Origin of the sequence: Nocardia vinacea NBRC 16497 (assembly GCF_000308835.1) — a bacterium.
Classification (GTDB): domain Bacteria; phylum Actinomycetota; class Actinomycetes; order Mycobacteriales; family Mycobacteriaceae; genus Nocardia; species Nocardia vinacea.
The window spans coordinates 1-57671 of record NZ_BAGN01000103.1 but is presented as its reverse complement, the minus strand read 5'-3'; the positions used below and the strand labels follow the sequence as shown (position 1 = coordinate 57671).

Sequence of the window (57671 nt, the reverse complement as noted above, 5' to 3'; positions counted from 1 at the left end):
TCGTCATCGATACCGCACACGGCCACCAGGCCAAGATGCTCGAAACCCTCAGCGCCATCCGCGATCTCGGCCTCGGCGTACCGCTGGTCGCGGGCAATGTGGTCTCCGCGCAGGGCACCCGCGATCTGGCCGCGGCGGGCGCGGACATCATCAAGGTCGGTGTCGGCCCCGGCGCCATGTGCACCACCCGCATGATGACCGGCGTCGGTCGTCCGCAGTTCTCCGCGGTGGCCGAATGCGCCACCGCCGCAAAGGAACTCGGCGTGCACATCTGGGCCGACGGCGGGGTCCGGCACCCGCGCGACGTCGCTCTCGCACTGGCCGCGGGCGCGGCCAATGTGATGATCGGCTCCTGGTTCGCCGGCACCTACGAATCCCCCGGCGACCTGCGCGTCGACCGCGACGGCAATGCCTACAAGGAAAGCTTCGGCATGGCCTCCAAGCGCGCCGTCGCCGCCCGCACCGCCACCGACAGCGGCTTCGACCGCGCCCGCAAGGCACTGTTCGAAGAGGGCATCTCCAGCTCGCGCATGCGCCTGGATCCGGAACGCCCCGGCGTCGAGGACCTCATCGACCACATCTGCTCCGGCGTCCGCAGCGCCTGCACCTATGCGGGTGCCCGCAGCCTCGCCGAGTTCCACGACAAGGCAGTCCTCGGCGTCCAATCGGCGGCAGGTTTCGCGGAAGGTCGTCCACTGCCGAGCGGCTGGTAGCCCTGCCGCCAACGGGTACGACCCGGTCGTCCCGCCTCAGCGGATACCCAGGCGCCCGTCCCGCGACCACGCGGCCATCGACTCAGCCGAGTCGTCGAAGCACATGCACCGCGCCGCTGGGAAGGCATACGTCCAGTACCGAACTTCCCGCCCGAGCGACCACGACGGAGCGAGTCTTACGAGCGACCCGTTCGCGGCCCGTCTCGCGTCCGAGTCGAAGAAGCACATGCGCCGTGCCACCGGAAGGAAGGCATACGTCCAATGCCGAACTTCCCGCCCGAGCGACCACGACGGAGCGAGTCTTACGAGCGACCCGTTCGCGGCCCGTCTCGCGTCCGAGCCGTCGAAGCGCATGCGACGCAGTCGCGAGTCTCGACGGCTCGGACGCGAGACACAGGGGGCCGCGAACACGCCGCGCCGCAGGCGCGGCAAATCCAACACAGCAATACCGGCCCACACGGGCACGCGCGTGGGCCGGTAGCATAGTGGTTGCCGGTTTCCGGTTACACAAACCCATTTGCCGAGAGGAACAAGTTGTCACCCGCGTCCGAGGGCGCCGCACAGGAGGGCTCCTCTACCGAGCCGGGTGACAAACCCGGCGCCCTCCTTCCCCTAGCCGCCCGATCCGATTCAGCTCATCGCATGTCTCGCAGGTGGTGCTGACGATGTCCGTCGTGCTCACCGTGCTCAGCCTGATCGGATTCATCGCGCTCACCGTTGGCACCGCATTGTTCGTTGCCGCCGAATTCTCGCTCACCGCCCTGGAACGCAGCACCGTCGAATCGCATGTGCGCGCGGTCGGGGACGCCCGCTCGCGCATGGTCCGGCAGGCACACACCACATTGTCGTTCCAGCTCTCCGGAGCCCAGCTCGGTATCACCATCACCACGCTGATCACGGGCTATATCGCCGAACCCGTCCTGGCCCGACTGCTGTCGCCGCTGTTCACCGCGCTCGGTCTGAGCGATGGTGCGGCGCATGGTATCTCGCTCACGCTGGCGTTGCTGCTCGCCACCTCGCTGTCGATGATCTACGGCGAGCTCGTGCCGAAGAACATCGCGATTTCGAAGCCGCTCGGCACCGCCCGGGTGACCGCGGGCCCGATGATCGCCTTCTCGGTGGTGTTCAAGTGGATGATCCACTTCCTCAACGGCAGCGCGAACTGGGTGGTCCGGCGCCTCGGCGTGGAACCAGCCGAGGAACTGCGTTCGGCGCGCTCCCCGCAGGAACTCGGCTCGCTGGTGCGCACCTCCGCACTGCGCGGCGCGCTGGACCACCGCACCGCGCAGCTGGTCGATCGCTCGCTGCAATTCGGTGAGCGCAGCGCCGAGGAGTTGATGACACCGCGGGTGAAGATCGAATCCCTGGACAAGTCCGACACCATCGCCGATCTGATCGCGGCCGCCAGCCGCACCGGTTACTCCCGCTTCCCGATCATCGACGGCGATCTGGACAACACCCTCGGCGTGGTGCACGTCAAACAGGCGTTCACCCATCCGGCGAATGTCCGCAAAACCATCCCGCTGCATCTGCTCGCCCGGCCGGTGCCGATCGTGCCCGCCAGCCTCGACGGCGACGAGGTGCTCGAGCGGGTGCGCGCCGACGGCATGCAGGTCGCGCTGGTGGTCGACGAATACGGCGGCACCGCGGGCATCGTGACCATGGAGGATCTCATCGAGGAAATCCTCGGCGATGTCCGCGACGAGCACGACGAGGAAGAGCGCGATGTCCGCCGGGTCGCCGACGGCTGGGACTGCTCGGGACTGCTACGCATCGACGAGGTCTCCCGGGCCACCGGCTACGACGCACCCGAGGGCGAATACGAAACCCTCGGTGGTCTGGTGCTCACCCGGCTCGGCCGCATCCCGGTTACCGGTGATGAGGTGATCCTGCCGAATCCACGGTCCTCGCATCGCTATCCGAACGACGAGGACGGCGGCTGGATCGCCAAGGTCGAACGGATGGACGGGCGGCGCATCGATCGGATCCGGCTGGTCCCGGTCGCAGCCGCCGTACTGAAGGAGAACAGCCATGGGTGATCTCCTCGGTGTCCTGCTCACGGTGGTGTTGCTGGCCTGCAATGCCTTCTTCGTCGCCGCCGAATTCGCGCTCATCTCCGCCCGCCGTGACCGTCTCGAAGCGCTCGCCGCACAGGGAAAGCGCAAGGCGCACACGGTGATCCGGGCCGGTGAGAACCTGTCCATGATGTTGGCCGCCGCCCAGCTCGGCATCACCATCTGCTCGATCCTGCTCGGCCGGGTCGGCGAACCCGCGGTGGCGCATTTGCTGGAGGGGCCGTTCGAACTGGTCGGCATGCCCGAACAGCTGCTGCATCCGATGGCCTTCGCCATCGCGCTGGCGATCGTGGTGATCCTGCACATTCTGTTCGGCGAGATGATTCCGAAGAATATCGCGCTGGCCGGACCGGAACGCAGTGCGCTGCTGCTGGTTCCGGTGCACCTGATGTGGTTGCGCCTGGCGCGTCCACTCATCGCCCTCTACAACCTGGCGGCGAATCTGTCGCTGCGCATGTTGCGGATCGAGCCGAAGGATGAGCTCGAGGCAACGGTCTCGAGTGTTGAGCTCGCCGAGATGATCGGTGAATCCCGTTCGGAGGGCCTGCTCGACGAGGAGGAACACCGCCGCCTCACCCAGGCGCTCGGCACCTCCGATCGTGTGGTGGGCGATGTGATGGTGCAGCTGGCCACGACCCGCTCGGTTCCGTTGCGCGGCAATGGCACCACGCTCGGCGATATCGAAACCGCGGTCGCCGAAACCGGTTTCTCCCGGTATCCGGTACGAGCGAGCGACGGCTCGCTGGTCGGGTATCTGCATGTGAAGGATGTGCTCGACAAGGTCGCCGACGAAAGCGCCGGACCGAATACACCCATCCCGCGCACGGATATTCGTCCACTGCCGACCGTGAGCGCCGGTACGCCCCTGTACGAGGCGCTGGCCCGCTTGCGCCGCACCAACTCCCACCTCGGCCGTGTAGTGGATACCCGTGGAAATACGGTGGGCATTGTGGCGCTGGAGGATCTGGTGGAAGAGTTCGTCGGTACCGTGCGCGACGGGACGCACCGGGTGATCGAATGATCGTGCTGGCCGAGTCCGAGTGGCGGGCCAGGGCCGCCGCGCACCGGGCTCGGCTGGACGAGCTCGTCGGACCGTATCTCGAACGGCGCGCGGCGGGGTCCGCACATCCGGTGATCGACTTCCTGTTCACGTACTACGGACATAAGCCCGCCCAATTGCGACGCTGGCACCCGGGATTCGGTATCGCATTGGCGGGCGCGCGGGAGTACGACGGAGCTCGCGGATATCACCGGCATGACATGGGTTCCGGCGCGGTTGTCTACACCGCCGACCCCGCGTTCATCGGGCGGCGTCGCGACACCGTCGAATTCATCGCAAAACTGCTGCGCGCCACGGCATCCCGCCCGGCGCAGCTGTCCTGCTTCGGCCTGCACGAGTGGGCAATGGTGTACAAAACCGACGAGGTCCGCCACCAACAGGTGCCGCTGCGCCTGGGCAGCACCGGCACCGATGCGGTCGTCGAATCGATGTCCTTGCGCTGCACCCACTTCGACGCATTCCGCTTCTTCACCCCGGACGCGGTCGGTCGCAACGCGGAACCGTTGACCCGTGCCGACCAGGTCGCCCGCGAACAGCCCGGTTGCCTGCACGCCAATATGGACCTTTACAAATGGGGTTTCAAACTGACCCCGCTCATCTCCTCCGACCTGTTGCTCGACTATTTCGAATTCGCCTGCGCCGCACGCGAACTCGATATGCGCGCCAGTCCGTACGACCTCACCGACTACGGCTACGAGCCGATCCGCATCGAGACACCGGTGGGGCGTGCCGAATACGTCCGGGCGCAGTCGGCATTGGCCGAGCGGTCGACGGGACTCAGACAGTCCCTGCTCGACGTTTGCACATCGCTCCTGACGTACGAACCCGCCGCCCTCGCCGCTGACTGAACGGCGCAGCGCAGCATGCCGACTACCTGGCATTTCGGCCAAAACCTTCCGCCAAGTTACTGCCTGTTACTACCATGCAGTCAGTCCATTCTCCGTCTGAGTCGGCGCGGTTTGCGCCCATGATGAGGAAGTTGGGATGCACCGATGCACCCGAAGCCGAGACTGCGCCGGGCCCGGCCGTTGGCCCTGCTCGCCACCGCAGTTGTCGCCGCGGCAATACTGCCGAGCAGCGCGTCCGCCGATCTACAGTCCGATATCGAAACGGCGGTCCAGGAATTCCTCGATATCGGCCGGACTTCGGTGCCACGCGCGGACTGCGGACCAGGGTCGATGCCGGAAACCGGACTGCAGGGCGATGTTCCGGCCGCGGACCGGGACAGTCGCCGGAGCACCCAGGGCTATTCCTGCAATATGTCGATGGTCGGCAATTACGCCGGGCGCGGTGCGGGCATCACCTCCACCAGCTTCGACCACTGCGCGTATATGGGTTCGTTCTTCCCTGGTGACCTGATCAGCGAGGGCCCCGGCGTCCAGGTGCTCGACGTCTCTGATCCTGCGCACCCGCGCCCGACGGTCACCCTGACCGAACCCGCGATGCTCGCGGGCACCTGGGAGAGCCTCAAGGTCAATACCGAGCGCAAACTGCTGGTCGGTACCGGCGTTCCGGTCGCCGAGGGCTTCGGATACCTGTCGGTGTACGACATCTCCGACTGCGCGTATCCGAAGTTGCTCAATCCGGGACCGGGCACGAATCTGCTGATGCCGCTGCCGATCACCACGCACGAGGGCGGTTGGTCCCCCGACGGCCGCACCTACTGGGCCTCGGGCATCGCGCCCGGCTTCGTCAGCGCGGTCGATCTCACCGATCCGACCGATCCGCACGTCATCTGGCAGGGGTTGACCGGTATCGAGGCGCACGGCTTCGGCATCAGTCCGGACGGCAACCGCATGTATCTGTCCGCGCTCGGCGGATTCACCGTGCTCGATATCAGCGCGGTTCAGCGCCGCGATCCCAACCCCCAGGTCACCCACATCGGCCGCACCTTCTGGACCGACGGCTGGGCCACCCAGCACAGCGTCCCGGTGACCTATGACGGCAAGCCCTACCTCTACACCGTCGACGAAGGCGGTTCCGGCGGTGTGAAGCTCATCGATATCTCCAACGACACCGCGCCGAAGGTCGCCGGGAAGGTCAAGCTGGAGATCAACCTGTTGCAGAACATCGACAGCAATATCGGTAGCTCCATGGGCGGTTCGGTCTTCGCCTACGAATCGCACTACTGCGCGGCCGACCGCCCGGACAACCCCACCGCACTCGCGTGCGGCTGGATCTCCTCCGGCATCAGGGTTTTCGACGTCCGCGATCCGCGGAATATCCGCGAGCTCGCCTACTTCAATCCGCCCGCACGAACCGGCCAGAATCTGAGCCTGTGGAACTCACCGCACGCCCTGGTCTCGATTATCGGTGTGCCGTTGATGAGCACGCCACCGGTCGTACGCGCGGTGTTGGAGGGTCAATTCAATCCGTTGGACGCGCTCACCCCGCGCACCGGCAACCTCGCCTTCGGCGATGTCTCCACCGACTGGTGTTTCTCGCCGCCGGAGTGGCGCGGCAACCAGCTGTATGTCGCCTGCTCCGATAACGGATTCATGGTGCTGCAACTGGAGAACGGCGTGTATACGGTGCCCGAGAATCAGCGATCGACCGTCGGGTCGTAGCTGTGTCCCGTTGGTTCCGAGTCGCGGCGCTCGCCTCCGTTGCGTTCGTCCTGGTTGTGCTCGGCGCGGCGCTGCGGCCGCTCGTGTTGCCCGAACAGCACACGACCGCACCGGTTCTCAACGCGGTCGAGATCGGATTCGCGCAGGATATGACCGCGCATCATCAGCAGGCGCTGATCATGGTGCAGCGCTTGGATCGTGACGTGGACCCGACCGTGCGGCGGCTGGCGCAACAGCTTTCGGACGCGCAGCGCATCGAGATCGGGACCATGCTCGGGTGGCTGCGGCTGGCCGATGCGTCGCCGCTGTCGCCGCATCCGATGGCGTGGCTACACGCCGATGCAGCTGTGTCGCACCATCATCCGAGCGCGAACCAGTCGACCGGCGATGCGATGCCGGGTATGGCGACGATCGCCGAACTCGACGCCCTGTCCGCAGCCCACGGTCACAACGCCGAAATACTGTTCCTGCAATTGATGTTCCGTCATCATCAAGGCGGACTGGTAATGGCTCGTGCCGCAGACGAGCTGCTGACCTCGGGCCCGATAAAGGAAACCGCGCGCTCGATGTTCCAGAGCCAGAGTCAGGAGGCCGGGGTGATCAGCGTGCTGCTCACCCAACTCGGTGGTCAGGCCGCGCAATAACCGACCCGCCGCCGCACCGGATGCGGGTCGGCCACGCGGTGGACGGTGAACAGCCCGGATTTTCACTACGAAGATTCCGATGCGTCCGAATCCGGAGGTACGGTCGATCCAGATCGACGGCACAGAAGGGCTCGAACGACACGTGATCCAGACCGAGACAATCACCGTCCCCGAACACGTGCACGGATATCCCGGCGTCGCGTTCGGCGGCTACATCGCGGGCCTGCTGGCCGGGCCGTGCGAGGCCACCGAGATACGCGTCGACTTCCGTGCCAGGGTACCGCTGGAGACCCTGATGTCATTGCGCCCCACCAGATCCGGTGGCTATGCGCTGACCGATGCCGACGGCGCGCTCCTCGCCGAATCCACTCCGGCGGCACTCACCATCGATCCGCCGCCCGCCCCGAGCTGGGCCGAGGCGAAGGCCGTCACCGACGCTGCCATGGTGTCGCGCCGAGTCACCGACTGCTATGGCTGCGGCGCCGCCTGCGCACCCGGCCGCGGCCTGCGCCTACTCACCTGGGACACACCGGATCACGACCTCGTCATCGCCGCCTGGACTCCGGATCCCGGACTGGCCGACGAATCCGGCCGACTCCCGCCGGAAGTCGTCTGGGCCGCTCTCGACTGCCCCGGCGGATGGACCGCGATGCGCAAACAAGGCATGGGCTTCGGCGGCGTAACCGCGGCCCTCACCGCCACCCAACTCCACCCCGTCTACGCCGACTCCCCCTACATCTCCTACGCCTGGCCCATCAGCCACCAAGGCCGCAAACACACCGTCGGCATCGCACTCGCCACCCCCTCCGGCGATCTCTGCGCCGTGGCCGAAGCCCTCTGGATTCAACCCAAACGCTGAACCAGTGGTCACTTCATGGTGGCCAGGTTGTGCCAGAGGTTGCGGAGGCTGTCGGTGCCACCGAAGAGCGTGGTGAAGTTGGTGGAGTCGATGAGTACGATATCGCCGGCTCGTCTGTCGACAGGTGGCATCCAGATCAACGCATTGAATTCGGTATTGCCGGCGGCGGTGAAGGGATGGGGTCGCTGGGGGTCGACACGCTGGCGGCCGAGGACGCGAAGCGACTCGGATTCCGGCGCGGTCAGCTCGTAGTGCGGTAGATGGGGGTGGAAGTTGAACGTCGTCACGTTGTCCAGCAGCCGGGGCATGTCGAGATCGCGGAACCCGGTCAGGGGTGCGATCTCGCCGGTGCCGTCGACGACGGCGGGTCGCAGGCCCCATTTGTTGTGCACCGGAACATCGAGGCCCCGCATGAGCGAGCGTGTGTACTGGCCGAATCGTTGCTGCCGCGGCACCAGCGGGTCGCCGTGATGCGCGTATTCCAATTGTCGCTGCGCGTAGTCGTCGGTGCACCCGACGTCGTGGTGCGGCGCCAGCAGCAGGCAGGTGCCTTCGCGTTGCAGCCAGTCGCGGATCGCGTCGATCTCGTCTGGTGCAGCTTGCTGCTCGGAGAGGACGTGATCGAGCCCGAATACCATCAGGGTGTCGGTGTCGGCCAGGATCCGCTCGTCGATCGGCAAGGTGTACCCGGCCTGGTCGATGCGCTGGAACACCGCGACGGGGTGACCGGTGGCCTCTTCGGCCAGTTGCTGGAACGCCAGCGTCGAGCGATGGAACAGCTCCAGTGTGCCGGCGATGCCCTGCAGGAAGTGCGCGGCGTCGTATTCGGGAGTCTCGTAGCCCGGCCACAGTACGTTGCGGACCTCGGTCATTGTCGAGAAGCGGTTGTACATCTCGGCGGGATCGCGTTGGGCCTCCCATGGATAGCTCCACGTCCAATAGATGCTCATCCGCCGTCGCCCGTCGTGATTGCGCGGAATGTGGCTCTGGTTGTAGGTGCGTGCAGGCGGCAGGGTGCTGCTCATGTTGTCACCTCTCGGCTGTCGAGCGTGGCCAGGTATCGCAGAGCACTGAGGCTCGGAAGGAAGAAGTACGCGCCGCCTCTGAGCGTGGTGAAGGCCGGCAGTCCCGCGAGCGTCTTGCGGATGGGCCGCTTGGGGATCGTGAAGTCGAGGGTGCCGTCCTGGGTGCCGCAGATGGGGTCGTGTTCGTTGCCGAGTTCGTGGAATGTCTTGTCGTTTATCCAGACGTTCTGGGCGAACTCGAACTGGCGTACCAGGCTGGCGCAGATGATGAATGCGGCGATCCCGCGGTCCACTCCGTCTTCGGGGGCATCGTCGGGTAGCGCGGGCCCGTAGGTGGCGCCGCGACGAATCATTCTGCGGCGGTTCATGTTCACCGCGGTGTCACGGGGATTCAGGCGCCGCGCATGCGCACCGAGCGGTACCGCGTAGCCGTGCGGGTCCATCTCCTTGTAGTTGAAGTCGTTGTTGCGCATGGGATCCGCGCCCAGCGCCGGATCATCCCGGTCCGGTGCCAGCACCAGGGGTGCGCCGCTGCGCCAGCGCCCCATGAGCTTCGCGGCGATCAAGTTCTGCCCGTCCGGGGTGTCCGCGTGCTCGCGCAGATAGTTCCGAAACGCGCCGACGTGTTCTTGTAGCCGCCGGTAGGCCATATAGCTTCCGTTGCGGAACAACACCTCCGGCTGAGGCAGCGCTCGCGCCTGCCCCTCCTCGTCGGGATAGCCCAGGATGAATTCTCCGGGTTGCAGCGCCGCCCCCGAGCCCGGGGTCGGTGCTTCGCCCGATCCGGCGATCACCGGCTGGGACAACCGATCTCGGAATCCGAAATGATCGTGGGCGTAGTCGAAGGGCGGCGTCGCGTTCAGGTCGAGGAACGACAACACGCGCACACCGGAGCAACGGGCGACCAGTTTGTGGTGTTCGGTGGTGCAGCGCTGGTGCTCGGCATCGGTGCGGGCGAACAGGATCGCGATGGCGTGCAGATCGTCACCGGCCAGCCCGCCTACCCAGTTCTCGGGAGAACAAGCGCCGGTGTCACCCAGGATGTCAGCGCGAGCGGCCATCCCTTCGCGGAACTCGTCCGGGAAGGTGGCGAGCGTTTCCTCCGGCACGCCGAGCGCCCGCAGCCCGCGCCAGGTGAAGGCCAGCGTGACCCAGCGGTCGGAACTGTCCATCGTGGCGCGCACGTCCGCCGCCGATTGCACGCGATCGACCAGCGGCGTCAACCAAGCCCGTGCCCCCGCGGGATCATCGAAGGACAGAAACTCGTAGCGGCCGGTCATCGCCGGGGTCCGGGTCAGCAGGATGTGCTGAATATCGTCGAGTTCCAGCATGGGCCAAGGGATTACTGCATCTGGTCGAGCATGTCGGAGAACGCCGCCTTCAGCCGCAGCGCTTTCTTGATCTCATCGGCGGTGACGTAGGGATACTCGCCGTATTCGAGGAAGCTCGGAAATTGATGTTCGCGAACAAATTTCACGAACGCCTCCGGATTTTCCTTCCAGTCCTCGGGAAATCCCTCGAGATTGGTGAAAACCGTGGTGATACCGGTCTGGGAGAACAGGGCCACGGCGTCTTCGGTGTATTTGTCGAAATCGGTATCGAAGATGCCTTGATACTGGAAATGCAGTCCCGATCCGACATCGAACAAAACCCACCGCAGATAGTGCAGCCGCAGCGGCGCCAGCACATCAGGACCAGCTGCAATCGCATCCTCGATCTGCTTGCCGTGCGCGCGAATGGCCTCGTCCCGACCCGGTTTCACCTTGGCGATGATCGAGAACCCGTAGCAGGCCGGCGTCCGGGGGTAGATCGGGCCGTATCGGCCCCGCTCGAGCTCGAAATAGCCCTCCGCCGGGATCGCCATCGCCGCCGGTTTACTCCAGTCGGGCTCGGTCTTCGGCATATCTGCACCCACCTTCCGCACGGCAGTAAGCTGGACTTTCAATATGCTATGCCTCGGCGCATCTCGCCGAAACCCCACACAGCACCGGCAATCAGGACGGAATTCGATCAACGACGTCGGTGCGATGAAATGTGCGCCGGGAGCACAACGGGGAATAGATCTGACCGGAAATCCAGCCCACTGGCGCTCGGATTTGACAGGATGGCGGCATGTCGACATCGCCGCAAAACACCGAGCCGGCGCCGACCCCACGCCGGTTGTCGACACCGCGAGCGGCCGCACTGGCCGGAGTGGTCTTCGCGGTGTTGTTCGGCACAACGCTGATCTTGATCCGTATCGACATGCCCGACGGCATCGAAGGCTCGACTCAGTGGCTGAACAGCCAGCGCAGCGCGATCCGAATAGCGACGGTGCTCATGCCCTTCGCCGGAATCAGCTTCTTATGGTTCATCGGCGTCGTCCGTGACGGATTCGGGCGCTACGAGGACCGGTTCTTCCTATCGGTATTCCTCGGCAGCGGGCTGCTGTTCCTGGCGATGATGTTCGTCGGCACCGCCGTCGCCGCCGGTCTGGTGTCCAGCGACACCGACGTCACCGACCCGGCCGCCCGCGCCGAAGTGGTCGACTTCGGCAAGATGATCGTGGTTTCGGCTTGCCAGACCTACGCACTGCGGATGGCGGCCGTGTTCATGATCTCGCTCGCGACGATTTGGCTGAAGACCGGGCTGATGCCCCGCTGGCTCACCGGTCTCAGCTATCTGGCGGCCGTGGCACTCCTGGTGGCCAGCGAAACGAGCAGATGGATGACGCTGGCTTTCCCGGCGTGGGTGCTCGTGGTCAGCGTCCTCATCCTGGTTCGCTCCGCATCCCGAACGTGACAAACATGCCACCAGGTCTGCGCGACTGTGCCACAGTACCCCTTGTGGACGAGCCAGCGCCTCGCCGTTCGGCCGATCTGGAGATGGTCTACCAGGCGGTGGCGGATCGACGTCTGCAATACGAGAACCTCCTCTGGCAGGTTCCCACCCTCAGTCTGACTGCCCAGGCATTCTTGTTCAGTATCTCGATGAGCGCCGGGAACGACTCAATCGCGCGGATAGCCTCGTCGCTACTCGCGCTGATCGTGTCGATCATTTCGATCATGCTCATGGCGAGCCATCGCCTCGCCGAACGCAAGGACGCCCGGTGGCTGGAGCGGTTCGAACAGCTGCAAATCGGCGCGGGCGCCTGGGGTGCGCACGGCACCGTCTTCGAGACGCAACAGGATGGCGTCGCTCTCGACGCCGGCTGGCTGGACGACTTCGTACCGATGCGGCAGATGTTCACGGTATGGGTCGTCGGACTGGGCTGTTTCGGCATGGCCGCAATTTTCATGATCATCCGGACACTGGTTGGTCTCGGGCACTGAGCTTTACAGCGACGACGGCTCGGCCGATCTGTCAGGTGTTTTCGACGAAGCGATACCAGGGACCGTGGAAGGGTTCGTAGCCGATGCCGCCGGGGCCGGCCGGCCCGGTACTCGGGGCGCTGTCCGGGAAGTAGGCGAAGCCTTCGGAATTGGTGGCTCCGCCACTGACGTAGAACAGGCAGGCGCCGTCGCGGCGGGTGATGTAGGTGACGGTGTAGACGCCGAGGCGAGTGTGGTGGCCCGGATTGGCGCAGGCGGTGGCCTGATCTTCGAGGATGGGGCGGGACAGGCGCCAACCGGTGGTTTCGGGTACTTCGTACCACACCAGCGCGGCGAGGGCGGCGATCAGTAGCGGTGCGGTAAGGCTGACGAGGACAGCGTGATAGCGGATCAGCCCGAGGATTGCGAAAACGATCGCGACCAAGCCGACCACCGAAAGTCCAACCCACAGCAGGACTTTGGCCGGAAAGCTGCCCTGAGCAGCCAATTCCCAACAAAGCGCGGCACAGAGCAACGCGATGACGGCGGTGATGGCGCCCATCCAGAGCTCGAACCACAATGGTGTCGGTCGGGGGCGGCTGCTCATGCCAAAGAAGATACGTCGATCCGCCCTGTCCCCGAAGGGAATCGGTTCACCGTCTCTGGAAATATCTCCCGGCGAAGGAAGACCCCCGGCCTCGGCATCCCATCGAGGGGCCGGGACCGGGGGTCGTCGTACCAGACGTTCAGCTCGGCTGTTACAGCGGCGGGAAACCGGCCGAACCGGTGGCCATCCAGTTCCAGAACATCGCCGCGCGATTCACAACCAGGGCGAATACATCAAGGACAACGCTTCCCATACAACTTCCTCACATCCGACGATCTCGTGCAGCGCCCAGGGTAACGGATCGTTATGTAGGTCGAAACCAGTCATCCGCCCCGCCGACGGCCGTCATGTGGTATGCGAATCCCCTGCCCGGCAACCTCCCGGGCAGGGGATTCACGAGTTACTCGGAACGTCTCAGACGCAAGCCAGCGCCTTGGCCTCCCGGCGACGGCGGTGCAGGATCGGCTCGGTGTAGCCGTTCGGCTGCTTGGTGCCCTCCAGCACCAGTTCCTTCGCGGCCTGGAACGCGATGCTGCCCGCGAAGTCCGCCGCCATCGGCCGGTAGTTCGGATCGCCCGCATTCTGCTTGTCGACCACCGGCGCCATCCGCTCCAGGCTGGCCACCACCTCATCGGCGGTGACCACACCGTGGCGCAGCCAGTTCGCCATCAGCTGGCTCGAAATGCGCAGGGTCGCACGGTCTTCCATGAGACCGATATCCCGGATGTCGGGCACCTTGGAGCAGCCGACGCCCTGGTCGATCCAGCGCACCACATAGCCGAGAATGCCCTGGGAGTTGTTGTCCAGCTCCTGGCGCTTCTCCTCCTCGGTCCAGTTCGGATCGGCCGCGAGCGGGATCTCCAGGATCTGATCGACGGTGGCGCGGCGGCCGCCGGCGGCGATCTCCTGCTGCCGCTCGAACACGTCGACCTGGTGGTAGTGCGTCGCATGCAGGGTGGCCGCGGTCGGCGAGGGCACCCAGGCGGTGTTGGCGCCCGCGCGCGGGTGGCCGATCTTCTGCTCGAGCATGTCGTGCATCAGATCCGGCATGGCCCACATGCCCTTACCGATCTGCGCCTTACCGGGCAGTCCGGCGGCCAGACCGGCATCGACGTTCCAGTCCTCGTAGGACAGGATCCACTGCTGGGTCTTCATCTCGGCCTTGCGGACCATCGGCCCGGCCTCCATGGAGGTGTGGATCTCGTCGCCGGTGCGGTCCAGGAAGCCGGTGTTGATGAACACCACGCGCTCGGCAGCGGCCTGAATACAGGCCTTCAGGTTGACCGTAGTGCGGCGCTCCTCGTCCATGATGCCGACCTTGAGGGTGTTGCGGGTCAGGCCGAGGACGTCCTCGATCCGGCCGAACAGCTCGTTGGTGAACGCGACCTCGTCCGGGCCGTGCATCTTCGGCTTCACGATGTAGACCGAACCGGAGCGGCTGTTCTTCAGCTCGGTATCGCCGAGCAGGCTGTGCTTGGCGATCAGCGAGGTGATCAGGCCGTCCATGATGCCCTCTGGCACCTCATTGCCCTCGGCATCGATGATCGCGTCGGAGGTCATCAGGTGACCGACATTGCGCACGAACAGCAGTGAACGGCCGTGCAGCACCAGTTCGCCGCCGCCGACCGCGGTGTAGACGCGGTCCGGGTTCATGGTGCGGGTGAAGGTCTTATCACCCTTGGTCACCTTCTCCGCCAACTCGCCCTTCATCAGGCCGAGCCAGTTGTGGTAGCAGAGCACCTTGTCCTCGGCGTCCACCGCGGCGACCGAATCCTCGAAGTCCATGATCGTGGTGACCGCGGACTCCAGCACCACATCTTTGACACCCGCCGGATCGGTCTTGCCGATCGGCGAGGCGGCGTCGATCTGGATGTCGATGTGCAAACCGTTGTGCTTCAACAGGATCGAGGTCGGCGAGGCCGGATCGCCCAGGTAGCCGACCAGTTCCGCACCATCGGCGGCCAGCGTGGTGACCCCGTCGTCGCTCAGCGTGACCGCCAGCTTCCCGCCATCGATCGCGTAGTGCGTCGAGGACCGGTGCGAGCCGTTGGCCAGCGGGGCGGCAGTATCGAGGAACTTGCGCGCGAACTCGATCACGCGGCCGCCGCGGACCGGGTTGTAACCGGTGCCCTTCTCGCCGCCGTCGGCCTCGGAGATGGCGTCGGTGCCGTAGAGGGCGTCGTAGAGCGAACCCCAGCGCGCATTCGCGGCATTGATCGCGAAGCGAGCGTTCATCACCGGCACCACCAGCTGCGGGCCCGCGGTGGTGGCGATCTCGTCGTCCACATTCTGGGTGGCGATCTTGAAGTCGGCCGGTTCCGCGCGCAGGTAGCCGATATCGCCGAGGAAGCTCTTGTAGGCGGCCTTGTCGTAGTTCGCGCCGGGGTGCTCGGCGTGCCAGGCATCGAGCTTGCCCTGGATCTCGTCGCGTTCGGCCAGCAGGACGCGGTTGCGCGGAGCGAGGTCATTGATGACCTGCTCGGCTCCGGCCCAGAACGCGGCGGAATCTACGCCGGTTCCGGGGAGCGCCTCGTTCTCGATGAACTCGTGGAGAACGCTGGCCACCTGGAGCCCGCCGACCTGAATCCGCTCTGTCATCTACTGCCTCACTTTTGAGAAAGCCGGGTGGGAAAAATCGCAACCAATGTTACCCATCGGTAGTGATGTGACGGTGTGTCGGGGCCTTGATTGTATCGCTCGGCGGAATTAATGTACTGATTGGAACATTACCGGCAGCCGGAGCAATGGAGCGCAATGCCAGGACAGTCGTTAGCGGATAAGGTCGCGCTGGTCACGGGCGGTAGCCGCGGGCTCGGTCGGGAGATGGTGCTGGCCTTCGCCGCGGCCGGTGCGGATGTGGTGATCGCCAGTCGCAAACTCGACGGGTGCGTCGAGCTGGCCGATGAGGTGAAGAACACCCATGGTCGGCGCGCATTGCCGGTGGCCTGCAATGTCAGCCATTGGGCACAGTGCGATGCACTGGTCGAGGCGGCCTACGCGGAATTCGGCAAGGTCGACGTGCTGGTCAACAATGCCGGGATGTCGCTGCTGTATCCGAGCCTGGATCAGGTGAGCGAGGACATGTTCGACAAGGTGATCGCGGTCAATCTCAAGGGCCCGTTCCGCTTGTCGACCTTGATCGGTACCCGGATGGTCGCCGCCGGTGGCGGGTCGATCATCAATATCTCCTCGATCGAAGCCGAACGTCCGGAACCGCTCGCGGTGCCCTATGCGGCCGCCAAGGCGGGATTGGCCAATCTCACCGGCGGACTCGCGCAGAGTTTCGCACCGACGGTGCGGGTCAACACGATTCGATGCGGTCCGTTCGAGACGGATATTTCCAAGGCGTGGCCCGATGAGTTGCGCACCGAGCTGACTCGGCATATGGCACTCGGGCGGATCGGCCGCCCGGATGAGATCGTCGGCGCGGCACTGTACTTCGCGACGGACGCCTCGGCGTATTGCACCGGCGCAACTCTGGCACTGGATGGTGGTTGGCGATGAAGGCATTGACTTACCAAGGCCCGCAACAGATCTCGTACACCGAGGTCCCCGATCCGGTGCTGCCGGGCCGCGACGGCGCCATCGTTCGGGTGACCGCCGCCGGAATCTGCGGCAGTGATCTGCACATCTACGCCGGGCACGGCTTCACCGACGGCACCGGATACAGCATCGGCCACGAGGCGGTCGGCGAGATCGTCGAATTGGGTTCGGACATACAGGGATTCTCGGTCGGTGACCGGGTGCTGGTCTCCGCATCCGTCGGCTGTAACCGCTGCGCGAAGTGCAAGGCCGGCATCGTGGCAGCCTGTGAACGCCATCCGATGCCTGCCGACGCCTGCTATGGACTCGGCGGATCGCTCGCTGGTGCGCAGGCGGAATATCTCGCGGTCCCCCACGCCGAGGGGAATCTGGTACGGCTGCCCGATTCGGTCAGCGACGAGGCCGCGATCGTGCTCACCGACAACGCGCCGACTGCCTGGTACGGCGCGCGCCGCACCCGAATTGCGCCCGGTGAGACCGTAGTGGTGATCGGGCTGGGACCGGTCGGGCTGATGGCCGTGCAGTCGGCATTCGCGATGGGCGCGGCGCGGGTGCTCGGGGTGGATCTGGTGGCCGAGCGCCGCAAGCGCGCCGCCGAATTGGGCGCGGAGATAGTCGAATCCGACGAACCCAAGACCGTCATCCGCGAAATGCTCAGCGGTGGTGCGGATGTCGCGATCGAGGCGGTCGGCGTCGATGCGACCATCAAACTCGCCATCAGCGCCGTCGGACATCGTGGCCGGGTCGGGGTGGTCGGCGTCAGTCATAATCGCGCCTTCCCGTTCCATATGCAGTTGGCACAGGTCAAGGAGCTCGAATTCCATATCGGACTCTGCTCGATCCAATACGAGCTGCCCGCACTGCTGCGGCTCACCGCGGCCGGCCGAATCCGGCCCGAAGCCGTTGTCACACACCGATTCCCGATGTCGGACGGCGCGAACGCCTACCGCATGTTCGCCGACCGTGCCGACGGGGTTTCCAAAGTCGTCTTGGATCCGCGCCGATGACCGCAGCATCGCGCAACGATTCGATGAGGGGTGGTAGCCGGGCGACGGGTGGGCCAGAGTTGGCCTCGCCTCGTCGCCGCGGTCGTCCACCGGCCGCGGAGACCACGGCGGAGGCGACCAGGGCGCGCATCGTGGCAGCCGCGGTGGAACTGTTCGCGGAACAGGGTTTTCACGGAACCGGCGTCGCGGAAATCGGTGATCGAGCCGGGGTACAGCGGGGTGCGCTGTATTACCACATCGGTTCCAAGGAAGAGCTGCTCTGGCAGATCCTGCGCGATTACATCCAGCTCATGCTCACCGATGCCCAGCGGATCTCCCGCGGCATCGACGACCCGATCGTCAAGTTGCGCAAGCTGATCCACAGCCACGTCGGGCTGATCATCGAGCACCGCCGCGAGGTCGCCATCCAATTGCGCGACGTCACCGCACTGACCGGTGAGCGCGGCGAAGAACTACAGGAAATGCGTGACGAAATACAGGCCTGCTGGCAGCGCGTCATCGACGCGGGGCATGCGGCGGGCCTGCTGCGCACCGACGACCACGTGGTCACCAACAGTGTGCTCGGCATGCTGAACATGGTGACCTTCTGGTATCGCCCGCACGGCGGGCGCTCCCCCGACGAAATCGCCGACATAGTGGCGTCCACCATTCTCGACGGCATCACCGACACGAAAGGCTGACCATGGCTTGGGATTTCGAAACCGACCCGGAATACCAGCAGAAGTTGGACTGGGCGGCGGAGTTCGTCCGCACCGAGGTGGAGCCCCTCGATCTGCTCTACCCGAATCCCTACGACCGCACCGATACCGAGGCGATGGCGCTGATGCGGCCGCTGAAGGAGAAGGTGAAGGAACAGGGACTGTGGGCCTGCCATCTCGGACCGGAACTGGGCGGCCCCGGCTACGGGCAGCTAAAGCTCGGCCTGCTCAACGAGGTGCTCGGCACCTCGGTGTGGGCTCCGTCGGTATTCGGTTGCCAGGCACCGGATTCCGGTAACGCGGAAATACTCGCGCACTACGGCACCGAGGAACAGCAGGCGAAGTACCTGGAGCCGCTGCTGGCCGGTGAGATCGGTTCCTGCTATGTCATGACCGAACCGACCGGCGGCTCGGATCCGACGCTGTTCAAGACCCGCGCCGTGCGCGACGGCGACTCCTGGGTCATCAACGGCGAGAAGTGGTTCAACTCGAACGCGCAGTTCGCCAGCTTCCATATCGTCATGGTGGTCACGAATCCGGATGTCAGCCCGTACCAGGGCATGTCGATGTTCATCGTGCCCGCCGACACCCCCGGCCTGGAGATCGTCAAGAACTTCCACGTGCACGGTTTCAGCGAGCACGAGGGACATCTGCGCTTCACCGATGTCCGGGTGCCCGCCGACCACCTGCTCGGCCGTGAGGGTATGGGCTTCATCGTCGCGCAGACCCGCCTCGGCGGCGGTCGGGTGCACCACGCGATGCGCACAGTCGCGCTGGTGCGCAAGGCCTTCGACATGATGGCCGAACGCGCGGTCTCCCGGCCGATGCGCAAAGGGCCGCTCGCGGGTCTGCAGATGACCCAGGAACGCATCGCCGACAGCTGGATCGAGATGGAGCAGTTCCGCCTGCTCGTCCTGCGCACCGCCTGGCGCATCGATAAGGAGCAGGACTATCTGAAGGTGCGCAAGGACATTGCCGCTATCAAGGTGGCGATGCCGAAGGTGATGCACGATATTGCCCAGCGCGCACTGCATCTGCACGGCGCCATCGGCGTCAGCCAGGACCTCCCGTTCGTCGACATGATGAACTACGCCGAGGTCATGGCGATCGCCGACGGCCCCACCGAGGTCCACAAGATCACCCTCGCCAAGGAAGTCCTCAAGGATTACACCCCCGGCGACCCGGTGTACCCCAGCGGCTACCGCCCCGCCCTGCGCGAACAGGCCCGAGAACTGGTGGCCCGCCGCCTGGAACACATTGTCGGCAACCTCTGAAATCGCTAGTGGGCGGTCACCGGGTGAACGCTCAGCGTGCAAGTGTCGATGGTGGTGCTTACCGCGTGCGTGTCGGTGGTGTCCGGGGCGGTGACCAGAAGCTTCGTATACGTGGGGCACTGGTTGCCTTCCGCATCGACCGCGCCACCCTCGACCACGGCCTCGGCATTGTGGTCGTGGTCCAGGACGACGGTCGGTGGCGTATCGATATCGGCCGGGAGGCCGCCCAGATAGCCGCGCAATGTGCGTTCGGCGTGCAGGAGCGGCCCGCCGGGGCCGGTATCCACGCCCGGGTATCCGGTCAGCGTGCACGCACCGCTGGCTCCCACGACCGAGAAATGCACGCGCACACCGCGGTGGCCCGCGCCGGGCGACATCGGTTCCACGCCGACTATGAGCTGGCTGCCGACGCACGCCGGTATCGGCGGTAACGGCGAAGCCGGTTCGCCGGTTGCTCCAGTTGGTCGGTCTGTGGCTGCCACGCTCGGCCCCGGCACGCGGCTGCCGGCGCTGGTCGGCACCGCACTCGTGCCTGCGGCCGTACCGTGGCGGTCATCACCACCCGCGCAACCGGCCAGCGCGAGAACCACGCAGCAGCCAAGCGGCACTAGATATTTCACCGTCGATATCGACATCGGAACACATCCCTTGCGTATTCGATTCGAACTGGTGCCCCCACCGATTCGTTGCGGACGCCACTTCCGGAACTCCCCATGCGACCCGCGGTCCCCCGAGCGGACGAGCCTGTCGAGCTGTTTATCGGCCGCACCCGGCGAACGTTATCGGTGCACACCGAACAACCAGGTCTAACCTGGATGCCCGGAGGTAACCAAGTGATCGCATACGAGGTGCGGCGGGTGCACAGCTGCGAGTTCTGCGGCACCGACGACCAGGCCCTCGGCACCGACAGCTCCTTGGACCGGGCGAAGTCGATGGCCGAACGCGACGCGGGCCTCGCTCTCGAATGGGCATGGTTCATCGCCGACGGCGAGTGGCCGCTGAGCGCCGATCCCGGGGACGGCGTCTACCGCTACTACATCTACGCGCGGGAGACTACTGCGTAATGGTCACGAGGCGCGTACAACCGGATCCGCATATCCCGCAACGGGACTCAGTCGCAGTACCGACGGCATCCGCCGGGTAAGCGCAGTCGGCCCGGTGAATTCCACTCGGCCGGTTCGCATCGCGTGCGAGAGCGGAATGCGTCCCAGCCAAACCTGGTACAGCGATTCGACATCGGAGCTGATGGTGACGTCGACCGGATAGCCGGGATCGGCATCACACACCGAAGGCACACCCGATTCGATGACGATCCAATAGCGGCGGAAGTCGTCGGTGAACCGCACGCACAACACGTGACGCTTACCCGGAAACGTGGACGTATCCAGCCGGGAGTGCATCCACCACACCAGCAGCCCGGCATCCAGCTCCTCGGGCTGCGGTTCGCCGAAGGTCCAGCGTGCACCCCATTCGCCGAGGCCGAACAGGATCGGCTCCAATTCCCGGCCGGCGGCGGTGAGCAGGTATTCGCTGCCCACCTTGTCGATCAATCCGGCCCGCTCGAATTGGCGCAGCCGCTTGGCCAGCAGACTGCGCGAAAGCCCGGGCAGACCGCGCGCCAGATCGTTGAAACGAGTCGTGCCGATGAGCAGATCACGCAGGATCAGCAGCGACCAGCGCTCGCCGAGCACATCGAGTGCACGGGAGATCGGACAATACTGGCCGTAGCTTGCGGTCGTGCTGGTCATGGTCACCTCGCGAACCGGGGTCCATTTTCTGGACCGTGGGAGTCCACTTTCTGGACTATTCGGTTATCGCGGCCGTTCCTAACTTCGAAACATGACGACTATCGCCCATGACATCACCACCACCGACTGGATCGCCCTGGCACGCCAGGTAGGGGAAACCCTGCGCGCCGATGTGGCCGCCCGCGACCGCACCGGCGACATCTCCGTCGCCGCCTTCGACCTGCTGCGGGCCACCGGACTGTCCGCAGCACTCGTTCCCATCGAGTTCGGCGGCGGCGGTGTGTCGCACCGCGAGATGGGCGAGATCCTGCGCGAACTCGGCCGCCACGATCCGTCCACCGCGGTCGCGTTCGCCATGCACACCCATCTGGTCGCCGCGCAGGTCTGGCGGCATAACCACGGCATCGACGCCTCGGCGGTCTTCGGCAAGGTGGCGGCGGGCGCGATCCTGGTCAGCACCGGTGCTTCGGACTGGGTCGAATCCAACGGCCGGGCCGAGCGCGTCGACGGCGGCTTCCGGGTGAGCGCGCGCAAGGCGCCCGCCAGCGGCTGTGAGGTCGGCAATGTGGTGGTGACCAGTATCCGCCGCGGGGATGCGCCGGAGGGACCCCAGGTGCTGCACTTCGCGGTGCCATTGGACGCCCCCGGTATTCGCATCGAAAAGACCTGGGACACTATCGGTTTGCGGGCCAGCGGCTCCCATACCGTGGTCTTCGAGGACGTCTTCGTCCCCGATGCCGCGATCTCGCTGACCCGCCCCGCCGACGTGTGGCCCCCGGTGCTGAATGTGGTGATCGGCGCGGCCATGCCGCTGGTGATGGCGGCCTATCTCGGCATCGCCGACGCCGCGGTCGAATCGACCGCCGCACTTGTCGCCGACCGCGCCGAACCGCATACCTTCCAGCTCGCGGGCGAAATGATGAACGCCTACACCACCGCCGCGGATCTGATCGCCGCCATGTTCACCGATTCGGACAATCTGCACTTCGACAATACCGATGGCTATGGTGCCCGCACCCTCAGCCGCAAGACCGTGGCCGCCGACGCACTCGTCGATACCGTCCGACTGGCCATCGAAACCGTTGGCGGCGTGGGCTTTTCGCGCGGCTGCGAGCTGGAGATGTGGTACCGCGACATCCACGGCTGCCTGTTCCACCCGCTGCCACGGGCCAAGCAGACCCGGTTCACCGGTCGAGTTCTGTTGGGCCACACGCCGATCGGCTGATCCGACCTTCTCGAACGGCATATGTTCGAAGCCGGGACGCACGAGTGTCGACCGGGGTTCAATGGATGGGCACACGATGATGCACGGGAGGCAGTCATCGGTGTCCTGATAACCACCACAACCGTGGACGAGGCGGTGACTGCCCCTCGGACACGATGAAGGAGTCGCGCACCCCCTCGCCCGCGGCTCCTTCATCCCGCCGCGCCGGGCGAATCGTCGGCATTGCGCATTGTGTTGAAAATGTTCGGCGTTTGTCACGGGGTGTTCCCGCATAAACCCCTGGTCAGACCGTACGGTTGTCTCCGACGCGACGGCAGGCAGTCGCGTACGGCCCCCGGCCGCTTCGGACCTAGCAAACCGAGGTGTGGACCATGTTTATGCGCAAGATGATCGGTGCCATGGCGGGAACCGTCATGGTAGGTGCGGCGGGCGCCGTCGGCGGTGCCGGCGCGGCGACGGCAGCGCCGGATGGTTGCCCCGACCTGTATGTCGTGGCGGTACCCGGCACGTGGGAGACCTCCGATGCCAATCCCGGCGAGGGCATGCTCGCGAGCGTCACCGATAACCTGCCGCGAAATACCAGGACCGACTATGTGACCTACGCGGCGACCGCTTTCCCCTGGGAGACCGATGTTTACGGCCGGTCCAAGCGGCAGGCCATCGATAACGCCCGCGGCCTGGTCACGGCCATGACCCAGCAATGCGCCGAGACCAAGATCGCGCTGATCGGCTACAGCCAGGGCGCGGATGCGGCAGGCGACCTCGCCGCCGAAATCGGTACCGGACTGAGTCCCGTTCGGCCCGAACGCATCGCCGCGGTCGGGCTCATCTCGGATCCGCGCCGCTCCCCGACCGATGCACTCGTCGGTCCGCCGGTCAACGGCGCCGGTGCGGGCGGCCCGCGCATCGGCGGCTTCGGCTTCCTCACCCAGCAGACCCGCACCATCTGCGCCGTCGGCGACCTCTACTGCGCCGCACCGCCCACCGACTTCGCGACCCGCTTCGCCGGATTCCTGGCCCAGGCCTCCGATCCCGACCCGGCTCAGCTGTGGCGCTATCAGCAGGAGGCGTACGCCATCTTCAACGACCTGATGGCGACCGGGGTGGCCCCGCTCATCCAGAACCAGCTCGCCGATCCGGAAATGAACGAGCGCAAGCAGGAATTCGAGCGGTTCTACAACTCGTTCGTACACCAGAAATATCCGACCTACGTCGTGGATTCCAACGGCGCCACCGCCACCTCGTGGCTACGGCAGTGGCTGGTCGGCCTGGCCTGAAAAACCCTTCGCCAGCGGTGGGTGCGCTGTGCCACCATGGATTTCGATGACGATCACCCGGTTCCGCGGGTGCCAACGAGCATGAGGAAGGAGGCGGCGGCCGTGACCATTGTCGTATCGAGCTCGCATCGGTGTGACGCGTGCGTCGAGCAGGGACTGCGCCGCCTCCCGGCCGGTAACTGACCGAGCCTCGCCTTCCGAATCCGCTCGCTCTCTCGAAACATGGTGACTCCCATGACGTTGCACCGTGCCACCGATCCGGTGGTGTCTACTGTCGACAACTGGATACACACCCGGGTACTGGTATTGAACGCCAGCTACGAGGCGCTCACCGAGATCACCGCCGACCGGGCCGTGGTGCTGCTCATGGGCGGCGCCGCGGAGTCGATCGCGGATCGGGAGCCGCACTTCCCGATTCGGTCCAAGCACCTGGAGCTCGCGTTGCCGGAGACGATCCGGCTGCTGCGGTACGTGTATCTCGACCATGTGACGCGAGTACACGACGGCAGTCGCGCGACGCTGGCCGGTGTGCTGCGCCGCGACCACCACCGGTGCGGGTACTGCGCGTCCTGGGCGCGCACCGTCGACCATATCCGGCCCCGCAGCCGGGGTGGTCCGAACACCTGGGACAACCTGATCGCCGCGTGCGCGCCGTGCAACTCGAGCAAGGCCGACCGGACGCCGGAGGAGGCGGGCATGCGTTTGCTGTGGCAGCCGAAGGCACCCGACCACCTGGCCAAGCGGCAGCAGCGGATCTGGAAGCAACTGGCCGCCACCTGAGCCGAGAGAGAAAGGAGAAGGCTCGAAATGACCGTCGAATTGGAGACCAGCACGGTTGTCGATCTGACCGACCTGCTCCCGCTCTCGGATTCCCGAGAGTGGCATCGGGCGGCCTGCCGCGGTGATCCGAATCACGAGGCGTGGTTCCCGTACCCGTCGCAGGACTTCGAGTACGCGCGTGCGGTGTGCGCCGGTTGCCCGATCCGGGATGCCTGTGGCGAATTCGCCGCGCGGACTGGACAGTCCGGAGTTTGGGGCGGACACGAGTTCGACCGCGGACGGATGATCCGCCCCTGATCGGACGTTCACGCCACGCCGTGCCGGTGCGCCGCACCGGACACACCGGCACGGCAAATCTCGCGTGAACATACACTGAGGATCGTGGGCACACATCGCAGCGGAACCAGGTCCCGGGGCGTCAGCAAAGGTCCGGTTATCGCAGTGGTTTCCGTTTTGCTGCTCGTCGCGGCGGTCTTCGCATTTTTTCAACTCAGTGATCGCGCCGCGAACCGGGACAAGTCGGCAGCGGCGGAATGTAAGGAGGGGCCGTCGACGCTGTTCGTGACGGTCGATCCGGATATCGCCGATCCGGTGCGGGCCGCGGCGGAGCGCTACAACGCGACCAATCCGAAGGTGCGCGATCATTGCGCGAAAGTAGTGGTGACCGCCCAACCGTCGGCGGCGATCGTCGCCGGGTTCACCGCGGGCACGCCGTGGAACGGTGCGCTCGGTCCGCAGCCGGGGCTGTGGATCGCCGATTCGATGCGGTCCATCGAATCCATGCGGGTGCCCGGCCTGATCGAGGGCACACCCGCGCCGGTTGCGATGAGCCCGATCGTGGTCGCCGTTCCCGAGGATCTGCGGGGCGCGCTCGAGCAAGCCAAGATCACCTGGGCGGATTTGCCACGGCTGCAACAGGGTTCGCTGGATGAACTCGGATTGTCCGGGTGGGGTGGGCTGCGGATGGCACTGCCCGCCGGGGACTCGACCTTGGCGGTGGCAGCAGCGGTCGGCTCCGCGGTTTCGGGAACCGATCCGCTCACCGATCAGGTCGCGCAGTCCGGTCAGGTTGTCGCGGCGATCTCCGGACTCGCCGCGAAAGCGCCACAGGCGGCGGACACCACGGCCGCATTGGCCGCGATCGGTGGGACGAATTCGCCTATTCATGCGGTGGCGGCTACCGAGCAGCAACTGAAAGCTGTTGGTAGTACGTCGGAATTTCGGCCCGCGGGGACGGCACCGGTCGCCGATCATCCTGCTGCGCTGATGTCCGGGGCGTGGGTGGACAAGACCCAGAATCTGATCGCATCGCTGTTCACCGACTACTTGCGCGCACCCCAACAGTCCTCGGCATTCACCGCCGCCGGATTCGCCGCGGCACCGGCCATCGCCGCACCCGCCGCGCCGCGGACCGCACTGGACAAGGTGCGTGCCACACTCGCCAATCCTGTTCTCGGCGTGCAGGCTACGGTGCTGCTCGACGTCTCGTCCTCGATGGGCAACAACGACGGATCGGTCACCCGGCTCTCGAATGCACTCGGCGCGCTGCGCTCCACGATGAATGTGATGCCGCCGGACTTCGGACTCGGCGTGTGGACGTTCGGAAAGAACCTCGACGGGACAACGCCGTACAAGACCCAAACGCCCACCGCACCACTGAACAATCAGCAGCGCACCGCGTTGGATACGGCGCTGGAGGCGGTGAAACCCACCGAATCTCGCACCGACCAGGCGTATCCGTCACTGATCGCCGCATACCGCTCGGCTGTTCGCGGATATACCGCCGGGCTGACCAACTCCGTTCTGCTCATCACCGACGGCCCGGATGACGACTCGACCATTACCGGAGCCAAGTTACTGACCGAACTGACCTCGGCCGCCGATCCGGCCCATCCGGTTCGCATCGATGTGATCGTCATCGGGGGCAATGGCACCGAGACCCTCCAAACCGCCGCTCAGCGAACGGGAGGGACGTACACGCGGCTGCCGACCACGGATGACGTCAGCTTCGGGACCGCGGTGATGCATGCTCTGACGACGCCGTGAGGACTGGCCGATATCGGTTCGTTCAGGACCCGACATTCGAACCGGTGACCACGCAAGACAGCCTCCGCGCGGCCGATGCCGAGCCGGCCGGCGCAGTCCGACGGCCGATCGGGGCACAGCGGAGCACCTCGCAATGCAATGATGACCCGGTGACTTCCTGGCTTCCGCTTCTCAGCTCGCTCATCGTCGCCGCCGCGGCGCTAATCGGCGTCCTGATCAACAACCGGACGAATCGCAACGCGATCACCGCGGCCGACGAGCGCAACCGGACCACACTCGATGCCGCACAGCGCAATATCGAGACGACCAACGCCGCCGTGCAACGCAACATCGACAACGCCAACGCCGCCGCGGAACGCCGCGAACAGGATAAATGGCGACGTGAGTCGGTTCTCACCGCGATCTCCTCGGTACTGCTCTCCACCGCCGACGTCCGCCAAACCCTGTGGGACACCCTCGATTGGAAGGCCGAATCCGTCGAGGAGGTGGACAGTTTCGGCAAGGAGGTGCACCAGAGCATCTCCGCTTGCAACCGCTACATCACCCGACTCCGCGTCCTGTCGAACCCCAAGATCCCGCACCGGTGCGAAGATCTTCTCCGCACCCTCACCGCAGCCGAGAGCATCACCGTGCAACGCCTCAAGGTCGAACTCGATCAGGAAGCAACCATGGACGACGTCAACGCGATCCGCGCACTGTGGCACAAGGCAATTGCCAATACCGTCCAAGACGAACGCGCTGTGATCGATGCAACACGCTCGGAACTCGGAATCGAAGCCCTCAGCGAGCTCCCCGACCTCGAACCCGAAGCGGCTCCGGACCCGGCGTAATCCCGCGTGGGGCGGCTAATTGCGTTCGAAAAGGCGCGCCGGATCGCGCAGACCAGACAAACCCGCTGCCCCACAGCAAGATCACGCGACTGCCGCACCGTGAAGACGGCTACCGAGCCGCACCTGCAATGGGGTCGAGGTGCGGCTCGGTAGCCGTCAGTACGCGTCCAGCGGCGGGCAGGAGCAGACGAGGTTGCGGTCACCGTAGGCGCCGTCGATGCGCCGCACCGCGGGCCACACCTTGCCCCGCGCCGGATCCAGACCCTGCGGGTACACCGCTACCTCCCGGCTGTACGGGTGGTCCCACTCCCCGACCAGGCAGGCCGCGGTATGCGGCGCACCGCGCAGCGGGTTGTCCTCGACCGGCCAGACACCCGCGGCGACCTGATCGATCTCGCCCCGGATCGCTGTCATCGCGAGGATGAATTCGTCCAGCTCGGCGAGGTTTTCGCTTTCGGTCGGCTCGACCATCAAGGTGCCCGCCACCGGGAAGCTCATGGTCGGCGCGTGGAATCCGTAGTCCGCCAACCGCTTTGCCACATCGTCGACGGTCACGCCGGTCCGCTTGGTGATCTCGCGCAGATCCAGAATGCACTCGTGCGCAACCATCGAATTCTCACCGGTGTACAGCACCGGGAAGTGCTCGTTCAACCGTCGCGCGATGTAGTTGGCCGAGGCGATCGCGGTCAACGTGGCCTTACGCAGGCCATCCGCACCCATCATCCGGATATAAGCCCAGGTGATCGGCAGGATCGACGCCGAACCGTACTTCGCAGCCGACACCGCGTGCGAACCCTGCTCGAGCGGGTCACCGGGCAGATACGGCGCCAGATGCGAGCGCACTGCCACCGGGCCGACGCCGGGACCGCCGCCGCCGTGCGGAATGCAGAAGGTCTTGTGCAGGTTCAAATGGCTGACATCGCCGCCGAACCGGCCCGGACGGGCAAGGCCCACAAGGGCATTCAGATTCGCGCCGTCGACGTACACCTGACCACCCGCATCATGCACCAGCGCGCACAACTCGGCGACCTCGTGCTCGTACACGCCGTGCGTGGATGGATAGGTGATCATGATGCAGGCCAGCCGGTCGGCGTGGTCGGCGATCTTGGCGCGCAGGTCGTCGAGGTCCACATCGCCGTTCTCCCGGCACTTCACGACCTCGACGCGCAGCCCCACCATGGTGGCCGAGGCCGCATTGGTGCCGTGCGCACTGGACGGAATGAGGCACGTATCCCGGTGTGTATCACCACGATCCAGGTGATAGCGCCGAATGGCCAGCAACCCGGCGTACTCACCCTGACTGCCCGCATTCGGCTGCAGGCTCACCTGGTCGTACCCGGTGATGGCCGAGAGCCAGCCCTCCAGATCGGTGATCACCCGTAGTAGACCGGGCGCATCCTCGACCGGCGCGTACGGATGGACCCGCGCGAAACCGGGCCAGGTGATGGCCTCCATCTCGGCGGTGGCATTGAGCTTCATGGTGCAGGAGCCGAGCGGAATCATGCTGCGGTCCAACGCGATGTCCTTATCGGAGAGCCTACGCAGATAGCGCAGCATCGCGGTTTCGGTGTGGTAGCTGGTGAAGGCCGGATGGGCGAGGAATTCCGAGGTGCGGGTCTCGATCGAACCGCCGGTCACGCTCGGCACACCGCCCGGATCGCTGACGCCCGATGGCAGTCCGGTACTGAAGGATTCGAGCACCGCGGTGACATGCGCCTCGGTGGTGGCCTCGTCACACGCGATGCCGACGTGATCGGCATCCACCAGCCGCAGGTTGATCCCGCTCGACTTCGCCTTCGCGACAACGGATTCCGCGCCACCGGGCACGCGCACCAGCAGGGTGTCGAAGAAATTCGCGTGCACCACGACACCATCGAGCCCCGCCGCGATGGCGGCCGCGCGGTCATGAACGCGGCGGGCGATCGCCCGCAGTCCGTCGGCACCGTGATAACTCGCATACATCGCGGCCACAATGGCCAGCAGCACCTGTGCGGTACAGATATTCGAGGTCGCCTTCTCCCGGCGAATGTGCTGCTCACGGGTCTGTAGTGCGAGCCGGTACGCCTTGGTGCGATCCGCGTCCACGGATACGCCGACCAACCGGCCGGGCAGCTGCCGCGCATGTTTGGTGTGCACCGACAGATATCCGGCATGCGGACCACCGAAACCCATCGGCACCCCGAAACGCTGTGTGGTGCCGAAACATACGTCCGCACCCTGCTCCCCCGGCGGCGTAATCAATGTCAGCGCAAGCAGATCCGCGCCGACCGCCACCAATGCACCACGCTCGTGCGCCGCCTCGATCACCGACCGCCAGTCCACGATCCGCCCCGACGCACCCGGAACCTGAACCAGCACGCCGAAGAACTCGCCCTCGGGCAACTCCCCGCCGGACAGATCCGCCGAGACGATCTCGATGCCCAGCGGCTCGGCCCGGGTGGACAGCACGGTCTTGGTCTGCGGGAACAGATCGTCATCGATGAGCAGACGTGCGGACTTGGACTTGCCCGCGCGACGCAGCAGCGTCATCGCCTCGGCGGCGGCGGTGGCCTCATCCAGCATGGACGCATTGGCCACCTCCATCCCGGTCAAATCCGACACCATGGTCTGGAAATTGAGCAGCGCCTCGAGCCGCCCCTGGCTGATCTCCGGCTGGTACGGCGTGTAGGCGGTGTACCAGGCCGGATTCTCCAGCAGGCTGCGCACCAGCACCGGCGGGGTCAGCGTGTCGTAGTAGCCGAGCCCGATCATCGAGGTGGCGACGGTATTGGAGTGCGCGAGCTCGGCGAGTTCGGTGAGCACCTCGTGCTCGGTGGCCGCGGGCGGCAGCACCTCGAGGCCGGAGCCGTCGAGAATGCTCGCGGGCAGTGCCGCGGCGGCGAGCTCGTCCAGCGAGCCGACGCCGACGACGTCCAGAATCCGGGCGAGTTCGTCCCGGTCGGGTCCGATATGGCGGTCGGCGAATGATCGAGTCACGGGTAGCTCCAAGGTCGGGCGGGTTCGACCAACAGTGGTCGACGGGTACCAGCCCTCCCCCTCTGTCGTGGAGCCTGAGAGATTCGGACGCCGCGAGACCCTGCCTCGAACAGACAGGGTTCAGGACCCCTTTCCCCATGGGCGGGCGATCGCCGCGTTGTGCGCCAAACACCACTTTCCAGAGACGTCGAAGCCCGTACGGTCCTTTTGCCTGAGAGATTGACGGGGAGGTGCTGCTCCTTCGGCGCCCGGACTCTTGTGAAGTCCGGAACTCTCCCGCACGGCGGCGACGCAAGGTTAGTTTATGCCGCGCGCGCAATAAATGACGCCACCGGACCCCGGATGGGCGTGTAGCGCTCGTCACTCCGGTGCATACGACAAGTGCCCGCCGCGGCAGCGACGGGCACTCGACACGATCTCTAGCCGGTCTTCCGGTTCATCCGAGCCTTACGACGGAAGGACAGTTCGTCCTCCGGACGTTCGCTCGCACTGCCGCTCACCGCCCGCTCGGCCGGGAAGTTGGCGATGGCTCCGGTCAGTTCCCGCATGGCGCCGCTGACCGCGATTCCGAAGACGCCCTGCCCACCCTGCAGTAAATCGACTACCTCCTCGGGCGAGGTGCATTCATACACCGAGGTGCCGTCGGAGAACAGCGTGATACCCGCCAGATCCTGCACGCCGCGGCTACGCAGATGATCGACCGCGATGCGGATGTTCTGCAGCGAGATGCCCGCGTCCAATAGTCGCTTCACGATTTTCAGGACCAGAATGTCCTTGAACGAATACAGCCGTTGGCTGCCCGATCCCGCGGCGCCTCGGATGGAGGGCACGACCAGTCCGGTCCGCGCCCAATAGTCGAGCTGCCGATACGTGATCCCGGCCACCTGGCATGCGCTGGGTACGCGGTAGCCGACCAAATCGTCGGGCACCGAATCATCCGGGAACAGGCCTGGCTGTACCACATCCTGCGATTGCTCTGCCACTGACCACTCCCTTGCTTCGCCGACGCCTTGCCTCATCGATGACCCGGCTCCGTAACGACCAACGACCGGCCTTAACGGACGTGGCCCAACTATCGAGATTACTCCCCCTGATTCTCCCGGGAGCGGCATCATCCGACCAAACGCGACGCGCGGTAAGAGTCTCGACCTCTACTTGAGGGCCAGTACTTCAGGGCCAGTACGCAATTCGTGTTCTCCAGAAAACTCGACCGCGACGGAGCGAGTCTTACGAGCGACCCGTTCGCGGCCCATCTCGCGTCCGCGCCGAAGGCGCGGCCATCGACTCAGCCGAGTCGTCGAAGCGCATACGCCGCAGGCGCAAGTCTCGACGGCGCCGCTAGCTACTTGCTTGCAGGTCGCTCAAAAGGGTCAGCCGCGAGACACCAGGGGCCGCGAACACGCCGCGCCGGAGGCGGCGGCCGAGAACTCAGCTATCGGTGGCCTTGAAATCGTCCGGCGAGACCGACTCGAGGAACTCCTTGAACTTCTCCACCTCGTCCTCGCGCTCGTCCGGCATAACCAGCCCCGCCTCCTCGAGCACCGGCTCCTCGGCATAGATCGGGCAACCCACCCGCAAGGCGATCGCTACCGAATCCGACGGCCGCGCCGAGATCCGCAGATCGTTCTCGAAGACCAGATCCGCGTAGAAGGTGCCCTCCTGCAGATCCACGATTCGCACTTCCTTGAGGGTGTGCCCGAGGTCGGCGATCAAGATCTTGATCAGATCGTGAGTCAGCGGACGGATCGGGGTCACCCCCTCTTGTTCGAGCACGATCGCGGTCGCCTCGGCCTGCCCGATCCAGATCGGCAGATACCTGTCTCCGGACGCCTCGCGGAGCAACAGCACGGGCTGGTTCTGTGGCTGCTCGACACGAATGCCGATTACGCGCATCTCACTCATCGCACTGCCTCCCAATGACTCGCCGGCCGCCCGGCATGACCGCTGCAGAGCTCGCCGTACCACGAGTCTAAGCGAACCTCGAGGCGTGCAGCATTCCCTGTGCACAGCCGAAATCGGCGTGTTGTCCGTCTGGAACGCAAAGCGAACTTCCGATGTACCCGCCGGAACTCAGCCGCCGAGCGATGATCGCACCGATGCCTTCACCAGGCAGGTGTGCAGTGTCAGCGACAAAGCCGCCAACTCGCGCACCGTCTCCTCGGCACGAGCCCGCGCACCGGCATCGCGACTCTTGGCGATCGGGGCGACGATCTGCGCCACCAGCGCGGCCTCGCGGTCCGCGGCCAGCTTGAAGGCGCGCAAATGCCGTGCCTCCAGGCCGAATTCGGCCATCGCCTTGGCGGTTTTGGCCAGCGTCACCGCGTCCTCGTCGAAGAAACCGGCGGCGCCGGGGGTGATCAGATTCGCTCGGATCAGATCGACGAGGAATTTCTCATCGATCTCGGCCCTGGCAAGCAGATCCGCCCGGGTGAGCCGGATTTCATGATCGAATCGCAGCTCCTCGGGCGAGATTTCACCCGGCACGACGCCGAGTTTGCGCGGCGCCGCGGCACGTGCGCCGTGGTGCGCTGCGGGTGTTGCGGTGAGCTCGGAGTCGGGCGTAGCTTGCCCCGACTCCGGCGCACCGTTGCGGCCGGAGTGCGCCCGGGCGCGGGCTTCCCGCACACCGAGCGTCGCCACACCGCTGTCGATCGCTTCGAGCTGCTCCTTGATCACCTTCAAGGGCAGGTACTGATCACGTTGTGCGGTCAGCACGAATCTGAGCCGCTCGCAGTCCGCGATCGAGAACCTGCGATAACCCGACGGTGTGCGCTCGGGTCGGATCAGCCCCTCGGCCTCGAGGAAACGGATCTTCGAGATGGTGATATCCGGAAAGTCCGGTCGCAGCAGGTCGAGCACGGAGCCGATCGACATGCCTCCGCGAGCCCACTGCGCCGCGCCCGTCATAGCACCGAGTCTTTCATGACACAGCGTTCTTCCCTGTCAACACTGCCGACACGCGAAATCCGTGCCGCTGATGTCACAGGCTGCCCGCACCCGCCGACGAATCGCTTTGCTGGACCCGGGGCCCAGTGAGGAAGACGAGGCGGAACTTGCCGATCTGAACCTCGTCACCGTTCTGCAACTCCGAGGAGTCCACCGGCTCCCGGTTGACGTAGGTGCCGTTGAGGCTGCCCACATCGACCACCTGGAAGGAATCGTCGTCCTGCCGGAATTCGGCATGCCGACGGCTGACGGTGACGTCATCGAGAAAGATGTCACTGTCGGGATGGCGGCCCGCCGACGTGGTCGGCTGATCGAGCAGGAACCGCGAGCCCGCATTCGGGCCTCGCTTCACGACCAAGAGGGCAGCACCAACCGGCAGACCCTCGACCCCTTGGACCGGCTGTTCGCCGGTCGCCTCAGCGGAGCGCGACGCGTCGACCTCGTTCAGGAAATCCGCGCGGAAGACCGACGTCGTCTCGGCCGCGGTCTCCCCGTAACCCGGGTCTTTGTTCTCGCTCACCGTTTCTCTCCTCCTCGAACCTGATTATCCATGCAAGCAGGTGCTGCCTTCACCGCCACGACCTGGGGATCCTGGCGCTAGAACACCGGCTGCCAAGCACCGGCACATCTGTTGGCATTGACCGTACCCTGCCAGGGCGTACCCGTGCAGGTAGAACTGGGAAGGCTGGGTCAGCCCCCGATAACTCCTTGATAACCTGCGGCATCCAGTAGTTCACCGAGCGCGGCATCCACGCCGGCCTCGTCGCTCAATTCGAGCTCGAAGATCCACCCGTCGCCATAGGGATCGGTGTTCAGCGTTTCCGGCGCCGAGTCCAGAACATCGTTCACCGCAACAACTTTCGCGGCCAGCGGAGCGTAGATATCGGACACGCTCTTGGTCGATTCCACCTCGGCGATGCTGTCCGCGGCTGCCACATCTTTGTCGACCTCCGGCAACTGCACGAACACAACGTCACCGAGTTGAGACTGGGCGTAGTCGGTGATACCCACCCGAACCCGGGTCGGGCCGATCCGCCGCACCCATTCGTGCTCTTCGGTGTAGCGCAGATCCTCGGGGGTCTGGGTCACAGGCCGTCCTTTCATCGTGCTGACCTTTTCGAGCGACCTACAAGCAGTCGCCAGCGGGTTCCACGCAACTCTAATCGCTACTCACTGCGGTGTGGCACAGCCGGTATCGCTCGCGCGACGGCGAAAGCCTTCCAGATGTAGAGCACGCCGGTCCACACATACACCGCCGTGCCCCAGACCAGGAATGCCCCGCCAAAGGCACGACCGAAACCTGCCAGCGCCCAATCCATCTGACCGGCCAGCAACCACGGCAGCGCCGACATCAGCGCGAAGGTGGCGGCTTTACCCAGGTAGATGACCTCGGGTGGATCCAGTTCGCGGCGTTTGTACACCGAAAGAGTCAAGGCCAGGACGGCGTCGCGGCCGATCAGGATCACCGCGACCCACCAGGGCAGCAAGCCGCGGATCACGAATGCGGCCAGCGTGGTCACCAGGTACAGCCGGTCTACGAACGGATCGAGCAGTGCGCCGAGTCGCGACGACTGGTCGAGCAGCCGGGCCAGCTTGCCGTCCAGGAAGTCGGTGACGCCGCTGAGCACCAGCAGCGTGAAAGCCCAGCCGTCGGCGCGCACCACCAGCAGCAACCACAGGAAAAGTGGTACGCCGGCCAGTCGCAACACGCTCAGGACATTGGGGACGGTGAAGATGCGGTCGGCGAAGACGCCGCCCGCGGCTGGATCGTCCGCATTTCCCGGGTTGCCCGCGCCGGAGCCGGCGCGTTCGCCCGGTTCCGTTTGCCCCGATTCGGTTGTCACAGCCCGTGCATACCGCACCGACCCCGGTTCACGCCATCCGGGCACGCCGGTCGCGCATACTTTCGGTACCTACCCGCTGTGCGATACGCCGCACCGACCCGGGTGACAGAATGAGTGTGAAACCATCTCACAGGGTTGTCGCACGGTTCAGAGAGGGAAACCATGCCAGCATTCGACTACGACGTGGTAGTGATCGGCTCCGGATTCGGCGGCAGCGTCAGTGCGCTGCGCCTGACCGAGAAGGGCTACCGGGTCGGAGTGCTCGAGGCCGGACGGCGCTGGCCCGCCGAGGATATTCCGAAGACGAATTGGAATGTGCGCAAATCGATCTGGGCGCCGCGGCTCGGTTTGACCGGACCGCAGCGGATCAGTGTTCTCGGTAAATGCGCGGTCTTCTCCGGCGCGGGCGTCGGCGGTGGTTCGCTCATCTACGGCAACACCCTCTACGAGCCGCTGCCGAACTTCTACACCGATAAGCAGTGGGCCCATATCACCGACTGGAAGGCCGAACTGGCGCCGTACTACGACCAGGCGCAGCGCATGCTCGGCGTGGCCCCGAATCCGCGGATGACACCCGCCGACGAGGTGATCAAGGAGATCGCCGACGATCTGGGCGTCGGCCATACCTTCCACCCGACCAATGTGGGTGTCTTCTTCAACGAGGCCGATCCGGGTACCGAGGTCGAGGATCCGTACTTCGGCGGCGCGGGTCCGCGCCGCCGCGGCTGTGTGCATTGCGCGCAATGTTTCACCGGCTGCCCGAACAATGCCAAGAACACCACCACGACGAATTACCTGTATCTGGCCGAAAAGGCGGGTGCCGAGGTACATCCGCTGACCACCGCGACCGCGGTCCGGCCGCTGTCCGGCGGTGGGTATGCGGTCGAGACCGAGCGCTCTGATCGCTGGATCCGCAAGCAGCGCAAGACATTTACCGCCGAGCAGGTAGTATTCGCCGGTGCGGCGCTTGGTACGCAGAAGTTGCTGCACAAGATGCGCGACGAGGCGATACTGCCGGATCTGTCGCCGCGCCTCGGTGAGCTGACCCGCAGCAATTCCGAGGCGATCCTCAATGTCGTGAGCCGCTCGCGCCGCGATTTCGCCGAGGGCATCGCGATCACCTCCTCGATCCATCCGGAGGCAGATACCCACATCGAGGTCTGCCATTACGGCAAGGGGCAGAACGCGCTGTTCCCGATGTCGGTGCCGATCGTGGACGGCGGGGCGTTCCGATTCCTGCGCCTCCTGCTGGCAATCGTGTTGCATCCGTTGGTTTTCCTGCGCAGTCTCAATGCCCGCCATGCTTCGGAGAAGTCGGTAATCCTGCTGGTGATGCAGTCACTGGACAATTCGCTGACCTCCTACCGCAAGCGCGGGCAATTGAAGACCAAACAGGGCACCGGCGAACCGAATCCGACCTGGATTCCGCTGGCGCACGATATCGGCCGACGGTTCGGCGCCAAGGTGACCGGCGATACCCACGGCCTGATCATGGATGTGCTGAATATCCCGGCCACCGCGCATTACATCGGCGGCTGTGTGATCGGCGAGAGTCCGGAGGCCGGCGTGGTCGACCCGTATCAGCGGGTATTCGGGCATCCCGGGCTGCATGTCGCGGACGGTTCGGCGGTGACGGCGAACCTCGGTGTCAATCCGTCGCTGACGATCACCGCGCAGGCCGAGCGCGCAATGGCCTTCTGGCCCAATAAGAACGAGGCCGATCCGCGCCCCGAACTGGGTTCGGCATATCAGCGGATCTCCCCCGTCGCCCCGAACCATCCGATGGTGCCCGCATCCGCCCCCGGCGCACTGCGACTGCCGATCGCCCCCGTCGATCCCGCGGTGCCCGCTACCTGAGCAGCCTGGGTGCGTTAGGCACCCCGATACCCATCTCGCTCGATCACCACGAGCGAGTCTTGCGAGCGACGTTCGCGGCCCGTCTCGCGTCCACGCCGTCGAAGCGCATACGGCGCAGACACGAATCTCGGTGCGCGCATCAGGCGCCGACGACCCACCATCACCGACCCCAACGGAGCGAGTCTTACGAGCGACCCGTTCGCGGCCCGTCTCGCGTCCGAGCCGTCGAAGCGCATGCGCCGCAGGCGCGAGTCTCGACGGCTCGGACGCGAGACACAGGGGGCCGCGAACACGCAGCGCCGAAGGCGCTGCAAAATGACACAGTGTTGGACGGTGGTATTGATCTTCGCTCGTATGTTCCTGCCGAGGATGTCCGCGCCCGCGGGCGGGCGCTGCGTCAGCGGGTTCCGGTCAGTGCCCGGGATCGAGCGGTCACCTGGTCCAAGCGACCGGATGTGCTCGACTTCATCGCCGCGAGCAATGCCGGTCGGTTGCCGCATCTGGTTCCGATGCGGGTCGGTCGCATGCTCGCCTCGCCGTTCACCTTCTATCGTGGTGCCGCCGGTTTGATGGCCGCCGATCTCGCGGGCAGTCCGGATACCGGTGTGCCCGCGCAGATCTGCGGTGACGCGCACGCCGCGAATTTCGGTCTGTACGGGACGCCGCGCGGCGAAATCGTCATGGACATCAATGATTTCGACGAAACGATCGTCGGTCCGTGGGAGTGGGATCTGGAGCGGCTCGCGGCCAGTCTGGTGCTGGCGGGCCGCGAAGGCGGTGCGGCGGAAGACGATTGCCTGCGGGCCGCGCGGGATGCGGCCCGGACCTATCGCCTCGCCATCGATCATCTCGCCGAGCAGCCGTTCATGGAATCGTGGAGCGCACTACCGGACGAGTCGATCATCAGTAGGGCCAGGGCCGATGATCTGCTCGACGACTTCAAGAAGGCCGCGAAGAAGGCGCGCAAGAACACCAGCGCCAAGGTGGTCGAGAAGTGGACCGAACATCTCGAGGACCACGAGACCGGGATCAGCAAACACCGATTCGTCAGTGACCCACCCATTCTCACGGCGATCGACGCCACGGTCGCCGAGGAGATCATCGACGGGCTGGAGCGCTACGGCGATACCTTACGCGAGTCCCGGCGCAATCTGCTGGCCCGATTCGCGGTGTCCGACACCGCCTTCCGCATTGTCGGGACCGGAAGCGTCGGACTGCACAGCTATGTGGCGCTGCTGCACGGCAATGCCGGCGAGGCGCTGGTGCTGCAGCTGAAACAGGCCAATCCGTCGGCCCTGGCGCCGTTCCTGCCCGCGCCGCCGCCGGCGCACGAGGGTGAGCGAATCGTGCAGGGCGCCAGGCTGGTTCAGTCCGAAACCGATATCCTGCTCGGCTGGACCACACTGCGCTTGGAGACCGGCGAACTGCCGTTCACGGTGCGCCAGTTCCGCAATATGAAGGGCAGTATCGATCCGGCGGAACTGTCCTCGGACGATCTCGACGATTACGGCAGGCTGGCCGGTGCGCTACTGGCTCGCGCACATTCGCGTTCCCTCGATCCGCGCTTGCTCGCCGGGTATTTCGACGGTGATGAGGCGTTCGAGGATGCCGTCGCGCGCTTCGCGGTTCGCTATGCCGATCGGACCGAGGCCGACCACGCCGAATTGGTCGATGCGGTGCGGGCTGGAAAGATCGCTGCGGAACTATCGCAGTGACACGCCGCGTCTGGTCGTAGGCACGGCGAACCGGGCAGTGTTGTCCGTATCCTTGCCACCATCGAGTGATGACGTGAAGGGCGGTCGCGAATGCTCGTGCGAGTACAGAACCCGGCAGGCACCAATGCCGAGCGGGCGCTGATCGACTGGCTGCGCACCTGGAAGGATCCGGCCAGCCCACATGGCGTCGCCACGGTGAATTGCAGTCTGTTCCACAACGATCGGCTGCATCAGTTCGACGCCGTGGTCTGGACCCCGACCAGTTGCGTGGTGATCGAGGCCGAGGCGCTGGTCGCGCGGCAGGACGGCGTGCTGGAAGTGCCGCTGAGCGGTCCGTGGACAATCTCCGGCGAACCGATCGCCAGCGAGGCCCGCGATCGCCGCACCCCGCTGGACAAATCGCGCGAACACACACTCGCACTGCAGAATTGGCTGGCCGCGCGCGGTCTCGGTCAGCGCGCGGTGCACGGTGTCGCGCTGATCGTGCCGCTGCGCGGTGCCGAGCTGTCGGTCAAACAGGAGTGGAGCGATCCGAGTTTCGATGTGATCCTCGGCACCGATCCGGAACGGCTGCGGCACTATTTCGAGACGCTGGCCGATGCCGAGAAGAACATCCATCTGTGGACGGCCAACGATGTCGCGGTGGCGTTCCGCAGCCTGGGCATCCTGCCCTATCTGCCCGCCCCGCAGGATCTGGTCAACGAGGGCTTCCTCGGCCCGATCGATATCACGCTGTGGCACGGCGGCCCGAACCAGGCGCAGGCGGAGGCCTATGCCGAGGAACTGGCGCAGGCCGAAAGGGATGCCAACGCGCCGGCCCTGGTACTCGAGGCGCCCTGGTACAGCCCGTGGAAGCTGTATCCGCGGCAGGCCGGCGATATGGATCTCGGGCGGGCGTTCATGCGCATCACGCTGGCGGCGGGCATGCTCATCGCCTTCGCGTGGGTGATCTGGTTCGTGATCACTGCCGTATTGACCTACGGGCCGGGGTGAGGACGGGCGTCGGCTGCGTGTGCCCGCGACCGATGGTGTCTGTTCGCGGGTGCCCTATCGTCGAGCGGTGATCGTCAAATGGGAGGTGTGGCTCGCCCGGATACGGGCGAACCTCGTCGCGCTGTGCGTGGTGCTCGTCTGCATCGGCATCGCGGTTACGCTGCCACTGACCTTCCCCGGCGACGGCGCGGCCACCGATTTGGATCGCGCGCTCGCCCAGCCGGTCCACTCGGCGCTGGACGACCATCCCGTTGGCTACGAGGCGCTGGTGATCCCGAGCAACGGCTACATCCTGATCCCGCTATTGCTCGCGGCCGCCGCCTGGTTCGGCTATCGGAGGCAGTGGCGGCGAGCTGTGGCGATGGTCGCGATTCCCGAGATCGTGGTCGGAATCAACAGCTGGGTGCTCAAAGCGCTGTGGGATCGACCGCTGCACGACTATCTCGCATATCCGAGCGGACATTCGGTGCATCTGGTCGCGATCGCCACCGCGTTCGTCGTGCTGACCGACTCGATGCGGGCGCGCGTCGGCACCATCGTGATCGCCACCGCCGCACTGGTCTGCGCTGCGGTCGGCATGATCGGCCTCGGCTATCACCTGCCCACCGATATTCTCGGCGGCACGGCGGTGGCGATCGCGCTGGTCGTCGGGTGCTGGAAGCTCACCGAACGTTTTCTCGCGGAGCAGCCGCGCACCGATTCCTAGATCCGCTACACCGTTGTACGAGTACTGGTCCGATCGAACACGCTCGAATCATCCAGCAGTGCCGCACGCAGCATGCTCTCCGGCACACCCATACCCTCGACCAGCGTCAGCGCCTCCGGTCGCAGCCGGTCGACCAGTTCATTGACACCGCGACGCACGGCCTTCGCACGTTCCACCGACATGAACCGGTGCATGATGAACCACGCCTGATTCTCCTCGAGTAGCGAGTAGACGTACAGATCGCAGACGGTCTCGGCGAGTTCGCGCGCCTCCGGATCCGCAATTCCGGCAATACCTTCGATGAACGCCTCGAGAATCAGTCGATCGATATGTGCGGCGCCCGCAGCGAGGATGTGGTCCTGCGCATTGTTGAACGCCTCGAACGGTGCGGTGTCCTTCGCACGGGCCCGCAGCCGGTGTCCGGCGGTGCGCACCAGATAGTCCTCGCGATCGGCGAACAACTGCAGCTGCACCGAGCGGCGGGACAGGTCGCCGTCGTCCACGGTGTCGTCACTGCGGTCGCGCAGCGTCTGGATCAGTTGGCGCACACCGGAACGCTTGCGGACCACATCACCGGCCATGGTGGCGGCGAAGCGCACCCAGCCGAGCGCGTCCAGATCGCGGATCTCATCGGAGTAGGCGGTGAGCAGTTCCTTGGCCACCAGCTGGGTCAGTACGACATTGTCGCCCTCGAAGGTGGTGAACACATCGGTATCGGCCTTCAGTGTGACGAGCCGATTCTCGGTGAGATAGCCCGCGCCGCCGCAGGCTTCGCGACATTCCTGGATGGCACGGGTGGCGAATCCGGTCTGTGCGACCTTTAGACCGGCGGCCCGCTTCTCCAGGGCGCGCTGTGCACCGGGATCGAGATCCTGACCGGTCTGCACCAGATGCATGCGGCGGACCAGATCGTTCTGCGCGAAGGCAAGCGCATACGACCGCGCGATCAAGGGCAGCAGCCGGCGCTGATGACTGCGATAGTCCAGCAGCAAGGTCTCCTGGCCGCTGTCCGGATCCGAGAATTGGCGGCGCTTCAGTGCGTATCGCGTGGCAATGCTCAATGCGACCCGCGCACCCGCCGCGGCCGCACCCCCGACGCTGACCCGCCCGCGCACCAAGGTGCCGAGCGTGGTGAAGAATCGGCGGCTGGGATTCTCGATATCCGAGCTGTAGGTGCCGTCCGGCGCGACGTCGGCGTACCGGTTGAGCAGGTTCTCCCGAGGGATGCGGACCTGATCGAAGACGATGCGGCCGTTGTCGACACCGAGCAGGCCGCCCTTGAGGCCGTCGTCGTAGGTGGTCACACCCGGCAGGTCGGCGCCGTGTTCATCCCGGATCGGCACCAGGAAGCAGTGCACGCCCTGACTCGTCTCCTCGGTGATCAACTGCGCGAAAACCGCTGCCATCCCGGCATGTTCGGCCGCACCCCCGATGTAGTCCTTGCGAGCCGACGGTGTCGGCGAATGGACGACGAACTCCTGGGTCTGCGGATCATAGGTCGCGGTCGTCTCCAGATTCGCGACATCGCTGCCGTGTCCGGATTCGGTCATCGCGAAACAGCCGAGCAGATCCAGTGATATCAACCGCTTGACCACATCGCGATGCCGTTCGGTCCCGAGGTTCTCCACGGCCCCGCCGAACAACCCCCACTGCACACCCGATTTCACCCACAGCGACAGGTCCGCGTAGGCCAACATCTCCAACCCGACCACCGCCTCACCGGGCTCCCCCGTGCCCCCGTTCTCGCGTCGGAAACCACGCTCGGCGTAGCCCATCGACGCGATCGCCCGCATCTGCTCGAGCACCCGTGCCCGCGCGGCGTGGTAGTCGAGATACGGATCGCCGGTGAACTGGTCTCCGGCAAGTTGCACCCTGGCCTCGGCGCGAACCGCGCGCCACGGGCCGTCGAGTGCGTCGCGAAGGTGGTCCGATGTCGAGGGATTCTCGGTGTCAGCCATAGCACCGACACTAGCGTTTCGCCGTCATCCGGCGGCCACATCGCGCCGATGGCGTTCCACCCTCAGCGCTCTCACCAGTGGTTTCGTCAGCGACAAAAATCGTGACACGACATCTTCGCCGCACACTTGCTTTGCGGTTGAACGAGTGTTTAATATACTAAACATGTGTTCAACCAGAGAGCCGTATCGCAAGGATCCGCCCGACTAGGATGCGCCGCATGACGTCGACCCCGAATTCGGATCTCACCACCGCCGCCCGCATTCGCGATATCGCGATCGAGGTGTTCGGCGACAACGGATTCCAGGTCGGAGTGCGCGCTATCGCCGCAGCGGCCGGTGTCTCCCCCGGACTGGTCAACCATCACTTCGGTTCCAAGGACGGCCTGCGGGCCGCCTGCGACGAGCGGGTGCTGGAGTTGATCCGGGACCAGAAGTGGAAGACCGCCACCGAGACGAACGTCGCGAAAAGCATGCTCGACGCGATGTCCGAGATCGAGGCTTACGGCCCGCTGGTCGCCTACATGGTGCGCAGCTTGCAGGCGGGCGGACCCTTGGCCGAATCATTGCTCGAACACATGATCTCGGATGCCGAGGACTACATCCAGGCAGGCGTCGAGGCGGGCACCCTCAAGCCGAGCCGTGATCCGGCCGCGCGGGCCAGATATCTGACGATGGTCAATGTCGGCGCGACCGTTCTGTACTTCACCCTGCTGCAGCAACGCGGCGAAAAGCTGGACTACCGCAAGCTCGTTCGCACCTTGACCGAGGAGTTCATGCTGCCCGCCGCGGAGCTCTACACCCAGGGATTCCTGACTGACCCAACGATTTTGGACACCCTTACCAAGGAGACCTGATGTCCGACATCATCGAAGTTCGCGACCTGCACAAGAACTTCGGTCACTTCGCCGCCCTCAACGGGCTGGATCTCGCGGTCCGCGAGGGCGAAATCCATGGCTTCCTCGGCCCGAACGGCGCGGGTAAGTCGACCACCATCCGTATCCTGCTGGGGATCCTGCGCGCCAGCTCCGGCGAGGCGCGGCTGCTCGGGCGCGACCCGTGGACCGATGCGGTCGAACTGCACCGCGAAATCGCTTATGTACCAGGCGATGTCACACTATGGCCATCTTTATCCGGCGGGGAAACCATCGACCTATTGGCGAGAATGCGCGGTGAAATCAACCCGCAGCGTCGCGCCGAATTGATCGAGCGGTTCGATCTGGATCCGCGCAAGAAGGCCCGCACCTACTCCAAGGGCAATCGGCAGAAGGTCGCATTGATCTCCGCGCTCGCCTCAGATGTGCGCCTGCTGCTGCTCGACGAACCGACCTCGGGCCTGGATCCCTTGATGGAGCAGGTATTTCGCGAATGCGTCGAGGAGGCCAACCAGCGCGGCACCACGGTGCTGCTGTCCAGCCACATCCTGTCCGAGGTAGAGGTGCTGTGCGACCGGGTGACCATCATCCGGGCCGGACGCACCGTCGAGAGCGGATCGCTGTCGGATATGCGACACCTCTCGCGGACCTCCATCACCGCCGAATTGCTCGGCGACCCAGGCGATCTCAGCCGGATACCGGGTGTCGAGGATATCGAGCTCGACGGGTCGACGCTGCGCTGCCAGGTGGAGGGTGAACATCTCGGTGAGTTGATCCGGGTCCTCGGCGATACCGGTGTGCGCAGCCTCACCAGTGCGCCGCCGACGCTGGAGGAGCTGTTCATGCGGCACTACCACGTCGACGGCGCGACCTCGGAGCAGGCGACCGCGACCATGCAGAAGGTGGGATCATGACAACCGCAACCGTGGGCGGCAGGCATTACGCCACGCCCGCCGTGCGCGGGTCGGCCGACTTCGCCGGTACCGCCCAATTGCTGCGACTGTTCCTGCGTCGCGACCGAATCGTATTGCCGCTGTGGGTATTCGCCTTCGGACTGCTGCCCGCCGCCTATGTCAGCAGCGCCAAGGCCGTCTACACCACGCAGGCCGACCTCGATCATGCGGCGAAGTCGGTCATGGAAAGTCCGGCGCTCATTGCCATGTACGGGCCGGTCTTCAGCACCGATCTCGGTTCGGTCGGGCTGTGGAAGGCCGGGCCGTTCTACGCGATGATCGCGATCGCGACGATCCTCTCCGTCATCCGGCACACTCGGGTCGAGGAGGAGTCCGGTCGCGCGGAGTTGGTCGGCGCCACCAGCGTCGGCCGCTACGCGGGGTTGACCGCCGCCATGATCATGACGGCGACCGGCTGTCTGATCGTCGCCATCCTGAGTGCTCTCGCGCTGTACGGCAGTGACCTGCCCGCCGCCGGTTCGCTGGCCTATGGCGCGACGCTCGGCGGGTCCGGTCTGGCCTGGGCCGGGGTCGCCGCCGTCGCGGCGCAGGTGAGCGTGGGTGCGCGGGTCGCGCGCGGAGTGGCATTCGGCGCACTCGGCACCGCCTTCGCGCTGCGCGCGGTCGGCGACGCCGGAAACGGTGTGCTGTCGTGGTTCTCGCCGCTCGGCTGGTGTATCAATATGCGGCCATACGCCGATGAGCGCTGGTGGGTGCTGATCCCGCTGCTCACCGTCGCCGTTGTGACCACCGCCGTCGCGTATGCACTACTGCGGCAACGTGATACCGGATCGGGCCTGCTCGCCGAGCGGCCCGGCGCACCGGTCGCTGCTCCCGCGCTTTCGGGTCCATCCGGACTGGCATGGCGACTGCAGCGCGGCTCGCTGCTGGCCTGGTCCATCGGCTTCGTGCTCTACGGATCGCTGATGGGCGGCGCCATCAACAGCGTCGGCGATATGCTCGACAACAGCAAGCAGGTGCGCGACGTGATCACCCGGATGGGCGGCACGGATGTGCTGCAGAATTCGTTCATCACCTTCGCCCTCGGCATGCTGGCCATCGCGGCCTCGGCCTACTCCATCTCGGCCGTACTGCGACTGCACGAGGAGGAGTCCGGCCAGCGCGCCGAGGCCACACTGGCCGGTTCGGTGAGCCGAGAACGCTACGCGCTCAGCCATATCGGCATCGCGCTGCTCGGACCGGTGGTGCTGTTGTTCCTCGCGGGTACGGCCGTCGGCGTCATCTACGGCATCTCGGATGGCGATCTGGCGGGCAAGCTCGGCGACTGCCTCGGCGCCGCGGCGGTACAACTGCCCGCGGTGTGGGTGCTCACCGCGATCACGGTGGCGATCTACGGGCTCGCGCCCCGCTACACGCCGGTCGCCTGGGGCGTGCTGAGCACGATGATCATCATCTTCGTCATCGGTGCGCTCGACGGACTCCCGCAGTGGGTCCGCGATCTGGTTCCCTTCGCACATCCGCCGAAGCTGCCCGGCGCATCCTTCGAGGCCACACCGATCCTGTGGCTGCTCGGGATCGTGACCGTGCTGCTCGGGGCCGGGATCGCGGGCTTCCGCCGCCGCGATCTGCGCTGAGATTCGGATAGCAGTGCCCCGCAACGAGTTTCACCGCTCGTTGCGGGGCACTGATCCATATTCTCAGCCGTCGAGGAGCCGCCATGTGGCGAGCGCGATTCTGGCCCGGAACAACCCGGTCGGGTCGGTCAGGTCGATGCCCAGCGCCCTTCCGATCTGATCAATTCGGCGCGAGACGCTGCTGTGGTGCAGGTGGAGCAGTTCGGCGGCCCGGCGCAGCGAGGCAGTGGCGCAGTAGGTATCCAGCGTCTCCAGATCCTCTGGGGTGCTTGCCAATCGGGCAATAGCGGCAACATCGGCATTGTCGCGCACGACGGTCTGGGGCACGTGCGCGAGCAAGGCCGACGCGCCCAAATCGTCGTAGTGCACGATCGGCTGGCGTGGGCTGGCGAAGCGCAGGGCGGTGCGGGCTTCCCGCCAGGACCGGTCGGGTCGGTCGGCGGGGCCGATGCCGGCGTGCACGCCTGCCGGAAACCGCGCCGGGTCGAGGCCGGTCGCCAGGATGACACCGACGTCGGCGATGGCTGCCGCTTTCACCGGGCGGGCCGGGCAAACGAGGCTGCCGACCTGGTCGAGCGGAAGCTGTGAGCGGACGGCCACGACGCGCACCGGCAGGTCGGCGGCAAAGCCCAAGAGCCGCAACGCCCGCTCCCTCGCCACTTCGTCGCTGTCGGCGCTGATCACCAGTTCGACGAGGGCGGGGTCGGCCATGGTGGTGCGGGCGGGGCCGTATCGATCCACGGTTGCCGCGACGGCGATGGCGAGCCGATCCAACAGCACTTCGTCGAGCTGGCCTGGCCCATCGGCGCGTTCCAGCCACACCGTGCCGATCTCCTCGTCGTCGAGGATGATCGGAGCCGTGGTGGTCTCGGGTGCCTGGGGGATGGACGCTTCCTTGCCCTCGGGCGAGACGCGGATCGCCCGGCCGGTGCCGTGCAGCCGGATCCCGGCCACACATTCGGCCAGCCCCGCCGAGGCTCGGGCGAGCGCCGGAAGATCCACTCGGCGGCGCATCAGCGTGTCGTAGAACGCGACGATGCGGATCACCCCTTCGGCGTACGAATCCAGTCCCGAGAGCCGTACGACCAGTGCCTCCATGGCAGCAGGATATATGCGCCGATCGGTGCGTGAATCGGAGCGGATGCCCAACGGATGGCGGATGATCTCCGGGGTGGCGGCCGTGAAGATGATCGCATGGACCCCGAACTGGAAGCATTCATCGCATTTCTCCCGGAGCTCGATCTGACCGATCCGGTTGCCGCGCGCAAACAGTACGCCGCGCACGTCACCGCGAGGCGCGCCTCGGACATCGTGGGCCTGGTGATCGATGAGCGCACAGTGCCCGCCGATCCAGACGTCTCCGTGCGGATCTACCGTCCACACCAGGCTCGAGGCGCCGTCGTTTGGATGCACGGCGGCGGATGGGTCATGGGCGACCTGGACACCGAGGACCCCTGGGCCGCCCGGATCGCGGAAGGCTCCGGCGCGGTGGTGATCTCGGTGAACTACCGCCTGTCTCCCGAGCATCGATTCCCAGCCGCCCTCGATGATGCCTATGCCGTGCTTACCTGGACGGCGGAGCACGCGGCCGAACTGGGTATCGATCCGGACCGGATCGCGGTCGGTGGTCACAGCGCAGGTGGCGGACTCGCGGCCCAGGTGGCGTTGCGGGCGCGGGACCGGCAAGGGCCGCCGATCCGCTTCCAGCTGCTCAACGAGCCCGAACTCGACGATCGGCAGCAGACATGGTCGGCGCGGCAGTTCACCGACACGCCCTGGGTGAATCGTGACGTGGTCACCGCCTCGTGGCGGCACTACCTCGGTTCCGCACCGGCCTCGCAGTACGCCGCGCCTGCTCGGGCCACCGATCTGTCCGGGCTGCCACCCGCCTACATCGCCACTGCGGAGTTCGACCCGAACCGCGACGAGGGTATCGACTACGCGCTGCGCCTGCTGCAAGCGGGCGTGCCGGTCGAATTGCACCAGTGGCCAGGAACATTCCACGGGTCACAGGCATTCCTGTCCGCCGAGGTGTCACAGCGCCAGATCGCCGCACTCGCCGCCGCACTGCGCCGCGCCACGGCCGAATCGCGATGAGTACCAACGACCTCGCCGAGACGAGGGAACAAGCCGCACCACCATCGGCGGCCGAGCCCGCGCGGGAACAGGGCCTGGCGGGGCTGCTGCGGCCGCATGTCCGTAGTTTCGCCGCCGTTGTCATCCTGCAGGTCATCGGTGCTGTCGCGGGTCTGGCGCCGCTGCTGGCGGTCGTCGAATTGGGGCGAATTCTGTTGTCGCCCGGCCCGATAGATCACGGTCACGTCCGGACCGTCGTGACAGCGGGTGCGATCGGCTTGTTGGTTCGACTGCTTTTCACGGCCGCATCGTCCGGAATCGGGCATATCGTCGACGGTCAGGTGCAACTGTCGTTCCGCAGGCACCTGGCAGCACGGTTGGGGCGCGTGCCGATCGGCTGGTTCTCCCGGCGCCGAACCGGTGAGCTGGCAAAGGTGGTGGGTGAGGACGTAAGCGCCGTGCACCCGTTCATCGCCCACACACCCGGCGCGCTCGTCGCCGCATTCGTCGTGCCATTGGTGTCGCTTATCTATCTGTTCACCATCGACTGGCGGCTCACGCTGATCACACTGATACCGGTGGTGTCGGCGGTGGCGCTGGTCCCGCTGATGATGACCCCGAAGCGGCAGCGCGAGCAGGAAGAGTTCGATGCTGCCATGGGGCGGATCTCGAATTCCGCCGTCGAATTCGTACAGGGCATCTCAGTCGTCAAGGCATTCGGCGGATCCGGGCGCGCCCACCGGAAATTCCGCACGGCCGCAGATGATTTCGTCGCCACCTTCTACCGATGGGTGCACGGTGTCTCCGCGATCGCCGCAGGAATGCAGCTGGCACTGTCACCACCGTTCGTGCTGCTGGTCGTGCTGATCGGCGGTGCGTTTCTGATCACGAATGGTGGCATGGCGCCGGCCGATCTGCTGCCGTTCCTGCTGCTCGGACTCGGCCTGACCGCTCCGGTGGCGGCCCTCGGCCACGGCTTCGACGATATGCAGGCGGCCGGGCGTGCGGTCGGACGGATCCGGGACGTGCTTGCGGTGCGGTCGCTTCCGGAGCCCGCGCACCCGATCGCGCCTCAGGGCCACCGGGTGGAACTGCGCGATGTTCGATTCGGTTACGACGATGAGCACGAGGTGCTGCGCGGCATCGACCTGGTGTTGGAGCCGGGGACGGTCACCGCGATCGTCGGGCCGTCGGGCAGCGGAAAGTCCACGCTGGTCCAGCTTTTGCCGCGGTTCTTCGACCCGACGCACGGTTCGGTCGTCCTCGGCGGTGTCGATCTGCGTGAACTCGGCAGTCGGGAGCTGTACCGGATGGTCTCCTTCGTCTTCCAGGATGTTCGTCTGCTGCGCGCGTCGGTCGCGGACAATATCGCGCTGGCGGTACCGCATGCCGACCGCGACGACGTGGTTCGCGCCGCCCGGCTGGCGAATATCCACGACCGAATTCTCGAGCTGCCGCACGGATACAACACGGTGATCGATGCGGAAGCCGGGCTGTCCGGCGGTGAGGCACAGCGGATTTCGATCGCTCGCGCATTGCTCGCCGATACGCCCGTGCTGGTGCTCGACGAAGCGACCGCCTTCGCCGACCCGCAGACCGAACAGGCGGTGCGTCAGGCATTGGCGGCGCTGGAAGGCGATCGGACGATTCTCGTCATCGCCCATCGCCTGGAGACGATCGCCGACGCCGACAACGTCGTGATGCTGGAACACGGGTCCATCGTCGAGCGTGGCAGGCCCGCCGAACTGCTCGCACCAGGTGGGAAGTTCGCGGCGTTCTGGCAATCCCAACGATCGGCAATCGACACCGAAAACCACCGCACCGCAATAGGAGACGAGCGATGATTCGAATGCTGCTGCGCGTGCTCGGGCCCGAGTACGCCAAGCCGGTGCGTCGCACCTTGGCCCTCATGACAACGACCGCGATAGCCGAAGGTCTGTCCTACGCACTGCTGGTTCCGGTACTTCGGGAACTGTTCGGGAGTACACCGGCAGATGCCCGGCCCTGGCTGATCGCGTTCGGGGCCGCGGTCGCGGTCTACGCGGCACTGCGCTATCGCAGCGACCTGTCCGGTTTCCGCGTGGGGACCACGCTGCTGCACGGCATGTATCAACGGCTCGGCGACCATCTGGCCCGATTGCCCCTCGGCTGGTTCGGCCCCGGCCGTGTCGGAGAGGTGTCCGTTCTGGCCAGCCGCGGTGTCCTGCAAGCGATGAGCGTCATCGCGCATCTACTGGCGCCGTTCATCTCCGCCGCGGTGACTCCCCTGACGATCGTCGTCGTGATCTTCGCCTTCAATTGGCAACTGGGGCTGGCCGCTCTACTGGCCGCCCCGATCGTTGCGGCGATCCAGATCTGGACCGGACGCTCGATGGCCGCCGACGATGCGCAGCGTCACGAACGCGACCACGAGGCCACCGGACGCGTCATCGAATACCTCCAGGCCCAGCCGGTGCTGCGGGCGGGCGGCCGGACCGTCGAACGCTTCCGGTTGCTCGACGACTCGCTGCGCGCGGTCCAGCGCACATCCCGCCGGACCGCTCTGTCAGCGCTACCCGGCGTATTGGGCCTGACACTCACAGTGCAGGCGACGTTCACCGCCCTGCTCACCCTGGGCGCCTATCTCGCACTCGGCGGAACTGGGGCCATCGGCGCGGCAGAGCTTTTGGCAATCCTGGTGCTGGCCGCCCGCTGCGCCGATCCACTGCTTTCGCTGTCGGAAATCGGTGGCAAACTCCGCGGCGCGCGTTCGGTGCTGGCCAGACTCGACACGGTGTTGCGCACCGAACCGCTGCCGGAAGCTCCCGACCCGATTCAACCGGTGGGCCATGACCTGGAGTTCGAATCCGTCACCTTCCGGCGTGGCGACCGCACGGTGTTCGACGACGTGTCACTGTCCGTACCGGCGGGCCGGCGCCTTGCTGTTGTCGGACCGTCGGGGGCGGGTAAGAGCAGCTTGCTGCAGTTGCTCGCGCGGTTCTACGACGTGGATGCGGGCGCGGTCCGGGTCGGTGGCGTGGACGTGCGCGCGATCGCCACCGATGTGCTGATGGACCAGATCGCCATCGTCTTCCAGGACGTCTATCTGTTCGACGGCACCATCGAGGAGAATGTGCGGCTCGGCCGTCCCGATGCCGATGACGCCGATGTGCGGGCGGCCGCGGCCGCGGCGCGCCTGGACGAGGTGATCGAGCGACTGCCCGGCGGCTGGGCGACGCATGTCGGCGAGGGCGGCGCACTGCTGTCCGGCGGTGAGCGCCAGCGGGTTTCGATCGCGCGAGCGCTGCTGAAGAATGCGCCCATCGTGCTGTTGGACGAGGTGACCTCGGCGCTGGATCCGGTGAACGAGGCGGCCGTCCACGAGGGCATCGAGCGCCTGATGGCGGGCCGGACAGTGGTGCTGGTCGCGCATCGGTTGCGGACGGTTCAGCGCGCCGAGCGCATCGTCTTCCTGGACGGCGGCCGGATCGTCGAACAGGGCACGCACGACGAACTCCTGCACCGCGATGGCCGCTACGCGGAATTCTGGAATGTCTCCCTGACAGCTTGACCAGCCGATACTGGCAATCGGTTATGCCAGTTCCCGTTTCACCAATGGGAACACCCACCCTCTATGGGTAACGTCTGCTCCGTTACCAAAGCGAAATAAGCAGACGAGGCATATGTCGAGAATTACCCAGTGCTTTACCCGACTGACCGCGGCCACTGCTGCGGGTTTGATCGGACTCACGGTGGCGGCGCTGCCCGCGCAGGCACAGCAGAGTCCGGACAACCCGCAGTACGCGCCGACCATGCTCATTCTGGACGCGTCCGGCTCAATGCAGCGCCCCGATCCGGCGGGCACCATGATGGATGCCGCCAAGAATGCCGTGCGCAACTTCGTCGGCTCCGCGCCCGCGGATGCCAAAGTGGGACTGACCGTTTACGGCACGAACACCGGAAATACCGAGGCGGAGAAGACATCCGGCTGCCGTGACGTGCGGGTGCTGCACAAACCCGAAACCCTGGACCGGAGTGCACTGACCAGCGCGGTCGACGGGATCAAGGCCAGTGGTTGGACGCCGATGGGCACCGCACTGCGCCAGGCCGCCGAGACACTGCCCAAATCGGGACCGCGCTCGATCGTCCTGGTCTCCGACGGCGACGACACCTGCTCCCCGCCCGAACCCTGTGAGGTCGCCCGCGAATTGAAAAAGCAAGGGCTCGATCTCATCGTGCACACCATCGGATTCGCTGTCGACGCCAAGGCCCGCGCGCAACTGACCTGCATGGCACAGGCCACCGGCGGTACCTACAGCGACGCCGCCGACGGTCCTGCACTCGAACGGACGCTGCCGCGCATATCGTCGGCCGCACTGCGCAATTACAAGGCCGTCGGCATCCCGATCACCGGCGCCCCGACCTACGGCGCGGCGCCGGTCGCCACCCCGGGCCAGTATCTGGACACCATCGGTCAGCGGGAAAAGCGTTACTGGGCAGTCGATGTCCCGGCAGGCGCGACCGCGTATTTCAGTGGCACCCTTTCCTTTCCGCGGCTGCATGATATCTCCCCGACCGACGATCTGAACACGCTGCAAATGCGGGTTTACGGTGCGGACGGCGAGGACTGCAATGTCTTCGAATCCGAGCTCTCCACCAAATCCAGCGACGGTGCCGCACTCACCGTGGCCAAGGCCTTCGACGGTGCGACCAAGGAACGCAAGAGCAACAGCGGCTCCGACAAATGCAAGGGCGGCGGCCGCTACTACTTCCAATTGACCTGGGAGAAGGTATCCGCCGGTGTGCCGGAGCGACTTCCGATCGAACTGATCGTCGGTATCGAGCCCGCGGTGACCGACGCCGGCCCGGTCGCGGTCGCAGCGCCGACGAGCTTCGTCGAACCCAGTGGTGCGGGCACACCGGTATCCGGCGGCTCGTCGTTCACCGTGGCCGGTACGCTGCCGGGCAGCGGTCGCTATACCGATACGCTGCAACCGGGTGAATTCGTGTTCTATCGCGTCAGATTGGACTGGGGTCAGGGCCTGGCGTATCGAGTTCGGTTCGGGGCCAATGGCGGTCGTGGACTCGACAACCTCTCCAATATCCGAACCAGCCTCTACAGCCCCATCCGCGAGGGGATCGATTCGGACTTCGCGTCCTATACCGGCACCGAGGGCGTACTGCCGACGAATAAGGCGATAGCCACCGTACCGATTCGGTACAACAACCGCAAGGCCGACCAGTTGGAGTCACGGCGGGAGGCGGTGGCCGGTTGGTATTACATTGCCGTCAAACTCGGCTCGACCTTCGAGCAGGGCGAAAACCGCCCGGTGTCGGTGCAATTGGATCTCACCGTCACCGATACCAAGGAGAGCGGTCCGACGTACGCGGGCACCGTCGGCGATGGCGTTTTCGGTGAGAATTCGACCGGTGTGAAGACACCGACGAGCCGCACACCCGGTGCGGCCCCCGCGGTGGCGGAATCGAGGGCGTCCGAATCGAATTCGTCGACCGGCTTGATCGCGGTCGCCGTGATCGGCGTTGCGATCATCGGCGTGGCCGGTGTGCTGATCGGATTACTCGTGGCACGCAGGCGACGCGGTTAGCGGAAGGCTCGCTGACACCCACGGAGACAGCAGCCGGCAAAGCCGGCGGGGTGGGTAAGTACGGGTGTCAGCGGGCTGCTTCGAGACCGAGCTTTCCGGCGAGGCGGGTCAAATATGCGCGCACGTCATCGGCTTCGCGGTCCGGCAGACCGAAAACCGCTTCGGTGACACCCAATTCGGCCCACTGCGCGAGCTGTGCCGCATCGTGACGTCCGGCCAGCGCGATGATCTCCGGGCTGCCCTCGCGCTCGTGTTCGCGCCAAACCCGGTGCAGCAGTTCGATCTTCTCCCCGAGGCCGTCCTCGGTGGGGGTGGTGAGCCAGGCGTCCGCATTCTTGGCCAGCCAGGTGAACGACTGCTCGGTCCCGGCCGCGCCGAGAATCACCGGAATCCGCTTCTGCACCGGCTTGGGCCAGGACCAACTCGGCCCGAAATTCACGAACTGCCCCGCGAAGCTGGCTTCCTCCTCCGACCACAACGCGCGCATGGCGTCGAGATGTTCACGCAATACCGTCCTGCGTTTGTTCGCGGGCACCCCGTGATGCGCCATTTCGTCGGTATTCCAACCGAAACCGACGCCGAGGCTGACCCGGCCGCCGGACAGATGATCCAGTGAGGCGAGGGTTTTGGCCAGGGTGATCGGATGATGTTCGGCGGGCAGCGCGACCGCGGTGGACAACGTGATCCGGCTGGTGACCGCCGCCGCGGTGGCCAGCGCGACCCACGGGTCCAGCGTGCGCAGATACCGATCGTCGGGCAGGCTCGCATCCCCGGTGCGCGGATGCGCCGCCGCCCGAACCACCGGGATATGAGTGTGTTCGGGCACGTAGAAGGTGTCGAATCCGGCTTGTTCGGCGGCCGCGGCCGCATCGGCGGGCGTAATGCCCCGGTCACTGGTGAACAAAACAATTCCGTACCGCACCGCGCACGCTCCCATCTGCAAAGTAGAACAAGTTCTATCACTTTTGGCGGCTTCGACCAAGTGTCCGGACAACCGTCCAGCCCTAGCGACGGTCCCTCGGACCACTGCGGATGCGAACCCGGGCCTCGGTTGACTACGGTCGCGCTCATGGGTCCGGACACATTTCCAGGAGGAGACGACACTGCCCCGGGCGATCAGGCGGCCAGACGGCCGCGACTGCGCTTCCTGCGAGCGCCCCGAGTTCCGGTCGTCAAACAGGCGGTCGATCTGCTGGTCGCCGACCGTCCGGCCACCGCCGATCACATCGTCGCCGCGCCGACGCCGCTGCAGCCGATCGATCTCACCGACGATGCCCGCGTCGCCGAGGTGCTCGATCTGGCCGTGCGGGTCGGCGAGGTGGTGCTCGCCTCGGGTACAGGTGTCAACGACACGATGACCCAGGTGCGCTTCATCGCCGCCACCTACGGACTGGCCCGCTGCGATATCGACGTCACCTATGACGCGATCAGGATATGGGCCGACCGCGGTCCCCTGCTGCCGCCCGCCAGCAGCATGCGGGTGGTCAAATACCGCTCACTGGACCTCACCCGCCTCGCCGCGGTCGACCGGCTCACCCGCCGCATCCGCAATGAGGTCGTCCCACCCGGGGACGCGCGTGCCCGCCTGGATGCGATCACCTCCGCGCCGCATCCGTATCACCGCTGGGTCGCGACCTTCGGCTGGTCGCTGCTCGCCGCATCGATCGCAGCGCTGCTCGGTGGCGGCTGGCTGGTCGCCGCGGTCAGCTTCGGCACCACCCTGGCCATCGACCGCGTCAATCGCGTCCTGAATCGTTACGGTCTGCCGTTCTTCTTCCAGCATGTGGTGGGCGGCGCCGTCGCGGCGACACCGGCACTGCTGCTGGCGACCCTGGCGGCAACCCTGCATATCGATGTCGACCCGACATTGGTCATCGCCGCCGGAATCACCGTGCTGCTCAGTGGGTTGCAGCTGGTCGGCGCGGTGCAGGACGCGATAACCGGCGCGCCGATCACCGCGACCGCCCGCATGCTCGAGGTCATGATGATGACCGGCGGCATTATCGCGGGCATCGCGATGGCACTGCGGGTCGGCGATATCCTCGGCGCCACGATCCCGCCGGTCTATCTGACCTCCAGCCGCGATATCACCGATCTACCGATCAAGATCGCGGCCGGTGCGGTGGCCGCACTGGCCTTCGCACTCGCCTGCTACGCCGAGCGTCGCGCGCTCGCCGCGGCCGCATTCGGCGGTGCTGCGGGCACCATCTGTTTTCTGCTCGTACAGCATCTCGGCTTCGGCCCGGTGATCTCCTCCGCGGTCGCCGCGACACTGGTCGGTCTGGCCGGTGGTCTGATGGCGCGGCGGGCGCTGACTCCCCCGCTGGTCGTCGCGCTCGCGGGCATCACCCCGCTGCTGCCGGGCCTGAAGGTGTATCGCGGGCTCTATGCCCTGCTCAACGACGAGCTGCTGATCGGAGCCAATCAGGTGCTCGCGGCGGTCGGCGTCGGTTGCGCGCTGGCCGCGGGCGTCACCCTCGGCGAGTGGTTCGACCGCACCGTGCGCAGGCCGCGCATCCTGAGCCGATTCGGCTCCATCCGCCGGCCGGTAATCGTGCGCATACGCCGGCTCCCGCGCCACCCGGGGCGTCGCGAATCCGGCCGTCGATCATGATGCGCAGGTAGCTGCCAGGGACAGCCGGTATGGTTATACGGATTAGTTAGGGTGCCCAAAGCTGTTGCGGCCCCCCGTCGGCATCGGTGAGGTGGTTCAGAAATGTCGGATACGGTCCCGTTCTCCACGGCGATCCGCACCGCCACCGCACAGCAGCACGAAGAGGCGGAGAACTCCTCGTTCATCAGTGACATGCTCGGCGGCGAACTCGGCATCGACTCCTACCACCGCTACACCGCCCAACTCTGGTTCATCTACCACGCCCTGGAAGACCGCTGGGACGCGCTGGCCGACGATCCGATCGCGGGTCCATTCATCCGTACCGAACTGGCCAGGACCGCGGAACTGGAACGCGACCTCGCGCACCTCATCGGCCCCGACTGGCGCGACGCCCTCGAAGCGCTGCCCGCCACCGCCGCCTACGCCGCCCGTATCGACGAATGCGCGCGCGAGTGGCCCGCCGGATATATCGCACACCACTACACCCGCTATCTCGGTGACCTCTCGGGCGGCCAGGTTATCCGGGGAACCGCCGAGAAGTTGTGGAATCTCCCGCATCGCGGAGACGGTGTGCGCTTCTACGTCTTCGACGCGGTCGGCAATCCGGCGGCCTTCAAACGCGAATACCGCGGTCTGCTCGACCAATTGCCGCTCGACGATCTCGAACGCCGCCGGGTGCTCGACGAGGGACAGCGGGCCTTCGCGCTGAATACCGCGGTATTCGCCGAACTCGCCGCCGAATTCCCGGCCCGCCGCCCAAGCTGAGTCTCAGTACGCACCCTCCCCGCGCGCGACCGCGCCGATCGTCTTGGCGATCAACAGCAGATCCAGGATCATCGACCAGTTCTCGACATAGGACAGATCGAGGCGCACCGCATCCTCGAGCGATAGATCCGAGCGTCCGCTCACCTGCCACAGACCCGTGACGCCCGGCTTCACCAGCAACCTGCGCCGCATATTGCCGTCGTAGGTGTCGACCTCACGCTGCACCTGCGGACGCGGGCCGACCACGCTCATCTCACCGCGCAGCACATTGAGGAACTGGGGCAGTTCGTCGAGGCTGAATTTGCGAATGATCTTGCCGATCGGAGTGATTCGTGGATCGTCCTTCATCTTGAAGAACACCGGATTGCCGCCATCCGCCTCGATGAGCGCCGCGATACTGCGGTCCGCGTCGACGTACATGCTGCGGAACTTGATCATCTGGAAAGGCTTGCCGCCGCGCCCGATTCGTTCCGAGCGGTAGAAAACCGGACCGGGACTCGTCAGCTTGACCAGCATCGCGATGCCCAGCATTGCGGGCAGGATCGCGAACAGCACCGCGCCGCCGAAGCACACATCGAAGACCGCCTTACCGGTCGACTTCGCCCGGTCGTACTGCGGTTTGGCGATGTGCTGCATCGGCATGCCCGCGACCTGCCGGTTGGTCAGCCGGGTGCCCGCGATATCGACGACCCCCGGCGCGACGATCAACTCGACGCCGAGCGGATCGAGATCCCATGCCATCCGGCGCAATTCGACGGGCCCGAGGTGATCGGTCGCGGTCACCGCGACCGTATCGGCCCCGCTGCGGCGCACCGCGTCGAGCACCGAGCGATCGTCGCCGACCACCGAGAAGGACCTTCCCGATGCCCGGATCGCGTAGTCGGTCGCGTCGGTGCCGCCTTCCGGAATGCATACACCGACAACCTGATATCCGGAGTCCGGATCGCG

51 protein-coding genes and 1 riboswitch (1 of these 52 running past the window's edge) are annotated in these 57671 nt (G+C 65.8%); of the genes, 33 read left to right on the top strand and 18 right to left on the bottom strand.

Going from position 1 to position 57671, the window contains the following annotated elements:
- The 7 genes from ON44_RS13800 to ON44_RS13765 all read left to right on the top strand — a co-directional run.
- Positions 1-713, top strand: partial view of a GuaB1 family IMP dehydrogenase-related protein gene (locus ON44_RS13800; protein ID WP_040689927.1) — the final stretch only. It extends 724 nt beyond the left edge of the window; only the last 713 of its 1437 coding nucleotides appear in the window; its start codon lies off the left edge, out of view; it ends in the stop codon at positions 711-713.
- Positions 714-1378: 665 nt separating this feature from the next.
- Positions 1379-2752, top strand: coding sequence for a hemolysin family protein (locus ON44_RS13790; RefSeq protein ID WP_040689992.1), 1374 nt, complete (start codon positions 1379-1381; stop codon positions 2750-2752).
- Positions 2745-3809 carry a hemolysin family protein gene (locus tag ON44_RS13785; protein WP_040689924.1) on the top strand — a complete coding sequence of 355 codons (1065 nt, stop codon included), beginning with the start codon at positions 2745-2747 and terminating at the stop codon, positions 3807-3809. Before ON44_RS13790 ends, ON44_RS13785 begins: the two co-directional genes overlap by 8 nt.
- Positions 3806-4696: a hypothetical protein gene (locus ON44_RS13780; protein ID WP_040689923.1), complete on the top strand. Its 891-nt coding sequence runs from the start codon at positions 3806-3808 to the stop codon at positions 4694-4696. The genes ON44_RS13785 and ON44_RS13780 overlap by 4 nt, the downstream gene beginning before the upstream one ends.
- 144 nt (positions 4697-4840) lie before the next feature.
- Positions 4841-6415: an LVIVD repeat-containing protein gene (locus ON44_RS13775; RefSeq protein ID WP_040689921.1), complete on the top strand. Its 1575-nt coding sequence runs from the start codon at positions 4841-4843 to the stop codon at positions 6413-6415.
- Between the two features lie 2 nt (positions 6416-6417).
- Complete coding sequence (locus ON44_RS13770) at positions 6418-7059, top strand: DUF305 domain-containing protein (protein ID WP_040689920.1); 642 nt, start codon at positions 6418-6420, stop codon at positions 7057-7059.
- Between the two features lie 79 nt (positions 7060-7138).
- Positions 7139-7918 (top strand): hotdog family protein, encoded by a 780-nt coding sequence (locus tag ON44_RS13765; RefSeq protein WP_245567143.1) that lies wholly within the window; start codon positions 7139-7141, stop codon positions 7916-7918.
- Positions 7919-7926: 8 nt separating this feature from the next.
- On the opposite strand, the gene ON44_RS13760 is transcribed toward ON44_RS13765, so the two are convergent.
- From ON44_RS13760 to ON44_RS13750, 3 genes are read right to left on the bottom strand one after another with little or no spacing between them, the layout of a single operon-like run.
- Positions 7927-8943, bottom strand: a complete 1017-nt coding sequence (locus tag ON44_RS13760; RefSeq protein ID WP_040689916.1) for a hypothetical protein — start codon at positions 8941-8943, stop codon at positions 7927-7929.
- Positions 8940-10274: a Dyp-type peroxidase gene (locus ON44_RS13755; RefSeq protein WP_040689915.1), complete on the bottom strand. Its 1335-nt coding sequence runs from the start codon at positions 10272-10274 to the stop codon at positions 8940-8942. The genes ON44_RS13760 and ON44_RS13755 overlap by 4 nt, the downstream gene beginning before the upstream one ends.
- A gap of 11 nt (positions 10275-10285) precedes the next feature.
- Positions 10286-10846, bottom strand: coding sequence for a hypothetical protein (locus tag ON44_RS13750; protein ID WP_040689989.1), 561 nt, complete (start codon positions 10844-10846; stop codon positions 10286-10288).
- Positions 10847-11055: 209 nt separating this feature from the next.
- On the opposite strand from ON44_RS13750, the gene ON44_RS13745 reads away from it, so the two are divergent.
- Positions 11056-11724: a hypothetical protein gene (locus tag ON44_RS13745; RefSeq protein WP_083897849.1), complete on the top strand. Its 669-nt coding sequence runs from the start codon at positions 11056-11058 to the stop codon at positions 11722-11724.
- Positions 11646-12254 carry a hypothetical protein gene (locus ON44_RS13740; RefSeq protein ID WP_245567142.1) on the top strand — a complete coding sequence of 203 codons (609 nt, stop codon included), beginning with the start codon at positions 11646-11648 and terminating at the stop codon, positions 12252-12254. Before ON44_RS13745 ends, ON44_RS13740 begins: the two co-directional genes overlap by 79 nt.
- Positions 12255-12285: 31 nt before the next feature.
- Here the strand turns inward: ON44_RS13740 and ON44_RS46725 are convergent, their stop codons facing one another.
- Both ON44_RS46725 and ON44_RS13730 read right to left on the bottom strand, forming a co-directional pair.
- On the bottom strand, positions 12286-12840 hold the full coding sequence (locus ON44_RS46725; RefSeq protein ID WP_051181973.1) for a hypothetical protein: 555 nt from the start codon (positions 12838-12840) through the stop codon (positions 12286-12288).
- A gap of 414 nt (positions 12841-13254) precedes the next feature.
- Entirely contained in the window at positions 13255-15438 is a 2184-nt protein-coding gene (locus ON44_RS13730; protein ID WP_040689911.1) for a malate synthase G, read from the bottom strand.
- A 156-nt stretch (positions 15439-15594) separates the two neighbouring features.
- Between ON44_RS13730 and ON44_RS13725 the strand changes: the two genes are divergently transcribed.
- Genes ON44_RS13725 through ON44_RS13710 form a run of 4 tightly spaced genes read left to right on the top strand, consistent with a single transcriptional unit; the run spans position 15595 to position 19362 of the window.
- Complete coding sequence (locus ON44_RS13725; protein ID WP_040689909.1) at positions 15595-16344, top strand: SDR family NAD(P)-dependent oxidoreductase; 750 nt, start codon at positions 15595-15597, stop codon at positions 16342-16344.
- The gene (locus tag ON44_RS13720; protein WP_040689907.1) at positions 16341-17390 is read left to right on the top strand and encodes an alcohol dehydrogenase catalytic domain-containing protein; all 1050 of its coding nucleotides are present in this window, start codon (positions 16341-16343) and stop codon (positions 17388-17390) included. Before ON44_RS13725 ends, ON44_RS13720 begins: the two co-directional genes overlap by 4 nt.
- Positions 17387-18070, top strand: coding sequence for a TetR/AcrR family transcriptional regulator (locus ON44_RS13715; protein WP_083897848.1), 684 nt, complete (start codon positions 17387-17389; stop codon positions 18068-18070). Before ON44_RS13720 ends, ON44_RS13715 begins: the two co-directional genes overlap by 4 nt.
- A gap of 2 nt (positions 18071-18072) precedes the next feature.
- Positions 18073-19362, top strand: coding sequence for an acyl-CoA dehydrogenase family protein (locus ON44_RS13710; protein ID WP_040689903.1), 1290 nt, complete (start codon positions 18073-18075; stop codon positions 19360-19362).
- A 5-nt stretch (positions 19363-19367) separates the two neighbouring features.
- On the opposite strand, the gene ON44_RS53405 is transcribed toward ON44_RS13710, so the two are convergent.
- Complete coding sequence (locus ON44_RS53405; RefSeq protein ID WP_373283157.1) at positions 19368-19844, bottom strand: DUF4232 domain-containing protein; 477 nt, start codon at positions 19842-19844, stop codon at positions 19368-19370.
- Between the two features lie 351 nt (positions 19845-20195).
- On the opposite strand from ON44_RS53405, the gene ON44_RS13700 reads away from it, so the two are divergent.
- Entirely contained in the window at positions 20196-20426 is a 231-nt protein-coding gene (locus tag ON44_RS13700) for a hypothetical protein (RefSeq protein ID WP_157187138.1), read from the top strand.
- A gap of 3 nt (positions 20427-20429) precedes the next feature.
- Here the strand turns inward: ON44_RS13700 and ON44_RS13695 are convergent, their stop codons facing one another.
- Positions 20430-21110, bottom strand: coding sequence for a winged helix-turn-helix transcriptional regulator (locus ON44_RS13695; protein WP_040689978.1), 681 nt, complete (start codon positions 21108-21110; stop codon positions 20430-20432).
- 91 nt (positions 21111-21201) lie between these two features.
- Between ON44_RS13695 and ON44_RS13690 the strand changes: the two genes are divergently transcribed.
- The 6 genes from ON44_RS13690 to ON44_RS13660 all read left to right on the top strand — a co-directional run bounded on the left by ON44_RS13690 (position 21202) and on the right by ON44_RS13660 (position 27268).
- Positions 21202-22335, top strand: coding sequence for an acyl-CoA dehydrogenase family protein (locus ON44_RS13690; protein WP_040689899.1), 1134 nt, complete (start codon positions 21202-21204; stop codon positions 22333-22335).
- Positions 22336-22712: 377 nt separating this feature from the next.
- Entirely contained in the window at positions 22713-23612 is a 900-nt protein-coding gene (locus ON44_RS13685; RefSeq protein ID WP_040689898.1) for a cutinase family protein, read from the top strand.
- A gap of 234 nt (positions 23613-23846) precedes the next feature.
- Positions 23847-24392, top strand: a complete 546-nt coding sequence (locus ON44_RS13675; RefSeq protein ID WP_040689895.1) for an HNH endonuclease — start codon at positions 23847-23849, stop codon at positions 24390-24392.
- Between the two features lie 27 nt (positions 24393-24419).
- A complete protein-coding gene (locus tag ON44_RS13670) occupies positions 24420-24689 on the top strand; it encodes a WhiB family transcriptional regulator (protein WP_040689894.1) in 270 nt (89 codons plus the stop codon).
- Positions 24690-24833: 144 nt separating this feature from the next.
- Positions 24834-26438 (top strand): VWA domain-containing protein, encoded by a 1605-nt coding sequence (locus ON44_RS13665; RefSeq protein WP_040689891.1) that lies wholly within the window; start codon positions 24834-24836, stop codon positions 26436-26438.
- 149 nt (positions 26439-26587) lie between these two features.
- Positions 26588-27268: a hypothetical protein gene (locus ON44_RS13660; protein ID WP_157187137.1), complete on the top strand. Its 681-nt coding sequence runs from the start codon at positions 26588-26590 to the stop codon at positions 27266-27268.
- Positions 27269-27424: 156 nt separating this feature from the next.
- On the opposite strand, the gene gcvP is transcribed toward ON44_RS13660, so the two are convergent.
- From gcvP to ON44_RS13625, 7 genes are all read right to left on the bottom strand, one after another.
- The gene (gene gcvP, locus ON44_RS13655; RefSeq protein ID WP_051181972.1) at positions 27425-30244 is read right to left on the bottom strand and encodes an aminomethyl-transferring glycine dehydrogenase; all 2820 of its coding nucleotides are present in this window, start codon (positions 30242-30244) and stop codon (positions 27425-27427) included.
- Between the two features lie 189 nt (positions 30245-30433).
- Positions 30434-30533: riboswitch (glycine riboswitch) on the bottom strand.
- A gap of 130 nt (positions 30534-30663) precedes the next feature.
- Entirely contained in the window at positions 30664-31263 is a 600-nt protein-coding gene (locus tag ON44_RS13650; RefSeq protein WP_040689886.1) for a MerR family transcriptional regulator, read from the bottom strand.
- A gap of 409 nt (positions 31264-31672) precedes the next feature.
- On the bottom strand, positions 31673-32146 hold the full coding sequence (locus tag ON44_RS13645) for a bifunctional nuclease family protein (RefSeq protein ID WP_040689884.1): 474 nt from the start codon (positions 32144-32146) through the stop codon (positions 31673-31675).
- Positions 32147-32314: 168 nt separating this feature from the next.
- Positions 32315-33151 (bottom strand): transcriptional regulator FtsR, encoded by an 837-nt coding sequence (ftsR, locus tag ON44_RS13640; RefSeq protein ID WP_040689881.1) that lies wholly within the window; start codon positions 33149-33151, stop codon positions 32315-32317.
- A 73-nt stretch (positions 33152-33224) separates the two neighbouring features.
- Positions 33225-33710, bottom strand: coding sequence for a glycogen accumulation regulator GarA (gene garA / locus ON44_RS13635; protein ID WP_040689879.1), 486 nt, complete (start codon positions 33708-33710; stop codon positions 33225-33227).
- A 170-nt stretch (positions 33711-33880) separates the two neighbouring features.
- Positions 33881-34294, bottom strand: coding sequence for a glycine cleavage system protein GcvH (gene gcvH / locus ON44_RS13630; RefSeq protein WP_040689878.1), 414 nt, complete (start codon positions 34292-34294; stop codon positions 33881-33883).
- Between the two features lie 62 nt (positions 34295-34356).
- Entirely contained in the window at positions 34357-34926 is a 570-nt protein-coding gene (locus ON44_RS13625; RefSeq protein WP_051181979.1) for a CDP-alcohol phosphatidyltransferase family protein, read from the bottom strand.
- 270 nt (positions 34927-35196) lie between these two features.
- On the opposite strand from ON44_RS13625, the gene ON44_RS13620 reads away from it, so the two are divergent.
- The 4 genes from ON44_RS13620 to ON44_RS13605 all read left to right on the top strand — a co-directional run bounded on the left by ON44_RS13620 (position 35197) and on the right by ON44_RS13605 (position 40305).
- A complete protein-coding gene (locus ON44_RS13620) occupies positions 35197-36891 on the top strand; it encodes a GMC oxidoreductase (protein WP_040689876.1) in 1695 nt (564 codons plus the stop codon).
- Positions 36892-37214: 323 nt separating this feature from the next.
- Positions 37215-38606: a DUF2252 domain-containing protein gene (locus ON44_RS13615; RefSeq protein ID WP_040689873.1), complete on the top strand. Its 1392-nt coding sequence runs from the start codon at positions 37215-37217 to the stop codon at positions 38604-38606.
- 90 nt (positions 38607-38696) lie between these two features.
- Positions 38697-39599, top strand: a complete 903-nt coding sequence (locus ON44_RS13610; RefSeq protein ID WP_040689872.1) for a nuclease-related domain-containing protein — start codon at positions 38697-38699, stop codon at positions 39597-39599.
- 67 nt (positions 39600-39666) lie between these two features.
- Positions 39667-40305, top strand: a complete 639-nt coding sequence (locus tag ON44_RS13605; RefSeq protein ID WP_245567141.1) for a phosphatase PAP2 family protein — start codon at positions 39667-39669, stop codon at positions 40303-40305.
- Positions 40306-40310: 5 nt separating this feature from the next.
- Here ON44_RS13605 and ON44_RS13600 read toward each other — a convergent pair whose 3' ends face one another.
- Positions 40311-42263 carry an acyl-CoA dehydrogenase family protein gene (locus tag ON44_RS13600; RefSeq protein ID WP_040689869.1) on the bottom strand — a complete coding sequence of 651 codons (1953 nt, stop codon included), beginning with the start codon at positions 42261-42263 and terminating at the stop codon, positions 40311-40313.
- Between the two features lie 218 nt (positions 42264-42481).
- Between ON44_RS13600 and ON44_RS13595 the strand changes: the two genes are divergently transcribed.
- Genes ON44_RS13595 through ON44_RS13585 form a run of 3 tightly spaced genes read left to right on the top strand, consistent with a single transcriptional unit; the run spans position 42482 to position 45683 of the window.
- Positions 42482-43117 (top strand): TetR/AcrR family transcriptional regulator, encoded by a 636-nt coding sequence (locus ON44_RS13595; RefSeq protein WP_040689971.1) that lies wholly within the window; start codon positions 42482-42484, stop codon positions 43115-43117.
- Positions 43117-44049: an ABC transporter ATP-binding protein gene (locus ON44_RS13590; protein ID WP_040689867.1), complete on the top strand. Its 933-nt coding sequence runs from the start codon at positions 43117-43119 to the stop codon at positions 44047-44049. The genes ON44_RS13595 and ON44_RS13590 overlap by 1 nt, the downstream gene beginning before the upstream one ends.
- Complete coding sequence (locus ON44_RS13585; protein WP_040689865.1) at positions 44046-45683, top strand: ABC transporter permease; 1638 nt, start codon at positions 44046-44048, stop codon at positions 45681-45683. Before ON44_RS13590 ends, ON44_RS13585 begins: the two co-directional genes overlap by 4 nt.
- Positions 45684-45746: 63 nt before the next feature.
- On the opposite strand, the gene ON44_RS13580 is transcribed toward ON44_RS13585, so the two are convergent.
- Complete coding sequence (locus ON44_RS13580; protein ID WP_040689863.1) at positions 45747-46781, bottom strand: PucR family transcriptional regulator; 1035 nt, start codon at positions 46779-46781, stop codon at positions 45747-45749.
- 96 nt (positions 46782-46877) lie between these two features.
- On the opposite strand from ON44_RS13580, the gene ON44_RS13575 reads away from it, so the two are divergent.
- The 4 genes from ON44_RS13575 to ON44_RS13560 all read left to right on the top strand — a co-directional run bounded on the left by ON44_RS13575 (position 46878) and on the right by ON44_RS13560 (position 53344).
- Positions 46878-47780 carry an alpha/beta hydrolase gene (locus ON44_RS13575; RefSeq protein WP_085998531.1) on the top strand — a complete coding sequence of 301 codons (903 nt, stop codon included), beginning with the start codon at positions 46878-46880 and terminating at the stop codon, positions 47778-47780.
- On the top strand, positions 47777-49603 hold the full coding sequence (locus tag ON44_RS13570; RefSeq protein WP_040689858.1) for an ABC transporter ATP-binding protein: 1827 nt from the start codon (positions 47777-47779) through the stop codon (positions 49601-49603). The genes ON44_RS13575 and ON44_RS13570 overlap by 4 nt, the downstream gene beginning before the upstream one ends.
- Positions 49600-51309, top strand: a complete 1710-nt coding sequence (locus ON44_RS13565; RefSeq protein WP_040689857.1) for an ABC transporter ATP-binding protein — start codon at positions 49600-49602, stop codon at positions 51307-51309. The genes ON44_RS13570 and ON44_RS13565 overlap by 4 nt, the downstream gene beginning before the upstream one ends.
- A gap of 112 nt (positions 51310-51421) precedes the next feature.
- A complete protein-coding gene (locus ON44_RS13560; RefSeq protein WP_051181971.1) occupies positions 51422-53344 on the top strand; it encodes a VWA domain-containing protein in 1923 nt (640 codons plus the stop codon).
- A 67-nt stretch (positions 53345-53411) separates the two neighbouring features.
- On the opposite strand, the gene ON44_RS13555 is transcribed toward ON44_RS13560, so the two are convergent.
- A complete protein-coding gene (locus ON44_RS13555; RefSeq protein WP_040689968.1) occupies positions 53412-54266 on the bottom strand; it encodes a TIGR03619 family F420-dependent LLM class oxidoreductase in 855 nt (284 codons plus the stop codon).
- 147 nt (positions 54267-54413) lie between these two features.
- Between ON44_RS13555 and ON44_RS13550 the strand changes: the two genes are divergently transcribed.
- Together ON44_RS13550 and ON44_RS13545 are read left to right on the top strand one after the other, a co-directional pair.
- Positions 54414-55958, top strand: coding sequence for a threonine/serine exporter family protein (locus ON44_RS13550; RefSeq protein WP_083897845.1), 1545 nt, complete (start codon positions 54414-54416; stop codon positions 55956-55958).
- A 102-nt stretch (positions 55959-56060) separates the two neighbouring features.
- Positions 56061-56723 carry a biliverdin-producing heme oxygenase gene (locus tag ON44_RS13545; protein WP_040689852.1) on the top strand — a complete coding sequence of 221 codons (663 nt, stop codon included), beginning with the start codon at positions 56061-56063 and terminating at the stop codon, positions 56721-56723.
- 3 nt (positions 56724-56726) lie between these two features.
- Here ON44_RS13545 and ON44_RS13540 read toward each other — a convergent pair.
- Positions 56727-57671 (bottom strand): sugar transferase (locus ON44_RS13540; RefSeq protein WP_040689851.1); only part of this gene is annotated, 945 nt, incomplete at its 5' end.

Excerpts from the sequence above, each read along its gene's own strand:
- ON44_RS13765 (WP_245567143.1), top strand. The coding sequence starts at position 7,139 with ATGCGTCCGAATCCGGAGGTACGGTCGATCCAGATCGACGGCACAGAA.
- ON44_RS13560 (WP_051181971.1), top strand. The coding sequence starts at position 51,422 with ATGTCGAGAATTACCCAGTGCTTTACCCGACTGACCGCGGCCACTGCT.
- ON44_RS13580 (WP_040689863.1), bottom strand. The coding sequence starts at position 46,781 with ATGGAGGCACTGGTCGTACGGCTCTCGGGACTGGATTCGTACGCCGAA.
- ON44_RS13785 (WP_040689924.1), top strand. The coding sequence starts at position 2,745 with ATGGGTGATCTCCTCGGTGTCCTGCTCACGGTGGTGTTGCTGGCCTGC.
- ON44_RS13620 (WP_040689876.1), top strand. The coding sequence starts at position 35,197 with ATGCCAGCATTCGACTACGACGTGGTAGTGATCGGCTCCGGATTCGGC.
- ON44_RS13645 (WP_040689884.1), bottom strand. The coding sequence starts at position 32,146 with ATGAGTGAGATGCGCGTAATCGGCATTCGTGTCGAGCAGCCACAGAAC.
- ON44_RS13740 (WP_245567142.1), top strand. The coding sequence starts at position 11,646 with ATGGATGACGCTGGCTTTCCCGGCGTGGGTGCTCGTGGTCAGCGTCCT.
- ON44_RS13570 (WP_040689858.1), top strand. The coding sequence starts at position 47,777 with ATGAGTACCAACGACCTCGCCGAGACGAGGGAACAAGCCGCACCACCA.
- ON44_RS13595 (WP_040689971.1), top strand. The coding sequence starts at position 42,482 with ATGACGTCGACCCCGAATTCGGATCTCACCACCGCCGCCCGCATTCGC.
- ON44_RS13685 (WP_040689898.1), top strand. The coding sequence starts at position 22,713 with ATGCGCAAGATGATCGGTGCCATGGCGGGAACCGTCATGGTAGGTGCG.
- ON44_RS13550 (WP_083897845.1), top strand. The coding sequence starts at position 54,414 with ATGGGTCCGGACACATTTCCAGGAGGAGACGACACTGCCCCGGGCGAT.
- ON44_RS13745 (WP_083897849.1), top strand. The coding sequence starts at position 11,056 with ATGTCGACATCGCCGCAAAACACCGAGCCGGCGCCGACCCCACGCCGG.
- ON44_RS13565 (WP_040689857.1), top strand. The coding sequence starts at position 49,600 with ATGATTCGAATGCTGCTGCGCGTGCTCGGGCCCGAGTACGCCAAGCCG.
- ON44_RS13610 (WP_040689872.1), top strand. The coding sequence starts at position 38,697 with ATGCTCGTGCGAGTACAGAACCCGGCAGGCACCAATGCCGAGCGGGCG.
- ON44_RS13715 (WP_083897848.1), top strand. The coding sequence starts at position 17,387 with ATGACCGCAGCATCGCGCAACGATTCGATGAGGGGTGGTAGCCGGGCG.
- ON44_RS13775 (WP_040689921.1), top strand. The coding sequence starts at position 4,841 with ATGCACCCGAAGCCGAGACTGCGCCGGGCCCGGCCGTTGGCCCTGCTC.
- ON44_RS13725 (WP_040689909.1), top strand. The coding sequence starts at position 15,595 with ATGCCAGGACAGTCGTTAGCGGATAAGGTCGCGCTGGTCACGGGCGGT.
- ON44_RS13545 (WP_040689852.1), top strand. The coding sequence starts at position 56,061 with ATGTCGGATACGGTCCCGTTCTCCACGGCGATCCGCACCGCCACCGCA.
- ON44_RS13750 (WP_040689989.1), bottom strand. The coding sequence starts at position 10,846 with ATGCCGAAGACCGAGCCCGACTGGAGTAAACCGGCGGCGATGGCGATC.
- ON44_RS13790 (WP_040689992.1), top strand. The coding sequence starts at position 1,379 with ATGTCCGTCGTGCTCACCGTGCTCAGCCTGATCGGATTCATCGCGCTC.
- ON44_RS13590 (WP_040689867.1), top strand. The coding sequence starts at position 43,117 with ATGTCCGACATCATCGAAGTTCGCGACCTGCACAAGAACTTCGGTCAC.
- ON44_RS13730 (WP_040689911.1), bottom strand. The coding sequence starts at position 15,438 with ATGACAGAGCGGATTCAGGTCGGCGGGCTCCAGGTGGCCAGCGTTCTC.
- ON44_RS13575 (WP_085998531.1), top strand. The coding sequence starts at position 46,878 with ATGGACCCCGAACTGGAAGCATTCATCGCATTTCTCCCGGAGCTCGAT.
- ftsR (WP_040689881.1), bottom strand. The coding sequence starts at position 33,151 with ATGACGGGCGCGGCGCAGTGGGCTCGCGGAGGCATGTCGATCGGCTCC.
- ON44_RS13585 (WP_040689865.1), top strand. The coding sequence starts at position 44,046 with ATGACAACCGCAACCGTGGGCGGCAGGCATTACGCCACGCCCGCCGTG.
- ON44_RS13710 (WP_040689903.1), top strand. The coding sequence starts at position 18,073 with ATGGCTTGGGATTTCGAAACCGACCCGGAATACCAGCAGAAGTTGGAC.
- ON44_RS13695 (WP_040689978.1), bottom strand. The coding sequence starts at position 21,110 with ATGACCAGCACGACCGCAAGCTACGGCCAGTATTGTCCGATCTCCCGT.
- ON44_RS13755 (WP_040689915.1), bottom strand. The coding sequence starts at position 10,274 with ATGCTGGAACTCGACGATATTCAGCACATCCTGCTGACCCGGACCCCG.
- ON44_RS13720 (WP_040689907.1), top strand. The coding sequence starts at position 16,341 with ATGAAGGCATTGACTTACCAAGGCCCGCAACAGATCTCGTACACCGAG.
- gcvH (WP_040689878.1), bottom strand. The coding sequence starts at position 34,294 with ATGAAAGGACGGCCTGTGACCCAGACCCCCGAGGATCTGCGCTACACC.
- ON44_RS13675 (WP_040689895.1), top strand. The coding sequence starts at position 23,847 with ATGACGTTGCACCGTGCCACCGATCCGGTGGTGTCTACTGTCGACAAC.
- ON44_RS13670 (WP_040689894.1), top strand. The coding sequence starts at position 24,420 with ATGACCGTCGAATTGGAGACCAGCACGGTTGTCGATCTGACCGACCTG.
- ON44_RS13690 (WP_040689899.1), top strand. The coding sequence starts at position 21,202 with ATGACGACTATCGCCCATGACATCACCACCACCGACTGGATCGCCCTG.
- ON44_RS13760 (WP_040689916.1), bottom strand. The coding sequence starts at position 8,943 with ATGAGCAGCACCCTGCCGCCTGCACGCACCTACAACCAGAGCCACATT.
- ON44_RS13650 (WP_040689886.1), bottom strand. The coding sequence starts at position 31,263 with ATGAGGCAAGGCGTCGGCGAAGCAAGGGAGTGGTCAGTGGCAGAGCAA.
- ON44_RS13600 (WP_040689869.1), bottom strand. The coding sequence starts at position 42,263 with ATGGCTGACACCGAGAATCCCTCGACATCGGACCACCTTCGCGACGCA.
- ON44_RS13780 (WP_040689923.1), top strand. The coding sequence starts at position 3,806 with ATGATCGTGCTGGCCGAGTCCGAGTGGCGGGCCAGGGCCGCCGCGCAC.
- ON44_RS46725 (WP_051181973.1), bottom strand. The coding sequence starts at position 12,840 with ATGAGCAGCCGCCCCCGACCGACACCATTGTGGTTCGAGCTCTGGATG.